Below are 54,722 nucleotides of genomic sequence, written 5' to 3' on the forward strand. Positions count from 1 at the left end.
CGACCGGACACAAGACCAACTTAAACGCGACGCACGCGTGATCAAGGACCAGATAAGATGACCGACAAATCCGCAGCCGAACTCGAACGCGATGCCGACATTGCCCGTGCCAAGATAACGGACACGGCAGACTCGATCCGGAGCAAGATGACACCAGGTCAGCTGATCGACGAATTCACCGGGATGTTCAGCGGCGAGGGATCCGCCATGCTCAGCAATCTTAAGACTCAGGTCAGGGACAATCCGTTGCCGCTTACATTGGTCGGCGCGGGCCTAGCCTGGCTGATGCTAGGCAAGGGCACGTCGGTAGACAGTTCAGCACTTGGTGCCTATTCGACCGGCAGGGAACCTGACGGCACCCGAAACTTCTCTGACCAGAGGGGCTTGGGCGGGGCCTGGCAGGACTCACGCGGCGATGAGTACGGTGCCGAGGGCGAAGGTTCCGCCGGCTCCATGCTCTCCGATACCGCCCGCTCGGTTGCGTCCGTGGCAGGCGGTGCGGCCGAGGCTGTGGCAGACGTTGCGAGCGGCGCCAAAGAAAGATTGAGAAGCACAGCCGGGCAGGTCGGCTCGGCCGCCACCGATAGGACGGGGCGGGTGCGGCAGTCGGCTCAGGACCTGTTCCAGCGCGAACCTCTGGCAATGGCCGCGGTAGGCCTTGCCGTGGGCACCGCCATTGGCGTGATGCTGCCTCACACCGCCGCTGAGGACGCGCAACTCGGCCCCTACCGCGACAAGCTTCGTGACAGTGCCGAGGAAGTCTTTGAAGAAGGCGTGGAGCAAGCCAAGCAGGTCGCCGCCGAAGCATATGAGACTGTAAAGGAAGAGGCTGACCGACAGGGTTCCAGCGGCGACGCCGAGACGTTGGTCGACCGCGTCGAGAAAGTCGTGAAAAAGACGGCAAGCAAAACCGAGGAAGCCATTCGCGATCGTTTGCCGGAGACCGACGAGGCTCCCAAATCGAACGAGTCTCCCGAAACGACGTGATTGCGCTACGGTCGTTCGTGGCGACTCCGACCGCGGTCGCCTCGCGGTTGGAACATCGAAGTCGGCTAGGAGCCCGCAACCTTCCGCTGACAAATGTGATTGCGGCGCTCAAGTCATTAGCCGAGGCGCTCCGGTCCGTTCCGATTCTTCGCTCTAAATCCGTTCGGTTCTTCGGCTCCATGAGGCGTGTCTGCCCACGGCGTGGCACGCAATTCTCAGCAGCACTGTCCAATTCTGAAAAAAACAACCACCCCGTCAATTCGACTGGGACGACGACGTCGAGATTGCACTCGGCCCACTCGCCAAAGAAGCTCATATCCGAGATGCCCGCGAAACAATCCGCACAGCAGATTACCGGGCATAGCGGCGCTCGGCGATGTCCGACTGATCGCGGGCAGCCTCGCCGATGCGGGCCGGTTCCGAAAGGTTCGTCGGCAACTAAGGCATCGAGCCGAAGGCGGTGACGATTGCCGGTCCCGGCAAACCGGCATCGGTAGACTGCCGGCAGGGTTTGATCTCGACCGGGCGAGCAACGATGTCATTTCAGCGAATAGAGGTAGGCAGCGACGTCCCGCGCCTCCTGCTCCGAAATCCTTGTCGAAGGCATTGCCGCGTGCGGATTGATCTCCCTTGCGGCCCGTATCCAACGGACCATGTTTCGCGGGTTGTTGGACAATACGCCGCCGATATAGACCCGGGTGGCCAAGCTGGCGTCGAGGCGTGGACCGACCATTCCCTGCGCGCCGGGAACGCCGGTGATCGTGTGGCATCCAGCACAGCCATTGGCCATCATGATGGGTATAGCGCGGGCGCCAACACCGCCGGTTGCATTGTCGGCCTTCTGCTCCACTCGACGGCTTTGCTCGAAGTACAACGCGATCCCGGCCAGGACTGCAACGAGCAAGACAATTGCTGCGGCGCCGAGTATGGGTCCGGACGGAGTAAAGCGCGATGTGGCGCGCACACCGATGCTGCTGGTGGCATTGTCCGTTTTATGCGCGACCCTGATGAGGCGCTCCGGCCACAACGTCAGCGCCGTCCAAGCTGCGGCCAGCACGACAATTGCCGTCCCGGCACCAATGACCAGCTTAGACAGCTTGGAGCGCATGCGACGTCTCCCATCTTCTCTGTCCACTGGAGCGGATCCACAGGCCGGCCAGCAGCAAAGCCGCGCCGCCATAGATCAGGCCGGCCGGAACCCACATCACCAGACCGGCGAGCTGCTGGTCCTCGAGCGGACTAAGGTTCCACAATTTCGCACCGGCTGCGTTCACCGGATACCACAGCCTTGGCGAGACCAGCAGCAGCACCCCGAGCAGGCCGGTATGCAGCGAGGTGAAGAAGAGGTGCATGACTGCGCTGCCATAGGCTTGTTCGCGGCCTGAACGCGGCAGCAGCACCCACCAGAACAGCAGCCCTGTGCCGAAGAAGCAGGCATGTTGCGCATAATGCAGGACACCCCGTGCAAGCGCCGCCTCGAACAGCGCCGGAACGTGCCACGCCCATATCGCGACGCCGTGCAGGAAGGTCGCGGCAACAGGGCGGCTGATGGCGGCCCAAACGGTTCGAAGCATCTTCGCCTGCCCGGCTGCGCCAAATGCCAGCCGCAGCTTGATCGGCAATGCCCACATCATCGCCGCCGCCGGACGGGAGGCGACCAGCAGGGGTGCCACCACCGCCATCAACAGCTCATGCTCGATCATGTGGGCGGTGAAGACGCGCTCACCCAATGCATGGAGCGGACTGACCAGTGCTGCCGCCAAAATGGCCCAGCCGGTCGCGAACAGCAGGGCTTGTCGCATCCGCAACGGGCGGCTGCGGGCGCTCCGCCGCCACAGCCGAAAGGCGCCTGCCGCGTAAAGCAGTGCGACCACGCCTAGCGGCAGCGTGATCGGCAACGCCAGTGTCCAGCCGGCCTGCGGGGCACCGGCACCGTAGCAGATCGAGGTCGAGAAAAGCGCGTCGAAGCTCATCGCAGACAGCCGTCGAGAATGAGCGAGGCGGCGCCTTGCATGACGATTACCAGCGCAAACAGCAACGCGCTGAGAATGCCGATATTGGCGACGAAATCTTCAGTGCCGCGCGCACGGTCCGGTTTAAAGGCGGCGCCACCTTGCTGTCGCGCCCGCCACGACAGCGCCCCGCCGAGCAAGGCCAGCACCGTCAGCATCAGCGCAACGACCGGTATGACAGGAATGCCGTGGGCGCACTGCCACTCCACGACCGCGTAATTCAGCTGCGTCGACACCGCCCAGGCCAAAGGCCCGGACAACAGCCCGCCCCATGATGTGCCCAAGCGAAGCGCACGCATCTCAGTCAAGCCTCGGCATCCAATAGATCAACAGATAGATCGGGATCCAGGTCGCGACCACGAAATCCCAGTAGAAGACGTTGTCGCCAACATCCCCGAAACGCCGGCCGCTATAGCCATGGCGCGTGAACATCAGGACCGTCAGCACCAGCGTGTCGCCGACGTCGGTGATCAGGTGTGTGGTGTGGAGGCCGAGCAGGACCCACAGCATTGAGCCGTACGCATTGGTATCCCAATAGATGTTGAGGGCCGGAAATTCGAACCACCGCACGACAAGCGGTGCGATACCGAGCAGCGTCATGACGATCAGGCCGATGCGCACGGGCACCATGGCACAGGCTTCGGCGTAGCGGTTCAGTATGTGATTGGGCACCACGCTGGCGAGCAGCAACAGTGTGACGATGGTGCCTGGCCAATGGTTGGGCGGCGGCACGCCCAATGGCCAGTCGGGCGACAGATAGGCGAGGTAAAGATAGGCGCCTGCGGCGAGCGCGAAGCCGGTGCCCTCCAGCGCCATGAAAGCGAGAGTGCCCCACCAGGTCGGGCTGCGCGGTCCGATCCCGAAGGTCGGGAGTTTGGAAAGATCGGCGGCAGGACGCTGTTTCATTCCTCATCCTCCGGATCGCCTTTCGGCCAGAACCAACCGATCAAAGTGATGGCGATTGGCCCGGCTCCCCAGACCACCGCCCACGGGCTGAAGATCGAATAGAGAAAGGTGGCGCCGACGGCGAGCGCGGCGAACAATGGCCAGATCGACGGCGTCGCCGACTTCTCGCGCACATCTGGATGCGCCTCTGCCACCGTCGAAATGACAAGTTCGCGCGCGTCGACGCGAAGCCCGGTCGCGACAGGCAGCGTGTCACGTTCGGCCCAGAGCGGCTCGGAGTGGGTAACCACCGGAATCCGAGCGAAATTATAGCTCGGCGGCGGGGAGCTTGTCGCCCATTCAAGCGTGCCCGCATTCCAGGGATTGTCCCCGGCCGGGGCGCCCCTCGAGGCGCTGTACACCAGGTTTATGGTGAACAGAACGAAGCTTAGGAACAGGACGACCGCGCCGGCTGTGATGAACAGGTTGATGTTGCCCCAGCCGAGCTCCACCGGATAGGTGTAGACCCGGCGCGGCATGCCCCACAGGCCGACAATGTGCATCGGAAAGAACGCCGCATTGAAGCCTATGAAGGCAAGCCAGAAGTGCCAGCGTCCAAGACGCTCGCTCATCATCCGGCCGGTGATCTTGGGGAACCAGAAATAGGTCGCGCCAAGCAGCGGGAACACCGACCCGCCGATCAGCACGTAGTGGAAATGCGCGGTAACGAAATAGGTGTCGTGTACTTGCAGGTCCAATGGCACCGACGCCAGCATCACGCCGGTCAGGCCGCCCGCGACGAACGTGAAGAAGAAGCCGAACACGAACAGCAGCGGCGTCCTCATTATCGGGCGTTCGTCCCACAATGTCGCCAGCCAGCAGAAGATCTGCAGCCCGTTCGGGATGGCGATCAGCATGCTCGAGGCGGTGAAGAAGCTCGCGCCGAGCTTGGGCAGGCCGGTTGCGAACATGTGGTGAACCCACAGGCCGAACGACAGGAAGCCGACCGAAATCAGCGACAGAACCATGCCCAGATAGCCGAATACCGGACGCCGGGCGAAAGCGGCGATGATCGAGGACACCATGCCGGTGGCCGGCAGGAAAATGATGTAGACTTCGGGGTGGCCGAAGAACCAGAACAGGTGCTGGAACAGCAGTACGTCGCCACCCTCGGCGGGATTGAAGATATGGGTGCCGACCAGACGGTCGAGGATCAGGAAGGTCGACGTGATCATGACCGCCGGCATGGCGAACACGATGACGAAAGAGGTGACCAGCATCGCCCAGACATAGAGCGGAATCTTGTCCAGCGACATGCCCGGCGCGCGTTGCTTCAGCACGGTAACGATGGTGGCAACCGCGACCGCCAACGACGACACTTCGGTATAGGTGATCATCTGCGCCCACACGTCGGAACGCTTGCCTGGTCCGAATTCAGGACCGGACAGCGGCACGTAGGAAAACCAGCCGACGTCGGGCGCCATGTCGAGTGCAAACGACACCCAGGCGAAGAGGCCACCGGAGAGATAAATCCAGAAGCTGAATGCATTGAGGCGCGGAAAGGCGATGTTGCGGGTGCCGACCATCAGCGGCACGAGATAGATGCCGGTCGCCTGAACGATTGGCACTGCAAACAGGAACATCATGGTCACGCCGTGCATGGTGAACAGCTGGTTGTAGCGGTCCGGCCCGATCAGCCCGCGCTCCGGCCCCGACAGTTGGATGCGCATGGCAACTGCGCTGAGGCCACCGAGGCACAGGAAGACAAAAGCGGTGATCAGGTACCGCCGCGCGACAATTTTGTGGTCGACGCTCGAGAGCGCACCGATGATGCCCGGCACGGTCTGCCATGTCCGCGCCAGCCAGCGCTCGAGGCTGGCGTCGTCGAGGCCGGTATCGCGAGGGCCGTCGCGCTCGGGAGCCAGGTCACCCTTTTGTGCTGCGGCGCGTTGCTGGGCGAGGTCTCGCCCATGGGCTAGGTCGGCGCTGCTCATTTCAAGCCCTCGAGATAGGCTACCATCGCATTCAGCTCGTCCCCGTTCAGTCCCACCACGGGCATGTGGGCACCTGGCTTGATCCCTTGCGGATCGGCTATCCAGGCTGCGAGATTGCCGCGGCTCATCGCCAGCGTTCCGGCAGCGAGCGTCCGCCGGCTTGCGATATGTGTAAGGTCGGGAGCGACCGTACCGCCGGCGATGGTGCCGCCGATCTTGTGGCACATCACGCATGGTCGTTTGAGGAACAGGTCGTGGCCGGTTTGGGCCTCGGTCGACACGGGAGCAGCTGCCGGCCGCAGCTGATCGTTCAGCCACGCGTCGAAGACGGGCCGAGGTTCGGCGATGATGAAGGTGCTCATATTGGCGTGCTGCGCGCCGCAGAACTCGGCGCACTGGCCGCGATAGACGCCGGGCTTGTCAGCCTTCAGATCGAGAACGTTCTCGTGGCCTGGAATGAGGTCCAGCTTGCCCGAGAGGTTCGGCACCCAGAAGGAATGGATGACGTCGGTCGAGGTTACTACAAGCCGCACCGGCTCGCCCGCCGGGATGTGGATTTCATTGGCGGTCGTCAGGATGCGGTTCGGCTGATCGTTTTCGTAGCGCACCTCCCACCACCATTGATGCCCGGTCACCCGGATCGTCAGCGCCGCATCCGAGCCGATGGCGGCAAGCGTCCGGTTAGCGAAGTAGCTCAGCAGCGTCAGGCCGACCAGGATCAGGGCGGTAGCGGCGAGTGCGGCGACGACAATTCGCATCTTGCCGCGCTCGGCGGCAGCGTCGAGGACAAGCGGATCGCCGACCGGCGCGGGGCGTCGGGCCAATGGCAGGATCAGCACCGCCATCACCAAAAGCCAGACCACCGTGCACAATGCTGTGAAGAACCAGATCAGCCATGCAAGCTCGCCCGCGGCCGGGCCTTTTGGGTCAAGCGCGGATTGCCAGCCGCTGCATCCTGCAAGGAGCAGCATGCAGGCTGCGCCGCAGCACACGCTGCAGACAAGGCGGATCACGGCGACTTCCCCAGAGTCGCGGCATCCGGCAGGCGATTTTCGGACGGATGGGGCATCATGTCGTCGTCGCGGCTCGGCGCAGCCGATTTCGGCGCGTTGCCGCTCAACGCGCGGACGAAGGCGGCAAGCTCCCAGATCTGGTCGTCCGGGATCTTGTCCCGGAAGCTCGGCATGCCGTTTGGCCGACCGTCCCTGATCGTGGCGTGGATGCTTTCGATCGAGCTGCCATAGAGCCACTTCTGGTCCATGAGCGCCGGGCCCATGCCGCCACCGCCGTTGGCATGGCAGCCGGAACAGTTGAACCAGTTGAACAGACGCTTGCCCTCGCTGAGGTGGAAGGCGTTGGCCTCGAACACTCCGGCCTTGTTGTTGGACGAGGCTGGCCGCTGGCCGCCCGGCTCGAGGGCTGTGACGGCTGCCGGTTGGTCGCCCGAGCCGAGCGCCGACTGTGGACGCGTGTCGCGTTCCTCACGCTGGCAAGCGGCAAGAACGAGCATCGCCGACAGCACGCATGGAAGGCCGGGGTTCATCGCGCTGCCGCCCCGGCGACGTCGAGGCGAGGCACGTCATATGCCGCCAGGATTGCATCGATCTCGGCGCGGTGTTTGGCGAGCGCTGCGTCTACCTCGCTGCGCAGCGCATCGTCGTCGTGGCGCACGCCCATCGAGATGTCGTAGATCATCGGCAGCAGCGGACCGTCGACGCGCGGTGCAACCGGCGTAATCCGCAACGGTACTTTTTGCCTGGCACCGAAGTAGCCGGCCAACGGCCCCCAGACGACGGCCATATCGATGTCGCCATTCGCGACCGCCTCAATGATGCGCGCTGGCGGGTTCGGCGCCGAATAGTCGCCATAGACGGGGAAACCGACGAGATGGCCGACGATGCCGCGACTGCCGAGCGCCTGGACGGGTGGCGAGTTGGCGCCGTCGTCGCCGATCAGCTGGACGCCGATGTGCAGATCGCGCAGGCGAGGATCGTTGAAGGACGCGATTTCCGGCGCATCTCTGCGTGTCACGAAGACGTAGGAAGACCGGTAGTAGGGCGCGGTGGTGCGCAGCATCTCGAGATTGGTGGGCGTGCCGGGCACCAGATCGCACAGGCCGGCTTTCAGCGTGTTGCGGACGAAGCCGCGCCGCTGAGCCCACCACGTGTAGGAAATAGTCGCGCCAAGCTCCCGGCCGACGAGTTCGGCAATCTTGTTTTCAAAGCCCTGCCTGGCGGCATTGGAGAACGGCATGTTGTTGGGATCTGCGCAGATCCTCAACTCGCGCGCATCGGCAACGGCGGCGACAAGCGAGAGCGCCAGTGCGCCAACCGCGCCGGCAAGCCGCCGCGAACGCGTTTTCCGGGAGCACATAACGCGGCCGATCGTCTCAAGGCAGCCGGAACACATACAGCGTACCTCCCGGCGTGGTTACATCCTTCAGATCCTTCATGACGTTGACGAAGCCGAGCGCGGCGGTGGCGTCGCGCGGGTCGAGATCGCCGGATACGATCGCACCGGCCCAGCCGCCGACGCCCGAAAGAACCGCAACATATTGGTGCCCGTCCGGGCCGCGATAGGTGATCGGCTGGCCGATGATGCCGGACGACGTCTTGAACTGCCAAAGCAGGTCGCCGGTCCTGGCGCTGACTGCCTTGAACCAGCCTTCCATCGTGCCATAGAACACGACGTTGCCGGCGGTGGCGACGGCGCCGCTCCACACCGGAAAGTTCTCCTTCAGGCTCCACGCCGGTTTGGCGGCGGCGACATCCCAGGCAGTAAATGCACCGCGATTGCCGCCCGGCCCGGGAATCATGCGCACGTTCATGCCGACATAGGGCGTGCCGGCGATGTAATTCACCTCGACGCCTTCTTCGTCCATGCACATGTTATTATGCGGGATGTAGAGCAGGCCGGTCTTGGGCGAGAACGCCGAAGGTTGCCAGTCCTTGAGGCCCGATGCGGTGGGACAGATGTCGCGGACGACCTTGCCGGTGCCGGTCTTCTTGTCCGGATTTACAATCAGCCGGCCGGTCTTCAGGTCGACGCCCTTGCTGGAATTGACAGGCCCGAACGGCACTGCCGACAGTACTTCGCCCGTAGTGCGGTCCAACAGATAGACGTAGCCGTTGCGTTCCGGTCGGACCAGCACCTTGCGGGGCTTGCCCTGCCAGGTCATGTCGAGCAGCACCTGTTCGTTGATGCCGTCGTAGTCGTGCAAATCGTGCGGGGTCCATTGGTAAAACCATTTGGCTGCGCCGGTGTCGGGATCGCGGGCAAAGATGCCGGCGGTCCATTTGTTGTCGCCGGGCCGCAGATCCGGATTCCACGGACCGGGATTTCCGGTGCCGTGGAAGATCAGGTTGAGGTCCGGGTCATAGGAGATCCAGCCCCACACATTGCCGCCCCCGATCTTCCAGGCGTCGGGCGGCCACGATGTCACCCCGAGATCCTTGCCCTTGTCCATGTCGTAATGCGGCTTGAAATCGGGGCCGATCAGCACCTCGGCGTCCGGGCCGGTATTGTAGGCCGTCCAGACGACGTGCCCGTCGCCGGCGTCGAGCGCCTTGATCCAGCCGCGTACGCCCATTTCGCCGCCGGAATTGCCGACCAGTACCTTCCCCTTCACCACCAGCGGCGCCATCGTGATGGTCTCGCCGATATTGATGTTGCCGATATGGGTGTTCCAGACCGGTTTGCCGGTTGCCGCATCGACGGCGATGGCATGACCATCGAGCGTGTTGAAATAGATGCGCCCGTCGAAGAAGGCCGCACCGCGGTTGACCACGTCGCAACAGGCAACTCCCTGCGCGGCGGGCTCGGGGTTGGGCTCGAATTTCCACTTCATCGGCGCGCCGGGCTTGGTAAGGTCAAGCGCATAGAGGATGTTGGGAAACGGCGTCACGATGTACATCGTGTTGCCGACGACCAGGGGCGCAGCCTCCTGGCCCTTGTTGACGCCGGTCGAGAAGCTGAAGGCCACCTGCAGGTCTTTGACGTTGTCTTCGGTGATCTCCGCAAGTTCGCTGTAGCGGGTCGAGGCGTAGTTCTTTGCCGGCATCGCCCACTGGCCGTCGTCGGGCGGAGCAGCTGCGGCCGGCGGATTTATCGCAGGGCCTGATAAAGACTGAGCAACCGCCGCCGTCATCAGTGCAAACCCCGCCAGCAGCGTCCATCCCAGCTTCGCAGCCATTGGCCTGTTTCCCCCTTTGGCTGACACACGAGTTTTCGCCGCCACCTGTCGCCCTTTCCTCATTTGCGCATCGAGCCGCCGACCCCGGCGCCAAGCTCCGCCGCCACGTCCGCCTCGCTTCCGGCACACAATGGATGGCCCCAGCCGGAGGCGCTCTTGCCGCCGGGATCGAGGTCGTAAATGATAGCGTCCTTGCGGTTTGGGTTGACGCCTGCCGGTACCTTGTCCAGCCCGAGCGCGGCGCGCACACGCCAGGCGACATTGTGGTCGGCACAGGGGGAATCGCCGCTTATCCCGAGGGCCCCGACGATCCCCTTGCCGTCGTAGAGAGCCAGGCCGCCGCCAAACACGACGACACCGCCGATAGGCTTTCCCAGCAATGGATCGCTGGAGCTTCCAAACGTCGAAGGATCGCCGGCATAGGCCACCGCTGGATTGACCGGATTGGTGGCCTGCAGGCCGAATAGAGGACCGCCGGGCTGCACCGGCGCATAGAGGTTCGCGGTGGACAACGCCATGTGGGCGAGGCTGAGCCCGTTGGCGGTATTGGCTTTTTCGGCGGCGATCAGCCGGCTGCCAGGCCACTGGGCGTCGGCGGTAGGCCCACTGAAGGCGACGGCGCAGACAGTTCCGTCGCGAGCCACGACTGCCGCCCATTCATTAGTGTCGAAGCCGCCATTGCCGGGACCGCCGCTGGATTTGACGTTGGCCTTGAGGGCGGCCAGCAACTTGTCATGGTCGGCCGGGCAAGGTGCTTGAGCCCAAGCCTTTTGCTGGACGGCGCCGATCGTAAGCAGGAACAGACATAATGCTACCGAGACAATCCGATGGCGATCCATTAGCTGCGCCGTCTTTGTTGAACACTCTCCAACGCGTAGGAGGCGCAGAAGTGCCAAAGGGAACGAAATAAATATCGGATTCGGTCGGACAAACTCGGGCGACCGGAACTCGGGACAGCCGATCTGGGTGTTGGCACTCAACCGGAAATCGGAGTTATTCTTGCGATGGTCCAGGCGCCGTCGGAACAGAGCAGCACTTCTGGCAGTTGTGTCGAATGCTGTCCGCAGTCGAGCAACTGGCTCAATCGGTGAAAGAGCGACGAGCTATCTTGTTCGTTGGAGCCGGGGTGTCGATGAGCGTCGGCTTGCCGTCTTGGCAAAAGCTCATCGAACACATGCAAAACGAGCTCGGCCTTGACGAGGACATGATCGGCGCACCGGAGGCCAGCTATCAGGCGCTTGCCGAATATTACCGGCTGAAGCAGGGGAGCCTCGGCCCTTTGCGCAGTTGGATGGATCGTGAATGGAGCGTCTCGCGGGAAGAAGTGCAGCGGTCGGCAATCCACAAGCTCATCGTATCGCTCGATTTTCCGATCATCTACACCACCAATTATGATCGCAACCTCGAGGTTGCCTTCGAGATTCATGGCCGGCCCTTTGTGAAGGTGGCCAACGCAAAGGACTTGCCCAAGACGACCGGCGAGGTGACGCAGATTATCAAATTCCACGGCGATTTCGACGACGACAAATCGCTGGTCCTGGCGGAGACCGACTATTTTGACCGGCTTTCGTTCGATTCGCCGCTCGACGTGAAGTTTCGCGCCGACGCACTGGGGCGCACCATCCTGTTCATCGGCTACAGCATGTCTGATATGAACATCCGTCTGCTGTTGCACAGGCTTTGGCAGACCTGGCGACGGTCTGGCTACGAGAAGAGCCGCCCGAAATCCTTCATCTTCATGTCGCAGCCGAGCATCGTCCAGGAGGCTGTTCTCGGCCACTGGGGCATCGATATGCTGACCGAAGAGGCCGACGATCCTGAGGACGCGCTGCTCGCGTTCCTGAACGAACTCAAGGATAGGGTGGGCCGGCCAGACAGCGCGTGAGAAAACCTGCGGAAAGCGGATTGGTCCGGCAGTGGAACCGACTGATCCGATGTGAGTTCGGGAGGACTAACGTATCCGGGACCGAGCCTGAATGGGCGCACGCAAACACAAGCGAAGAATGCATACCAAACACGACCTGTCGGCCGAGTTGGCCTATGAGATCGATTTTTTTGCCCGCAGGTGCGGCCTGACGAGGGACGAAGCACTCAAGACGATGCGAGATGCCGGCCGGTTGAAGGACAGCGCGAAGGCATCTTACGAAACCGGGGCGAAGTAGCGGCGTGGATCCCGCTTCGTGGACGGCTTTTGTCGGAACGGTCATCCTAATGCAGATGCCGCCGGGGCCCGACAGTCTGCTGGTGATTGCGCGCGGCATCGGGCAGGGCCGTGATATTGCCCTGTTCACCGTCCTCGGAATGACCCTCGGCGCCGGTATGGTCCAGCTGCCGCTCCTTGCCCTCGGCATATCGTCGCTGCTCCAGGCATCGCCGCTTGCCTTTGCCATGCTTCGCTGGGCGGGTGCAGCTTATCTCGTTTGGCTTGGATCGCGTCTGGTGCTGTTGCCCTCAGCCAGCGTCGCCGTCGAGGAGGCGCGCAATGTCGGACCGCTTGTGGCCGCACGCGAAGGAATGATCGCCAATCTGATAAATCCTTGGCCGATAACCTTTATGGTGGCATTCCTTCCGCAGTTCGTCGATCCTGCTCGCGGATCGGTCACGCTGCAATTGCTGCTGCTCGGTGGCACCCAGAAAATGACCGGTGTGCTGGTGCTGGGCACATATGCACTCGCATCCGGCACGCTCGGGGCCTGGATTATGAAACGACCGAAGGTAAGGCTCTGGCAGCAGCGGGTGGCAGGCTGCGTCGTCGTCGGTCTCGGTATCCGCATGGCAGTCGGTGGTGGCGCGCACCGCTGAGGATCGAGCGATGCAGCGGCCGCCGATGGAACATCCGCCGACAATTTTCGTTGACATGCTCCACAAGGCGAAGAGGTCGAGCATGTCGAAGTTCCAAGCCGCTACCCCGGAGCGTTTGCAGCAGCTCAGGCTTGAGGCCACGGCGCACTTTGCGCCACTCATACTGCGCGAGGCGCTGGTGCGTCTCTGCCGGGCTTGCGGAAGCGATAGCCTCGAACGTTTCGAGAAGACCATGGTCGACCAAATCGAGGCATTGCGTGACGAAAAGGCCGATTTCGACACGATGAAGGAATTTGCCATCGAACAGCTCTATGGCTGGATTCGAGAAGTCAGGTCTTCACCGGACATGACACAGCCGCTGGAGAGCGTAGATACCCGAAGGACCCCCGGCCGCTCTGAAGAGCCGCAAACGCTGGAAGACCAGTTGCAGGCAGGCCTGGAAGATTCCTTCCCGGCAAGCGACCCACCGGCGGTCGTCTCCACCGCGATCCCGGGCGGATCGAAGAAGCTCGTCGGAACCGACGAAATCCTCAGGCAGCAGCGCGAGAAAAAGGCCGAGGACGCCAATCATTCGCGATAAACCAAGCTTTGGGCGGAACTTCAGGGAGGCAGCCTGCCGCTTCACCCGCAGTCCGATATGAAGGCTGTCGTGGCATGCCCATCATGCGGCTCGCCTTCGACAAGAATGTTTGCCTCCCACGCGGCGTCGACAAACGCTTGCCGCGCTTTGCCGGCCGTAATTTCACCGGTTCGGGCGCGATTCAATACATCAGCGGCCGCCAGCGCCAGTGGGGCATTGCGCGCCGGCCATTTCTCGCTTTTCAGGCAATGTACTGCTTCGAAAACGGAACTGACCAATCGCGATCGCCCGGGCTTGCCGAAATAGATGCAAACAGGTGTATCGAACTCTATTCTCTGCACCGTATTCCTCCCGGTTCAAGCAAGGTGTCGCTTCAAGCAAGCTGCGTGTCTTCAGGGTCTACACGACTGTCCGACGGGCGTTTCAGCCAAACGTCGTAGGCCTTCGCAGCTGTTTTGGCGCGTGCTGGTGTTTCGGCTGCGATATCGTAGGCCAGAATGCCCGCCTTGCGGGCGAATTTATCGAACGCCGCACGCACCGTCTCGACGTCGACCTCGTCAGCCAGCCCGGCGCGACAGGCGTCGAACGCCGCCTTGTGCGCCGGACCGCGGCTCGGCCATTCATTTAAGACGTCATAGGCCTGCCAGATATTTTCGACATAGCGAGGGAAACCAAGGCCGACGAGAATTGGAACCGGGCGGCCAAACAATTTTTTTGTCATCTGTGTCTCCGCGAAAGAGCCTGTCGCATCAACGCCCGGGGCGGACCCGAGGCTCATGCTCTTTAACGCGGGATTGCTGCACGGGTTGCAGCAGGTTTGTTCGATCGTGCGCGGCCGGTCACTTGTTGGTCCGCATCTTTTGCCGAGGATTGATACCGCCTTGCGGCGTGGTGTCGTTTTCGACATCGCCTTCGAACGTATTGGTGCCCTGATCGAGCCGGTCGCCCTCCTTGATCGTGCCCCTGGAACTGCCGATGCCGGGATCGTTGGCAAGATCGCTATCGGCCGGCGTTTTGCCTTTGGCGTGCTTGTTTCCTGTCATGGACTCCTCCTGTTTCTTGAGGTGGCAGGCCGCCCTTGAGGTCGCGGCCAAGGCTCGCTGCGAATCGCATTTCGACGCGCCAAATGGCGGCGCCCGAATTGTCGGACGACCTTGATTTTGAACTCCGCGATCCCGATGGTTGTTCCGTCAAAAATATCGCCGTCGGCCGGGATTGCTCAGCCAAGCCCTCTCCGGTTTTCTGGAGTCGGGTGATTTTCGCCAACCGGAACGATCTTTCGCCCAATGCATTTAACTGGTCTGCGCTCGCGAACTCATTCTGGACGGGAGCTGGACCATTGCCACCCACAGCCTACGCCTTAGCGACCCGCGAAACCGAAGACGTTTCCATCGTCGACCTCATACCCGCTTTGAGGGCTTTCGCCCGCACCTTCTGCCGCACTCCCGATGATGCCGACGACCTGGTCCAGGAGACGCTGACCAAGGGCCTGGCCAACATTGACAAGTTCGAAGCTGGAACGCGTATGAAGTCATGGCTCTTCACGATCATGCGCAACACCTACTACACGCGTGTCAGGGCCGCCGTGAGGGAAGCGCCTGGCCTGCTCGACTGTGCTTCGCTGCGGCCGATCTCGGAAGCGACGCAGGAATGGTCCGTACAGGGCAAGGAAGTCCACCAGGCCATCCAGAGCCTTCCTGAGCATCAGCGCGAGGTTCTGATGCTGATAGGCGTGCTGGGCGTCAGCTATGAGGAAACCGCCGAAATATGCGGTTGCGCGGTGGGAACCGTGAAGAGCCGGCTCAACAGGGCCCGCGCCGGCGTGCTTGAATACCTAGGCGAAAGTTCCTCGCAAACCCTGATGGAAAGGCGCAGCTATCTGTCCGAAGGACAACTGGACTTCGAAGCCGAGAGGCGCCGCTAATATATGTCACGTTAGTTACTGGTTCCGCGCAAGCGTCTTTCGACAAGCGCATGCTGCAATTCGATCGCAAGTTTGGTCAGCCGGTCAGGAACCCTTTCCTGCTCGATTGCCGCAAGCAAGGAAGCGATTTCCCGGTCTATCGTCAGGTCGGCGCGCGTGCCGACGGAATCTTCCCTTGCGCGAGACATCGCGTTCTCTTGGCAAATGTTGGTCCCTTCATCTCACTCTGGTGGCAACAGTGCGAGTTTGCAAGAATTTGCAGGCCATCCATGCGACCGGCTTCGGTCCTTGCACAGCTTCGTCAGCGGTTGGGCTCTCGCTGCGTTTCAATTGCTCACCGGCTGCAAGCCATATGCTGCCGCAACGATCAGTCTTCAGGCCGCCGATCCGCTGAATGATCCTGGTACTGCTCGGATTTGACCCGATTGCCGTCGAGCCCACGCTCCTTGGTGTGCTGCTTCTTGTCTCTGTTGGACAGAACGGCGTTCTCTCCGATCTTGTCCTTGGGAAGATCGGTCATCGCGCCAGCGCCGGCGCCTTTGCCGTGACTGCCGCGACCGATGTGCTTCTTGCTGCCGGACGCCATCTCGTCCTCCTTCCTGCTGTCGAATAGCGGCTTTTCCCGTTCGGCATCCGAACCTGCGTTGGGCCGCAATGTTCCGCCGGAAATCGTAAGCAGGAAGGCATCGCCATCCCAGTGCCGGAACGGCTTTTCGCCGTCGACGACAACTTGCATGCCATTTGCGTTGGCGAAGTTATGGACATCGGCGCGATCCAGCGCCGGCGATCCGCGATATGAATAATTCAAAAGCACGGCCATGCCTGGCCTCTTCAGCACGCGTGCGATTTCCACGAAATGTCGTTCCGCGAGGCCGGCCAGCACCAGATAGGGAAAGCTGTCGACGGCCAGCACGCGGTCGAAGCTGGCATCGCGAAAATCGGCAAGATCGAAACCGCGGGTAGGGCGGAATTCTACATTGCCGAGCCCCGCGCATCGCCGGCGGGCGATCGAGATCATCGCCGGGGATATATCGCTGCCGACGATCCGGTGCGACAGAGCAGAGAGCACCTGTTCGAACCGACCGATGCCACAGCCGATATCCAGTATGTCGCGGTCGGTACCGGTAAAGCCTCGCCTCTCCAGCCATGTAACGATCTCAGCCGTAGCGGCCGCGAGCTTTTCCTCATCGCCCAGCGATGACAGCTGGACGCTCGCCGCCGGGGAGATAGCCGCCGCTGCGTCAAACCCGGCCGCCAGCCGCTTGACGACCGCATCGTCGGTCTCGCCACCGCCACGCTCGTGCCGAACGGCAGCACCTATTTTGCGCAGCGTGGCGAAGATCTCGGGCCTGTGCTGAAGCAGGTCCGCGATCCGTTGTAATTTTGCCGTCTTTCGCGGATCGGCCGAATGCGTGTTTTGTGCAATCTTCGCCAGTTCTGCGGGTTCGATTCCTGTCTCGAAACGGAGAGCCAGCCTGGCGATGACGGCTTCGACGCTGGCACCGTCTGCCATGCAGTCCTCCAGCACCCGCCTTGCTGACGTCGACCGCCGAGGTCCTGGCTGGGTCGCGCTCATTGACCTTTGCTCCGCGTCCAGATCTTGCGCATCGTCCACCGGTCGACGGCGCCCCAGCTATATTTGTAGGCCTCTTGTCCGCGCAGAAAATCGAACTCTTCCGCGCCTTCGCAGATCGCCTGCCTTATCGCCTGGCCGATGAGCAGCGCGCCGGGACTTTCATCGGCATAGTCCGGATCGAAGCCACCGAGATAAGCGTAAGCGCGGCCCCGATCATGGAACCCGTAATAGGCGCCCACGATCACGTCACCGATGGTGATGAGCCAGCATCGGGCAAGCACTTGTGCGACCAGCTGCGGCAGCGCCTGACGGTGGAATGCCTCCACGCGGGAATCGGACAGAACGCCGTCGCCGTGTCCGGCCCAGCGTGCTCGGTGAAGGCGGATCAGGTGATCGAGGAATGTCTGCGGATCGGACAAAGCGGGTTCGATGGAGACCCTGCCGCGTCTCGACGCGGCCCTGTGGGCGCGGCGCAATTGGCGCCTCCGCCGCGCCGGAACACAGCCTTGAAGCGTCTGGTCGCCGGCGAGAGCGAGCACCGGGCAAGCAGCATGACTGACGGCTTGGCACGATTCGAGCGCGGCATGCCTGATGGCAAGGCCAGCGCCGCCGGGAGGCAGGTCCTGCAAGATCCACTGCGACCAGCCGAGGGAAAGAACCGTGTCGGCGATGGCGACGGCGACCGGTTCGGCGGTTTCGGGAATATAGAGGACATCCAGATAGTCGCTCAACGAAATGCCGAGCGGAAGCAGCCGCGCGCCGGCGCCCTGGCGTTCCAGATAGAGTGGCGCCAGGCCGACCAGATCGTCGCCACGCCAGACGGCGACCGTCGCTAGCTCGCCGGGAGCGAATGTCCGCCACCATGGCAGCAACCATGCGGGAGACTGGAACGGCGTCGCCGAGGGGCTGAGCGACCAGAGTTCCCACCAGTGCGGCTCAAGGGCTTCGAGGCCGGCCGGATCGTCGATGATCTCACCGCGGAGCATGTTCCGCTCACTTCGCCGTCGCGAGCTGCCCGCTGTCTGTGCCGAGCCGTGCCAGCGCCCGATAGGCGTCCATGTAGGAGGAAACCATGCGGTCGAGTGAAAAGCGCCGCTGCGCCTCGGCTCGGCAGGTCTCGGGATCCAGGCCGGACGCGGCAAGGATGGCCTGCGCCATCTCGTCGACGTCCCCGACCAGATACCCGGTCTTGCCGTGCTCGATCACATCCGGCAGTGCGCCATTCGGGAAGGCCACCACGGGTGTGCCGCAGGCGAGCGCCTCCATGGCGACCAGCGAACTGGTTTCCGCGGCAAGGCTCGGGATGACTAGGCATCGGGCTGTGTTCAGCAGGTGCCGCTTGGCGACAAAGCCGACCGGACCAAGGAAGCGGCGCCGGTCGTCCAGCCGAGGTTCGACCTCGTCGCGAAAATACGCGGTGTGGGTTTCGTAAGGGTAGACTTTGCCGCCGATGACCAACGGCACACCGGCCTTCTTGGCTGCGTCCAGCGCCAGATGGATGCCCTTTTCCGGGCAGACGCGGCTGAGCACGAGGGCAAAGTCGCGCTTGGCCTGCCGCTCGCTGAGCGCGTCGATGTCCACTCCGTTCGGGATCGGTTCGATGAGCCTGGCTCCCGGCGGCGCGGTTCTTTGCTGAGCCGCTGATACCGCATGCAGCCACAGATCCTCCCGTGTCGGATTGAGAGCGTCGGCCGGATACCAGTCGAGCGGCAAATGCAGGGTCACCAATGTCGGCCCGTCGCCCGGCAGATAGGCGTCGAAATCGATGCCGTGCAAATGAACCACGTCGATTGGCCAGCGAGCGCGTGCGGTAGCGATTGCAGCGCGATGAGCACGCTGCGCCCGGCGCTTCGCCGCTTCATCGAGCACGCCCGGTTCGGCCGGCGTCTCGATGAGAGTGCCCGCAGCGCTCGAGCCCTGGCAGCCGATCACGATCGAGCGGTGTCCGGCCTGTACGAGCGCCTGGTCGAGCATCGACAGCACCTGCTCGGCGCCACCGACCGCATCCGGCCCGACCGGGGCGAGGGGATAGGCGACGTTGAGGACGGTGAGCGTCATGGCTGGAGAGCCGAAGCTCCTCACGCCGCGGAGGCGCGTAGCCTGCCGACGGAAGGGGCAGCGATGCAGCCGGCATAGCGGCGCGTCATTGCCGCGCAGAACTCGGCGAATTCCTCCGGCACCAGCGGCGGACTGCTGTGGTGCGGCATCATTCCGCGATGCTCCGGCGTGAAGCAGAAAGTAACGGTCACGTCGAAGTCGGCCAGCGCCTCCATCTGCCGGTCGAACCAGTCAAGCGCGTTCGGCCTGAAGCTGTCGGCCCAGGAAAGCCCGGTACGCAGATTGGTGACACCGAGGCGTTTCATCCAGGCAACGGCGTCATCAAGCCGGTGATCTTCGAAATGGAACCACTGCACCAGTCCTAATGCCGGCGTGTGGTGCAGGAACTCCTCGAGCGCGGGCTTTGGCGTGCCGTCCTGGCGAAGCAGGCCCATGTAGAAATGGCGATAGTAAGACGAGCCTTCCGCCTCGCGATGGCGCGTCGTCGCTTCCCACTCGCGCGGCAGGTCGTAGAGGCTGTACCATTGGATGCGCGGTGCGTTGCCGATCAGCAATTCCGCGGTCCGGCGCAGGCCCCAGACCTGTACCTCCTCGGCGCCGAAGGTCGACACGCCGACCTCGCTGACCCATACCGGAAGATCGGTGACAGCCGAGATCTCGCCGACCTTCTGCGGCCATTCGTGGATCTGCCAGAGGTTCCAGTCGAGCGGAAAGCCGTGCACGGCGACCGCGTCGACATGATCGAGCACGCCGAATTCCTTCATCCGTGTCATGAAGCCGGCATCGATCGGCGAGATGCCGCCCAGCACCTTGGTCAAGGCGGGATTCTCCGCCGCGATTGCGTCGGCGGCCAGGATTGCCGTAGCGGCGAAGCGGCTCCAGTCGGGGTCGAGCTCGGGATCCCAGTGGGATTTGTTGTTGGGCTCGTTCCAGATCATCGCGGCTTCAATCATTTATCTGTCCTTTCGACGGGTAGACGGCGCCGCCGCCGGCCGGCACGTCGGCGGTGCGGCAGAAATAGACCTCCTGTTCCGGTTGCAGCACGATCTTGAAGCCGGCGCTGCGAAGCATGGCTTCGGTGCATGCGCGATTGGGAATCCACCAGTTGGTCGGGTCGTCGGCATAGCGATGCTCGATGAAATGCAGCTTTGGGAATTCCGGCCGGTCGAACAGGTCGTGGGTCCAGAAATGATAGTTCTGCTCGAGCGCCGGCACGTTGGTGCTGCCGCGTTGCATCGACTGGAAGATCATCAGGTCGTCGGCGACGTGCTCCCGGATCAGATCGAGTGCGAGCAGAGGATGGCGCAAATGGTAGAGCACGCCCATGAACAGCACGATGTCGAACCGCTCCTGCAGGGCGCCAACGTCGTAGACCGAGAGTTGCCGGAATTCGATGTCGCAGTCTGCGACCTCGGCGGCAAAGCGCGCCTGCGCCAGGTAAGCTTCATCGAAGTCGATGCCTAGCACGCGGCCGGCGCCGCGACGTTTCATCTCTATGGAGTAGAAACCCGCATTGCAGCCTATGTCGAGCACCGCCTTACCGGAAAGATCGGCGGGAATCGCGTCGGCGAATTTGCGCCATTTGATCAGCGGATAATTGCCAAGGAAATGGTCGGGAGCGGTTTCGATGCCGGCCAGCTCCATGTTGTGGAACCATGGACCGAGCGCATCGATACGGCGGCGGATCTCGGCATCGGAATGCAGCATGGCTAGCCTCCTTCGCCTGCGAGGATAGGGACGTGCTGGTGGCCGGGCAGCGTAATGGCGGCTTGGTCGTCCTTGGTACCGGCGGCGCTTTCAAGCAGCCGCAATGCGGTGCGGTAACCGTTGAAGGTGCCGACGTCGACATAGGCGGTGCCAGCCTTGATGCCATAGGCTTGGCCACCGGCGGCGAGATAGGCGTTGACCAGCGTGCCGATATATTCGTCGCACCGGTCCCGTTCCCGCCACAGCGCGGCGAGCTGATGAAGGGTGCGGCCGGGCATCTTGAACGCACCCCAGATCCAGTTCGACGCGGCATTCTGTTGCTTGACCTGGATTTGCTTCACCCGGCCGTCCTCGTCGACAACGACGGCATCGAAGAACTCCGGCTGGTCCACCGGAAACAGCAGGAAGGACAGGCCATCGTCCGGGAGGGCCAGGAACCCGTCTTCGGGAAACCAGATCGTATCGGGCAACCCGACCAGAACGGTCTCGTCGGCTGCGACGAGCGGTGCGGCGCGGAAGATGGCGTCGCAAAGGCCGACCGGAGAGGGCTGCACCACAAACAGAGCGGCCGCGTCGGCATAGCCGGCAGAATAATATTCCAGGATATCCGACTTACCCGAGCCGATGACGAAGCAGATCTTGTCGGCGCCGGCGCGCACCATGCGGCGCACCAGGTATTCGCTGACCGCACAAGGCCGCTCGGTGTTGCCGTCGATGCGGCTGCCGACCGGCAGAAGCTCCTTCGAAAAGCCGAGCGGCTGGATGCGGCTTCCCCGTCCGGCTGCGGGCACGATGCCCAACATCAAACTGCCTCCTTCAACGGCTCGCCATGCGTGGAGCCGTGCAGTGCATCGGACAGGATGCGGTCGAATTCCTTCGCGCGCCGCGCGGAGGTGTGTTCGTCCAGCACCCGCTCGCGCGCACGGCGCCGAATCGCGTCAAGCTCGGCGTCGGACAGGTCGAGCGCGGCGACCACGTCGTCGGTGCTATTGGCCACGACGATCTCTTCACCGGGCCGGAAAAAGGCCTCCAGTCCGGGCCATGTGTCGCTCACCATCGCAGCCCCGCAAGCGGCGGCTTCGAACAGCCGGCCGGAAGGACACCAGCCCCGTTCGGCCATCGCCTCGCGGGTCACGTTCAGGGTCAGCCGTGAAGATGAAAAGAAGGCGGGGTGGTCGGCCGGCGGCAGATGCCGGACGAAGAAGATATTGTCGCTCCACGGGAATTCCTGCGGATATTGTGCGCCGCCAATAATGAAACGGCGATCCGGCAGGCGCGCAGCCGGGCTGACCAGCAACCTCTCGACCCCGGCCTGGCGGTCTGCCGCATAGGTTCCAAGATAGGACAGGTCGCCGGCAAACTCCGGCCTGGGCGGGGCGGGCCGGTGTCGCTCTGGATCGACATGGCCGTAGAGCGGCATGACGCGGCGTGCACCCAGCGTCGACCTCAATGCGTCGATCGCGGTTCCTCCCGTGTAGCTCAGCACGAGATCGAAATCGCGAAGCCCTTCCGGCCCGAAATAGGCCGGAGGCTCGCCTTGTTCGATCCGCGCCAGCGTCACCGGCGTGTCCAGATCGTAGAAGACCTTCAGCCCGCGACAGGCCTGGTGAGCAAGGCGCGACGCGCTCACGGCATCGGGACAATAGGAGGTGACGATGACGACATCGGCCTCTTTCATCGCCTTCTCGGCAACGCGCTGGATGTCCTCCCAATCCGGGTAAAGGACAAGGTTGCCGCCATCCAACTGGTCGAGATCGCGTGTACCGGCATAATAGGGGGTGTTGCGTTCGAAGAAGGTGATGGACCAGCCCAGCCCGGCCATCGCCCGGATCAATCCGCGCCACAGCGTGGCGTGACCGTTGCCCCACGACGATGTCACGGTAAGACCGAAAATGACCATGCGCATCCGGCAAATTCCTCGTCAGGCAGCTTCGTTGAGTCTGATCAGCTTCGACCCCCAGTCCCCCCAAACAACCGTGGTGATCGACGCTGGGTCGATATCGAAGCGAAAGCAGTTCCCCAGCGACAGGCCGAGCACTTTGCACACCGCGGCCTTGATGACGTCGGCATGGCTGACCAGTGCAACGCACTGGTTCTGGTAGGTGCCGCGGACCTGTTCGATCAGCAAGACGACGCGTTGCTGCACGTCAAGCATGGTCTCGCCGCTCGGCGTTCTCGCCTGCTGACGCTGGTCGTTCCACGCTCGCCAGTCGGCATCCTTGTTCAGCTCCTCGAAGGTCTTTCCCGACCAGGTGCCGAAGTCGATCTCATCGAGTTCCTCGCGGATCACGATTTCACCGGCATTACAGGCGAGCGCCATCGGATTGGCAGTCTCCTGCGTGCGTTCGCGCGGGCTGCAGAAGATTGCCGCTACCGGCTCGCGTGCCATACGGTCAGCCAGATGCGAGGCCTGTGCCCTGCCGGCTTCGCCGAGGCAAACGCCGGCCATCCGCCCGGCAAGATAACAGCCGACATTGTCATGCGCGGCGTGGCGCACCAGAAAAAACGTCGTCGTCATTCCGCCGCATCGAGCATCGGCTCGTCCTTGCCGGCGATGAAAGAGAGCGTGCGCTGGCGGGCTTCCGCGTCGGTGAACTGCTCGGGCGGCGATTTCATGAAATAGCTGCATGGGCCGGTCAGCGCGCCCGCGATGCCGCGGTCGAGCGCCAGCTTGGCGCAACGCACCGCATCGATGACGACGCCGGCCGAATTGGGCGAATCCCACACTTCCAGCTTGAGCTCGGCATTCAGCGGCACGCCGCCGAAGGTCGTGCCTTCGACCCGGATATAGGCCCACTTGCGGTCGGTCAGCCACGGGACATGGTCGCTCGGCCCGACGTGAATGTTGCCGGGCTCCAGGGGGACGTCGATCTGGCTGGTGACGGATTGCGTCTTTGAGATCTTCTTTGATTCCAGCCGCTCGCGCTCCAGCATGTTGAGGAAGTCGGTGTTGCCGCCGAAATTGAGCTGGTAGGTGCGATCGATGCGCACGCCGCGCTCACGGAACAGGTTGGCGAGCAGCCGGTGGACGATCGTCGCACCGACCTGGCTCTTGATGTCGTCGCCGATCAGCGGCAGCCCGTGCTGCTCGAAGCGCCGGCGCCACTCCGGCCGCGAGGCGATGAAGACGGGTATGCAGTTGACGAAGGCGCAGCCTCCCTCGAGCGCGCACTCGGCATAAAAGCGTGTTGCCTCCTCCGAACCGACAGGCAGATAGGACACCAGGATCTCGGCGCTGCTTTCGGCGAGGATCTTGCCGACGTTGGCGACCGGCTCGTCGGCCTCCTCGATCTCGTCGCGCAGATATTTGCCGATGCCGTCCAGCGTCGGTCCGCGTTCGACGCGAACGCCGGTAGGTGCAACATTGGCAAAGCGGAAAGTATTGTTGGGCGCACTGTAGATCGCGTCTGCCACATCACGTCCGACCTTGCCCTTGGCGACGTCGAAAGCGCAGACCACCTCGATGTCCTTGACATGGTAGCCGCCAAGATCGGCATGCATCAGCCCGGGTATGGGCTCATTGCTCCTTGCGTCGCGGTAATAGGTGATGCCCTGAACAAGGGAGGAGGCGCAGTTGCCCACGCCGACTATTCCGATCCGAACTTTCTTCGATCCCACGAAACCGCTGCCTATGCTGTTGAAGGTAAGTTCTTCGTGCCAAACCGCCTTCCTCCCGGATTGTTCCTTGCCGGCTGTAAAAATCGTGCAACCGACGGTGGATCAAAGTAGCGCCCGCGGAGTTGTGCAGCCGGGGGGTGAGGCCAACCGGGACGAGACAATGATCGTCTATGGCGACCACAAGCAAACTGAGAGCGCACGATATGTTCGCGCCTCGGCTTGCGACGCGGCCGGGCACATTGCGGACATGCCAAGCGGGATCGGACGGCACGCAGCCCTGGTCGGCCTGTTCATCAAAGTCTCGGAATTGGTCCAGGGCCTTGCCGACGCGGAATTCGAGGCCAAGGGCATGGACAGGAATTCCCCACAAAGGATCGCGGGCGCAAATCTCCTGGTCGGCTTGGCCCGGGACGTGGGCAGATCGTGGAGGGCCGGATTCGCCGTCGCCGGCCCGGTCGATGCCGAAGTGCCGCGAATGTTGGCCGAACTCGAATGCGATGCCGACATTCTGACCGGCGCTGCTGAGGGCTACGCTCATTACGGGCTTTATCCGGAGAGCTATTTCGTCGCCGCGCGGCAGTCGGGTCTCGATGCGAACACATGCGTGATCGGCATCCGCAGCATCGGCCTGGGGCTTGCAGCGATGGTGGCTGCAGCCATCGGCGCGCCAGCACCCGTCAGCGTCCGTCCGACCGGCCACCCGTTTCGCAGGCGGCTTGCCGCCGATCCGGAGCTGATCAGGGGCTGGATGGCGAAGCCGTCGGCCCGCTTTGCCATCGTCGATGAGGGCCCGGGTCTGTCCGGCAGCTCGTTCCATGCCGTCGTCGCATGGCTACAAGCGCTGGGCATCGATGCCAGGCGCATCCATCTGTTCCCAAGTCATTTGGGTGGCCCGGGCCCCGAGACATCGGCGGACATCCGTGAGGCATGGACGGTGTGCCAAAAACACACCGCGGATTTCGAACGGACTTTCCCCGCTGGATCCGCTCTGCCGGCGCTGCGGGATTGGGTGGCTAGAATGATCGGCCGCACAGCGGTCAGCCTGATGGAAATGTCCGCCGGAGAGTGGCGTCGCTTGCATTATGGCTCGCAGGATCAGTGGCCGCCCGTTCATCGCGGCTTCGAGCGGCGGAAGTTCCTCGCTTCCGCCGGCCGGGAAAAATGGTCGGTCAAATTCGTCGGCCTCGGTGAAATCGGAATGCACAAGGCCGAGACCGCTAGGAGGCTGCACGACGCAGGCTTTGGCCCGGAAGTCGCCGGGCTGTGCCATGGCTTTCTGGTCGAACGCTGGATCGACGGCACAACGCTGGACCGGGCAACGCTTTCGAAAGAAAAATTGGTCGCTCACCTGGCGCGCTATCTCGCCTGGCGCGCAGCCAATCTGCCCGCCTCGGAGCCAGGCGCCTCGCTGGAGGCGCTTGCGGACATGGCCGTGCGGAATACAAGTGAAGCGCTGGGCGAACGCCGCGCGGCGGAGCTGCAGACCTGGTTCTCGAGACAGGCTCCAGCCAAGACCATGCAGCGGGTCGAGATCGACGGGCGGCTTCATCCGTGGGAGTTCATCCTTTCGCGCAGTGGAACGCTGATCAAGACGGACGCCCTCGATCATTGCCGATCGCACGATCTGATCGGCTGCCAGGACATCGCCTGGGACATTGCCGGCGCCCGTGTCGAGTACAGCCTCTCCGACCCGGCGACTGGGGCGCTTTGCAAGGCCGTGGAAGCGAGAGCCTCTCGTCCCGTCGATGCCAATCTGGTCCACTACTATGAGCCCTGCTATCTTGCGTTCCAGCTTGGCTTGTGGAACATGGCTGCACGATCTGGCGATGATCGGGAACAGATCCGGCTGGCGGCCGCGGCAAGACGTTATACCTCGATGTTGCTTCGTTTCCTGGAGAACCAAGGGGAACTGCGGCCCTTCGACCACGATCAATCCAGCCGGCGAAGCATATCCGCTTCCTTTTCGAGGATGGCGACTACTTCCTCGCGCTGAAGATGCGTCATCATCAGGCTCACGCAACATTCCAGATAGGTGATGGAGGCGCGCCGCAGGAAGGCAGCCGTCTCCTTTGCGGCCATTTGCTCGATGTCTTTGGCGGATCGCTTCGGATGCACAGTCGTCTCCATGCCGGTACCTTGGCAGAACCAGAAGCTGGACGGGTTGTTCCCGCGACGAGAAAAAGTGACCAAATCCGAAACGACCGCGCGATCATGCAGCGGCCAGACGCTCCCCGCCTCAGGCCGGCAGGTTTTGCAGCCGGCCTGAGGCAGAACGCACGGTGGCGGCAATTTGACGTCTTCTGTCGATCATCTGCGCCGTCTCAAGCTCGGCAAAATAGCCGATCGTGCGCATCAAACCTTGCCTGAGCGGCACTTTTGGCGACCAGCCGAGAAGCTTCTTTGCGCGGGAAATGTCGGGTTGCCGACGACGAGGATCGTCTTGCGGCAGCGGCAGGAATTTCAGGCCCGATTTGGTTGCGGTCATGCCTCTCACCAGGCTCGCCAGTTGCAGGATGGTGAACTCCCCCGGATTGCCCAGATTGACTGGCTGGCGTGGATTGGGATCGACCTCCATCAACCGGATCAAGCCGTCGACCAGATCGGAAACGTAGCAGAACGACCTGGTCTGCAGCCCGTCGCCGAATATCGTCAGCGGTCGTCTCTCGAGTGCCTGCATGATCAGATTGGAAACGATCCGTCCGTCCGCAGGGTCCATCCTGGGGCCATAGGTGTTGAAGATGCGCGCGACACGGATATCGGCTTTTCCCATTCTCAAATAATCGAAGCATAAGGTTTCGGCGGTGCGCTTGCCTTCATCATAGCAGGCGCGGGGGCCGATGCAGTTCACGTGGCCGACATAGTCTTCCTTCTGCGGATGCTGTTCGGGATCGCCATAAATTTCGCTGGTGGACGCCTGCAGGAAGCGGGCGCCATCACGGGCGGCGAGCTCCAGCAGATTGAGCGTCCCGATGACACAAGTCCGCGTCGTGTGGACCGGGTCGGCCTGGTAACGCGGCGGCGAGGCCGCGCATGCCATGTTGAAGATGCGATCCACCGGTTCGCCAAGCTCCAACGGCCGGCAAATGTCTTGCTTGATCAGCCGAAAATCCGGACGATCGGCGATCGATGCTATGTTCTCCATGCGGCCGGTAAGGAAATTGTCGACGCAGATCACGCGCCAGCCGGCCTGGAGCATTGTCTCGCAAAGATGCGAACCGAGGAAGCCGGCGCCGCCGGCGACAAGCACGGTCTTGGTCCGTTGCGCCTTTCTTGATAGCTGCATCTCTATCTTCTCCCGTCTGCGGGTCATGCTGCGCTCTCGACGTCCAGATCGAGAACAGAACGTGGCGATTTGGCCTGCGCCAGCAGCGCAACGAATTCGCGGGCTCTTGCGATGCTTGTGTGAGCTGCCAGGATGAGCCCGCGCGCCTGCTTGGCCATGGCAAGCCGGGCGCCGTCTGATTCTCCAGACAGGATACCGATCACGTCCTCGGTCCTGCGCGCCGTGTGGATCGTCCGCCCTGGAAACAGGCTGTCCAGTCCGGCCCAGCAATCGCTGATGATCGCCGTGCCGCAGGCGGCTGCCTCGAAGAGTCGCACGCTGGGCGACCATCCGGCCGCGATCATGGAACTGCGCGTGACGTTCAACGTGTAGCGTTGGCGGCTGTAAAAGGCGGCATGATCTGCCGGCGGCAGGTGTTCGATGCGATCGACATTGTCCGGCCAGGCGATTTCGCGCGGATATTGCGAGCCGGCAACGACGAAGCGACGCTGTGGCATGCGACGCGCCGGTTCGAACAGCAGGGCCTCCAGCGCCGCCTGGCGGTCGGGGCTGTACGTGCCGAGATAGCCGAGATCCCAGCGGATTGGGTCACCGGTTCCGTGATGCCGTTCCGGGTCGACTGAGCAGTAGAGCGGCTCGGCCCGCCTCGCGCCGAATTCCTCCGTCAGACGGGCAAGCGTCGGCCCGCCGGTGAAGGAGAAGTAGACATCGAAATACGGGACCTGCCGCCTGGCAATATACTCGCAATCATCGCTTGAAAGCTTTGCCAGCGTGACCGGCGTGTCGATGTCGTAGAAGCAGAACTGACCTGTGCACAGTGATGCCACGACGTCGATGATTTCAGGACCTTCGGGAACGAAGGAGCCGACGACCACGATATCGGCATCGCGCAGGCAGCGCGCAAAATTGCGGCGAAGATCATCGGTCGTTTCATAGTAGCGCAACGCGCAGAAATCGGGATCGCGCAGATCCCGGTGACTTGCGTACCACGGCACGTCGCGTTCGAGAAAGGTGACGCGGTGACCGAGTTCGTGGAGACCTTTAAGCAGCCCCCGAAAGGTGGTGGCGTGGCCGTTTCCCCAGGACGAGGAGAGCGACAGGCCAAGAAAGACGATGTCGAGCGGCTTCGTCATTCGGCCGCCTCCACGGTCGGACGCTCGAAATGTCGCCTGAAAATGGCGTCGGCCAAAACGGCCCGTGTCGTATAGGTATGTTCGCCAAGTACCCGCCGAAGCGCGGATGCCCCGATCGCCTTGGCCCGTTCGGCGCTAAGGCTTTGCATGATCTCGGCGACATCCTCGCCATCGCGCGCGACCAGGATTTCCTCGCCGGGTTTCAGGAACAGGTCCACACCGAGCCAGGCGTCGGTGATGAGGCATGCGCCGGCGCCGGCTGCCTCGAACACGCGCGTCGCAGGTGAGAAGCCATTGGCCGCCATGCTGTCGCGGCTGATGTTGAGCACCGCCTTGGCCGTGACGTTCAGTGCATTGTGGTCACGCGTGCCGACATGGCCCAGCCATCGGACATTGGCGGGCATCTGCTTGTCGCCCCAGCCAGACCCGCCGAGCAGGAAGCGCTGATCGGCCGAGCGGCCGGCCGGGTCGAGGAAGAAGGCCTCGACGCGCGCCTCGCGGTCCGGCAGCCGGTTGCCGAGGAAGGCGAGATCGCAGGCAAAACGCATATCCTTGCCGACCGGATGATGCGTTTCCGGATCGAGCGCATTATAGATCGGCACGCATTCGGCCGCCCCCATGGCCCGATAGGCCCAGACCACCGGGTCGCCGCCGCCATAGGTCAGCACGAGGTCGATTTCCTGCAGCGCGCGATGCAGCGGATGGTCGGGCTCGTCGCGCAACTGGCCGAGCGTCGCCGGCGCATCGACATCCCAGAATACGGTCAGCGCATCGGTACGGGCGTGATCGAGCACCGCCCGCAACAGCGCGTCGTCGGCGAAACCGACGCCGCTTGCCTTGACGACGATATCTGCCTCCGCCGCCCGCGCGGCCACCTGCATCATGGCATGCGGGGTGGCCTCGTAGACGACCACGGCACACCAGTCCGGCGCCTCGATGTCGCGGTTTTTCTGGCGATCGTAGACGTCCGGCTCGTAGAAGGTGATGTCATAGCCGAGCCTTGCCAGGGCCTTGAGCAATCCGCGGTAATAGGTTGCCGCGCCGTTCCAATAGGACGAGAGCAGGCTCGATCCGTAGAATGCGATCTTCATTCGGCGGCCTCCTTTGCAAGGATCGTGTCGGCGGCTTGGCGGTGCCCGCATTCGGCGAGCACGCCGAACAGTTCATCCGCCCGGTGCCGGCATGTGTGCCGCAGGCGGATGGTCTCGAGGCCCGAGGTCGCCAGAGAAGCGGCGAGATCCGCATCGTGCAGCACGGCGCGAAGATGACGCCGCATCTCGAAGCCATTATTTGCAAACAGGAAATCGGTGCCGGGCCTGAACAAGCGTTCGACATCGGACCAGGGCGCCGAAACGAGCGGAATGCCGCAGGCGAGCGCCTCGAACATGCGGATGGTCGGGATGCCGGGCAGGCTTTCGCGGTATGGACGCCGCGGGATGTGAACCGTGATGCGGTTCGCCGCGAATGCCTTCGGCACGTCGGCATTGGCTATCCAGCCTTCGTAGCGCAGGCCGGCGGCCGCAAGGTCGGCGAGCGCCTCCCGCGGATAGCGAACGCCGTGGACGGTTCCGCTCAGGCCAAGGTCACGCACCGGGCCGACCAGGAACTCCCTGATTTCGGCGCTGCGCTCGTCGTCGCCCCAATTGCCGATCCAGATAAGGTCGGAACTACGCTCGATTTCAGGATGCGGCTGGAACAGGTGGTCATCGGCAGCCTCGTGCCAGGTGAAGACCCGCTTGCCCCATCCGGCACGGAGATAGCTTTCCCGCAGCGCCTCGCCGAAGGCGAGCACGCCGTCATAATGTTCAAGCCGCAAGGAGGAGATCGCTTGCGTGGCCGATATGGCGCGATGGTGCGTGTCGTGGAACAGCAGCGTGAAACGCCCGCCATTCGCTTTCGCCCTGCCCAGCCGCGCGACAAGATCCGGCTCGGTCCACTCATGCACGATCACCACATCGGCATCGGAGATCCAGGCTTCGTGGTCGAAGGCGGCGTCATAGGTGACGGGCATCAACTCGGGAAAGTCCTTCCGGAATCGTTCGATCGCGAAGGATCCTTTCTCGGCCAGCAGGTTCGACCGGCTCCAGCCGTCGGCGGGCTCCAGCGCGATAGCCTGGTGCCCGCGCGCGACCAGCTCACGCATGATGCCGCGCAGGAAATGTGCGTTGCCGTGGTTCCAGTCGGAAACGATCGAATGGGTGTAGAACAAAAACCGCATAATCAACTATCCGCCATGGTGGCCAGGGCCGCCTTGTCGTAGACGCCGCGCATAGCGGTCGCCTGTCTTGCCAATGAAAATCTGCGGCTTCGGCGGGCCGCCGCCTCACCGAGTTCTCGCCGGCGCTGCGCGTCGCTGCAAAGGCTGCTGATGCATCTGGCGAGATCGCCCGGATCGCGCGCGTCGTAGAACATGGCCGCGCCGTCCCACAGTTCGCGATAGGTCGAAATATCGGCGAGCACCAAAGGCGTCTTCGACATCGCGGCTTCCAGCGTGGTCAGGCCGAACGGTTCGTAAAGCGACGGCGATACAAAAATGCCGGCCCGCGCCATCAGCAGGCGCACTTCCTCATGCGGTACCGGCCCGACGGGAACGGCGTGGCTGAAGCCAACATGCTGGCCGTCCGGCCCTTGCAGCGAGCCGGCGACGAAGATCGGCCATTGCGTCAGGGAGGCGGCCCGGTCCAGCACCGCCGCATTCTTTCCTTCGTCCCACCAGCGCGCAGCGGCGAAAACGACCGATTCCCGCCTTTCGCTCTTCGGTCCGGGCCGTGCACCGTTGCCGACGACGCTCAGGCGGGCGATCGGCCCGTAGCAGGTTTCCAGCATGTCGGCATGGCTGCGGCTGGGTGCAACGACCATGCCTGCGTCGTCGAGACCGCGCCGGTTGCGGTCCTTCTGCCAGGCCCAATCGCCGTCCGCCGCCTGTCCTTTGACGGCGTGGAACCATGTCACCACGCAGGAATGCGACACCGCCACGACCGGGCAGGGCACGTCGAGCCCCGCAGCCTGCGTCGGCGCGTTGAGATGGACGATTTCGATGGCGTAGTCACGGATGAGCGGGAGCAGCTCCTGCTGCAATGTGTCGAGGTCGTGCTCGTTGCGGGTCATCCAGTCGGGCGGCGTGTTGAGCCAGGTCAGCGCCGCGAATGACTGGGCCTCCTCGGCCTGCTGCCTGGACGGTTCCGGACCAAGCCCGGCAAGCACGACGCTATCGCCGCCGGCGACCAGTTGCCTGGCCAGATCGAGCGCATAGCGCCAGACGCCGCCGACGGCATCGACAGTCATCAGGATGCGACGCGGCGGGCTCAGTGTCCGCAACATGTGGCCTCCAATTCAGCCAGCGGACGCGGACGCTTCTCCTGGATGTCGCTGAACGTCCGGAAGGATGCGAGGTAATGTTCATGCGCGCGCTCCCAGGCGAGATCGTCCGGCTCGCCCCAAAGTTCGCGGTAGCTGGGCGAACTCGGATAGGGATAAAGCGGCACCGGTTCGTTGGCCCAAACGCCGTTGTCGATCAGGTGCTTTCGCCAATAGTCGACCAGCGCGGGATCGTCTTCGACCACGCCGATGAGATTGGCCTGAACGAACGGCACATGGCGCCTTGCGTCGACCAGCAACGCAGCCAGTTCCTCGGTTCCCAGCCGGCAGCGTTTTGCCAGCATGGCGCGGCCTTCCACCGTCAGGCTTTCGAGCCCCGCCTCGATCGAGACGCAGCCGGCTGCGCCGAGCAGTTTCAGCAGTTCCGGTTTCCAGAGGTCGATGCGCGTCTGCACGCCGAACTTCACATCGCGATCGACCAGCGCTTCCAGCAATGCCTTTTGCGGCAGGAATATCTCGTCGATGAAGTAGATGTAGCCGACGCCCTGTGCGATCAGCCGGTCGATCTCGGCGATCACCGCTTCGTGGTTCCGGCGGCGATAGGCGTCGCGGAAATCAATCTTGGCGCAGAAGCTGCAATTATACGGGCAGCCGCGCGACGCCTCGACCTCGGCGCCAAAGCCGACCTGGTTGTCGTCGAAGCGGTGATGGTGGTGCGAATGGGCGGCAATCCAGTCCGATGGCCATTCGAGCGCTGGGTGATCGATGAACGAGCTCGCATGCACGCCGCCGTTCGAAACCAGTTCTCCATCCTCAAAATGGGCGGTGGACGGCACAGCACTCCAGTCGTCGCGCCGGGCGAGTTCCGCAACCACTTCCTCGCATTCGCCGCGCACGACAATGTCGACGCCAAGCTTGCGCAAAGTCGGCGCTGGCGTCGCCGAGCCATGCGGCCCGACGGCGACGGTGCGGCCGCCGCGCCCGGCAAGATGGTTGAGGAACTCAGCCGGCACCCGCAACTCGGGCGGTGCGCAGCGCCAGAAAAGGTAGGTCGGCGCGGTGCTGACGACGGTCATATCAGGCTCGAAAGCGGTGACGCGATCGGCAAGCGCGGCGTTGTCGAGCTTCTGGATCTGCCCGTCCAGCATCAGCACCTCGTGGCCGGCGGCTTCGAGCAAGGCTTTCGAATAGCCGAGTTCGAGCGGCAGATGCGGCTGGCGGCAGCCGAAATAGATGCTGTCCTGGTAGGTCCAGGACGGATTGACCAGAGCGACCTTCATGCCACGTACCTCGCCGGTTCGGGATGCGGGTCGGCGCGATGACGCTGCAGCCAGTCGGCGAGGTCGCGGATGCCGTTTCGCCACGGGACATGCGCTTTCCATCCCAGCGCCGCCTCGATCGCGCGTGTGTCGGCGACGAAGAACGGTTGGTCGCCGGTGCGTTCGCGGTCGTAACGGATCGAAACGTCCCGTTTCGTTATGTCGCAAATCTCCTTCAGTAGCATGCGCAGGCTGACGGCGTTTTCCGGTCCGCCGCCGAGATTGAATGCCTGGCCCTTGATTTCCTCGATCCGGTCGAGCACCGCGCGGTAGGCCGCGACCGCGTCGGCAACATGCAGGATGTCGCGCACCTGCTTGCCGTCGCCATAGATGGTGATCGGCCGGTCGGAGAACGCGCTAAGCAGGAAATGGGCGACCCAGCCCTGATCCTCCGTCCCGAACTGGCGCGGTCCATAGATGCAGCTCATGCGCAGCACCGCCGTCGGCAGATCGTATGACTCGGCGTAGTCGAGGACATACTGGTCCGCCGCGCCCTTGGAGCAGCCATAGGGCGTGCAGAAATCAAGGCCGCGCGTCTCGTCAATGCCGTGCGCCTGGATGCTGGCGTCGCAAGGCGCATATTTGCCGTCGTCTTCGCGCATCGCAATGTCAGTGAGCCGCCCATAGACCTTGTTGGTGCTGGCGAAAACGACGGGGATGCGTTTGCCGCTGCGGCGAGCGGCTTCCAGGACGTTGAACGTTCCGCGCAGGTTGATGTCGAAATCCTCGTCCGGCCGAACCAGGCTCGTGGTGACGGCGGTCTGCGCGGCAAAGTGGAAAACCGCCTTCGAACCAGCCACCAGCGGCATCAGCGCCTCGGATTCGCGGATGTCGATGATTTCAGTGGTGAGACGGCTGCCGTGCTTTTGCGTCAGCCATTCCAAATTCTGCTCGACGCCGGGACGGCTCAGATTGTCGATGACCAGAACCGGCTCGCCATCCGACAACAGGCTGTCGGCGAGGTTGGAGCCGATGAAGCCGCTGCCGCCGATAATGGCGACGGGCGCTTCGCGAAAATCGGGTGAATCCGGTCTCATGATACCAGCCCTCGCGCTTCGAGTTCCCGCTTCATCTCGGCGCTGCGATCGATGGCGACGGTGTTGCGCACCCATGCGACGAAATCGCCGAGCGAATGCTCCAGCCGGTATTGCGGCTGGAAGCCGAGCAGTTCGCGCGCCTTCGATATGTCGGCAAAGCAATTGCGGATATCGCCGGAGCGTGCCTTGCCGAGGATTTCCGGCTGGCGGCCAGGCACGCCCATTGCTTCGGCGAGCAGCCGGGCGACGTCGCTGACTGCGTAGGCCCGCCCGCTGCCGATGTTGATGACGTGGCTGCGCGCCTGGGGCTGTTCCAGCGCCAGCCGGAAGGCGCGGGCAACGTCGCGCACGTGCACGAAATCGCGCTGCTGTTCGCCGTCCTCGAAAATCAGCGGCCGCTGGCCATTGGCAATGCGCGAGGCGAAGTTCGCCAGGACGCCGGTATACGGGTTCGAGAGCGCCTGTCCGGCGCCGAAGACATTGAACAGGCGCAGTGCCACCGCGTCGACGCCATAGGCTTCACCGAAGATCAGTACGGCGCGTTCCTGGGCGTATTTTGTCAGTGCGTAGATCGAGGCGAGGTCGACCGGCTTCTGCTCGTCGGTCGGCAGCGGCGACAGGACTTCACCTTCCGGCGACAAGGGATTCCATTGGCCGCTGCGGATATCGTCCGGCTGCCGTCTTGCATTATCGATGCGCCGGCCGTCCGGCGTGGCATAGAGACCCTCGCCATAGACGCTCATCGACGAAGCAACGACGATCCGTTCGATCGGGCGTTTGATCAGCGCTTCCAGCAGCGTGGCGGTGCCGAGGTCGTTGGCGCCGACATAGCGGGCGATCTCGTACATGGACTGGCCGACACCGACTTCGGCCGCCAGGTGAATGATCGCGTCGACATCGTCGACCGCCTCTGCGATGGCCTCGCGATCGCGAACGTCGCCTTTGATCAGCTTGGCGCCTGGCGGCAGGCTGATTGCCTCGCCGCCATGCACCTGGTCCAGCAACGCATCGAGAATTGAAACCCCATAGCCATGTTCAACGAGTTCCTGGGCGACGTGGCGGCCGATAAAACCGCAGCCTCCCGTGACCAGTATACGTTTCACGACAACTCCTCATACGAATGGCTTTGCCGCCCCAAACTTCCGGGCGAAAGGTTTGTTCCCTTGCTTCAACAAAGTTCCCGAGCGCTGCGCTCCGGAAGCGACCGCCTTGGGCTGGGCACGGGAACATCGAAGCGCGCTTGGTGTTAGGAGCCATAATCGACCAACCGCGCGCATATGCTCGGCAGCAATGCATCTGCTGGTTGTACGAAGGCAGACCGGGATCTCGCGGTGTGCGGTGGAATCGAAGGGAGATTGGAATGTCTGAATCGAAGACGACCACCGATCATGATGAAATCCGCCGTTGGGCCGAGAATCGCGATGGCCGGCCGGCGGTGGTGCGCACCAAGGGCGAGGGCGGCATACTGCGCATCGACTTCGGCGAGCCTGAAGAGACGTTCGACCCCGTCGAGTGGGACGAGTTCTTCAGGATATTCGATGAGAACGAACTGGCCTTCCTCTACCAGGAAGAGACCAGCGGCGGCAAAACCAGCCGCTTCAACAAATTCGTCGAACGCAGCCGGAAAGGCTGACCTCGTCTAATTGCCGGCAACTGCCGCCGTCAGTGCAGCAGGTTCGCTCCACGTGCCCTGACGATGTTTCGCATGATGCCGTTGAGCCAGTCCTCGGTGGAGGAGCCGGATCGCCTGCTGTCGATCTCGCCGATCGCCTGCTCCAGCGTCCGCTCGACCAGCCGGTCGGAAGCGTCCACGTCTCCCAGCAGCAGACGTGCCGCGAGCCTGAGCTTCGGCAGAAGCGAAAATACGTCATCGGACGGCTCCGGCACCTGGCCCTCTTTCGATGCTGACGTCTCGGGTGGGAAAAGAGCATCGAACACGGCTTGGCCGTCCGAGCACTTTCTCAGGCTGCTGGCGTGGCGAAGCCGCTCCGGAATGATGATGTCTTCGTCGCCGCTGAAAAACACGAATGGCACGCCGCGGCGCATCAGTTCGTCCGCGATCGGGAATACCCGTCGTCCGTTGAGATTGACGTCCAGGATCGCGGCTTCCGCCTCATCCGTATGTTTCGATGCCTGTTCGACCGTCGCCACGGGGCCAAGCACCACGGCGCCCATCTTGCTGAAATAGCGTGCAAGATCGCCCGCCAGCATCCATTCGTCCTCGACGATCAGAATATGCAAGCCTTGCAGGTCGCGCACCTCATTGTTCCTTCTTGCTACGGGGATCTACGGCTGTCGGCGCGGACTTGTCCAAAATGGCGGGCCATAGCCTCTTGCAACCGTTCCGCGAGCGCGAGCAGGCGAGGCGGGATTTCTTCGGATACCGGGACCTTGGCCAGATCCGGCGAGCGTAACGAGATTTGTTTTGCCGGCTTTGTCTCAGATGGTCGTTTTGCCATTGGAACCGCCACGAAAACCGGATGTTAATGCCCACCGGCGGTGCTTTGTTCCGTTCGTGGACTATTTACTGGCCCGAGGCTCGGCCCGGTTCTAGTCTGAGGGCCGATTTGGCGGTTTCGCGGGCGCGGCTGTTACCGGGGCATGGCATGGTGTTCCAGAATGGAAGATTTCCTATTGTCGGCGTCGGCGCATCCGCTGGCGGCATTCCCGCGATGGAGGGCCTGTTCAAAGGACTGACCGGCGGCACCGGCATGGCGTTTGTCGTCGTCACGCATCTCAGCCCGGAACGGGAGAGCCTGCTGCACGAGGTCATCCGACATTACACCGAAATGCCGGTCGTCGTGGCCGAGGAGGGCGTGGCGGTGCAACCGGACCAGGTCTATGTGATGCCGCAAAACGTCGTCCTCAGCATCCGTAACGGCGCGCTTTCGCTGCGCCGGCCGAACACGCTCAACCGCGAACGCAAGCCGATCGACATCTTCTTCAGCGCATTGGCCGAGGACCAGGGCGAGTATGCCGTCGGCGTTATCCTGTCGGGTGGCGATTCAGACGGCACGCTCGGCGCCCGGGCCATCAAGGAGCATGGCGGGCTGACCATTGCCCAGGCCTCCAACGGCTACGGCCCCCGCAATCCAGATATGCCGCAGAGTGCGATTTCGAGCGGCCTGATCGACATCGCGGCGCCCGCCGAGCAGATCGGCGCAAAGCTTCAGGCGTTTGCCCGCGGCTTCGATGTGCTGAACGGACTCGTCGAAGCGGACGACGAGCACAAGGCCGAGATGGATCGGGCCCGCGATGAAATCTACGCCATTTTGCGCAGCCATTCCGGTCACGACTTTTCCGGCTACAAGCCCAAGACGTTCCTGCGTCGCGTAAAGCGGCGCATGCAGATCACGCAGCTACAGTCGATCACCACCTACATAGAGCGGCTGAAGAGGGATCCCGACGAGGTGGTGAAGCTGTTTCGCGACCTGCTCATCAATGTCACCAGCTTTTTTCGCGACGCCGAAGCGTTCAAATTGCTGGAGGACAAGATCATACCGCAGATTTTCGAAGGCAAGAGCGCCTCCGATGCGGTGCGCGTCTGGGTGCCCGGCTGCGCCACCGGCGAGGAAGTATTCTCGATCGGCATGCTGATGCGCGAGCGCATTGACAAGCTTTCGGCGCCGCCGCGCGTCCAGATATTCGCGACCGACATCGTCGAGCCGGCGCTCGCGGTGGCGCGTGCGGCGCGTTATCCCGAAGCGTTGCTGCACGGGCTGTCGCCACAGCGCAGGCAACGCTTTTTCCACAGCGACGGCGAGAGCTATGTGCTCGGTCCAGAGGTGCGGGAACTCTGCATTTTTTCACCGCACAGCGTAATCCGCGATCCTCCCTTCTCGCGCATCGACATGATTTCGTGCCGCAACCTGCTGATCTATTTCGGCCCGCAGATCCAGAACCGGGTCATTCCGATCTTCCATTACGCGCTGAGGCCGGGCGGTTATCTCTTCCTGGGCACGTCGGAAAGCGTCGGTCAGTACAGCGACCTGTTTGCCACGGTCGACAAGAAGCACCGGATATTCCAGGCGCGGGAACATGCCACGCCACGGCCGCCGGTCCTGGTCGGCAATGGCCGCACGGCTGCCTTTCCGGTCGCAAGCGGCGGCTCGAAGAAGGATGCCGCCGCCGGCCGTTCTCTCCGCCAGGCGATCGAGGCTCAGGTGCTGGAGCGGTTCGCCCCGCCTCACGTGCTGGTCAATGGCGATGGCGACATCGTCTACTATTCGGCGCGGACGGGCAAATATCTGGAAGCGCCGCAAGGCGCTCCGAGCCGGCAGTTGCTGACCGTGGCCCGTCGTGGGCTGAGACTTGAGCTGCGCGCCGCGTTGCGGGAAGCAGCCACGACGCGCCGCACGGTCGTGCGGGAGAACATAGCTGTCGAGGAAGAGGACGGACCGCTTCAGTTCATTACACTGACTGTCGAACCGTACACCGGGCGCGGCAACGGCGAGCCCCTCTACCTCGTCCTGTTCAATCCGGTGGCACAGGCCCAGCTACGCTTCGAGCCGGCAAGCAAAAGCGGTGGCACCGACGGCGCGTCTGAACTCGAACGGGAGTTGCGCGACACGCGCGAGCGGCTGCAATCGACCATCGAGGAATACGAAACCGCGCTGGAGGAAGTAAAGTCTTCGAACGAGGAGCTCGTCTCCGTCAATGAAGAGGCGCAGTCGACAAACGAAGAGCTTGAGGCCTCGAAGGAGGAGATGCAGTCGCTCAACGAAGAGCTCAACACCATCAACGCCGAGTTGACCGGCAAGATAGAGGAGCTCGATCGCGCAAACAACGATCTCAAAAACCTGTTCGAAAGCACAGAAATCGCGACCATCTTCCTCGACCGCAACCTTGTGGTGCGGACTTTTACGCCCGCGGCATCGTCCTTCTTCAACTTGCGTCCATCCGATGTCGGCCGGCCGCTGACCGATCTTTCGAGCCGGCTCGACTACCCCGAGCTGAAGGGGCACATCCAGGCTGTGTTCGAGTCGGGAGAGACCCTGAACCATCATCTTGCGCGCGACGACAACGACCGCTCTCACCTGGTTCGCATCAACCCCTATCGGGACAAGAGCGGCAGCATCCAGGGCGTGGTCGTGACACTGATCGACGTGACGACACTGGCGCAGGCGGAAGAGCGTCAGCAGGTGCTCATCTCCGAGCTGAACCACCGGGTCAAGAACATGCTGGCGGTTGTCGCCAGCATCACCAACCGTACGCGTGAATACTCGGCGTCGAAAGACGAGTTCGCCGACGCCTTGATAGGTCGCCTGCATGCAATGTCACGAGCCTACAGTCTGCTCTCGCGTGAGAGCTGGACGGAAGCCTCCGTCGAGGAATTGCTGCGCCAGGAACTCGACCCCTTCGGGGCTGAACGGTTTAAGCTTGATGGCGAGAGGGTAAGCCTCAAGCCCGCACAAGGGCTTTCGTTCGGCATGGCGATTCATGAGCTGGCGACCAATGCCGCCAAATATGGCGCATTGTCGAAGCCAACCGGGCGGATAGTTGTTAAGTGGTCGGTGGCGGACGTGACCTTCAGGCTCGTCTGGCGTGAGAAGGGCGGCCCGCGCATCAAGCAGCCAACCGACAGCGGCTTCGGCCTAACCCTTCTGCGCGGAGAAATCGGTTACCGACTGGGCGGAAAGGTTGAAACAACTTTCCACTCGAATGGTTTGGAGGCGGAAATCGCATTCCCCCTGACCCGCGAGGGCTCGCCGTGACCGGACAGATGCGCGTGCTGATTGTCGAGGACGAATGGCTGATCGCCGACGACGCGGCGGTTTACCTGCGCAAAGCCGGCCATCAGGTGGTTGGACCGGTGTCGTCGGTGACGGCGGCACTTCGGCTCGTTGGCGAAGGCGGCATCGACGCGGCATTGTTGGATATCCAGTTGAACGACGAAACCAGCTATCCGATCGCGGAAGCGTTGCAAACGCGCGGTGTTCCGTTCGCCTTCCTCTCCGGGTACGGCGAACGCGAAATTCCGGCCGGGTTCCGCACTTGCAGGATCGTGCAGAAACCGGCGAGCCAGAGTGCGATCCTGAATGCCGTGGATGAGCTCGCGCGCGCCGGCTGAATTCCTGTCGTTCCAGCGGCCGCCTTTTCAATCCAGCGGCTTGTCGGTCGGGCGCGGCGTGGTGCCAGCCTGCCGCCGCCGATTCCGGGTCGAGGCCTGCCGGAACCATTTCCGCCATCGTTTGTTCGGCTCGAAGAAAGGAGCCGCGCGAAATGGAGCGACGTAACGCGTTAATTGCGATGGTGATTTCGGCCATCATCATCGTCGGCTTTCTCATAGGCTTTTTGTACGGCGATATGGGCTGGCAAACCTCGCCGCTCAAAAGAGCCCCTGAACAGAACCAGGGTGGCAATGCTCCGGCCGATACTTCGCCTGCCGCCGGCATCAAGAAGAACCCCAAGGAAAATACCGAAATGCCAGGCCAGCAATGAAGGCCGGTCCAGCAATGAAGTTAACCAATGCCACGAATTGAAACGGGCTCCTGTTTTTGCGGCGCCATAACGGCGGAGATGCGCGGCGAGCCTTTCTGGATTTGCTCCGATCACGATGACGACTGCCGCAAGGCGATAGGAAGCCCGCTAACGGTGTGGGTCGGCTATCGGCCTTCTGAATTCACATTGCTCACCGGCACACCGAAAACCTTCTCGAAAACCCCCGGCGTGCTACGGTCCTTCTGCGCGGATTGCGGGACATCGATCGGCTATGTCGACCAGGGCCTGCCGGACGAACTCTATCTGACGATCGGCTTCCTCGATCATCCCGTACGATTTCCGCCACAGGCCCATGCATATTGGGACATGAGGCTGCCCTGGGTCGACTTTCCAGACGATCTGCCGCGGGTGGGGACGTATTCGAGGCGGCGAGATCCTGCCTTCGGAAATCCGGCGGACCGCTAGCCTGCGATCCGTTGCAGGTTGGAAAACGTGCATTCGGGGCTTGGTACGAAAACAACAATTGGCGCGCGGCCGAAAACGCGCCATGATGCGCCGATGGGCCGCCGTTTGGATGACAAGCTCGATTGCAAGGCGTGCGGGACGATCCTGATGGAGATTCCCGACAATCCGAAGGATTCGACGCCGATCTATTGCAGCAATTGCGGCGCCTATCTCGGCGAATGGGGCGAACTGCAGCAGGATTTCTACAGGCAGGCTTTCGGTACCGAGGCCTTCGATCTGAACCACGGAACCATCATCAAGAAATAACCCCGGATGTGCAGGCGTCCCCTGGCCTCAAGCCGTGGTCCGGGACCCGGCTCGTTGCGACAAGCGCCGTTCGTATCGGACCCTCGGGAACCTTTCTCCCGAGCCGCTTGTTTGGGTGGCGGAAGGAGAAACGCCATGAGCACAAAACCTCCCCCTGTTCCACCGGAGAATCTGAGCCCAAAAGGAGCCGGTGACAAAAAACCGATAGCCGCCGACCAAGCACCGCACGGCCAATCGACCGTGCCGGATCCCGACAAGCAGGGCCAGCAAGGCAATACGAAGGTCAACACCACCCATCAAGGCAACGTCCAGGATCGCTAGGTCATGTCCACGTCGAAGAAGACTCCTGCCAGCATCCGCCAGGGTGGTCCCGGCGCGGCGCACGAAAACGCCAAGAAGCCGCTGAGCGTCGAAAAGCCGCCGGCCGATTCCGACCGGCGCAGCCACAGCAAGGTCTCCGGTGGTGGCGGCGAACGCGACAGCCACCATACCCACGACCCCGAAAAGAAAGGCGACACCCGGCCTGCGCATCAGGGCAAGTGAAATCGGGTGGCGACGCGAAGATCGGTGGCTCGAGCGAAATTTCAGCGGGGACGGCGCGCCGAGGCGAACGGAACGACATTGTCGACATTTGCCGTCGGCAAATCAAACAGCATCGGAAGCCCTCGCGTCGCGGCCATCTCCACGATCAGCTCTTCGATGGAGTGATTGGTCAGACGCGTCTCGACGCCCAGCCGGATCATCGCCGCCAGCTTGTGCACCGGCACCGGCACGGACTTCGCCCGGTCGTCGAGCAGCTTACTGATTTCGATCACGACGTCTGCGTCGATATCCCTAGGCAAGTCTCGCATAAGCGCCTCCCCGCCAAACGAAACGAAAAGCCCGCCGCACCTTTCGATACGGCGGGCGATCCAGTAATGCGCACCGGCGAGGGGATCGGGTGGGCGTGCCGGCGCGCGCAGATCGCAAGTATTTTTAGTTAAATCCGCCAGCCTCGATGTGTCACGCGAAAACGTCTGTACGTTTTTACCGAACCGCGCGGATCGCTAGCTCTCCCGGCGCGACCGCACGGATGGCGGGACCCTTTGCCCTCCGGACAACGAACCTAAACAGTATACATTATAAACTTAAAACATCTTGCCAGGCGATCCAGCCTGTGCTCCACTTCGCATTGGAACGCGGCCTGCAGGTCGAATTCTATCGGTATGTAGCTGCATTTCAACGGATCACTGCGAGAACACCAGCTTCAAACGATATACGAAATCTTCGCGTGGGAAGGCGTGGATGACGGAAACGATAGAGCTCAAACGGGTTGGCGATGGCAATCTGCGTGCCCAGGTCTATCAACAAATCCGTCTGACCATACAGCATGGCGAATTGGCGCCTGGCCAGAAGCTCGTCGATGTCGACATCGCCGCCCAGCTCGGCATTTCCAGAATGCCTGTCCGCGACGCCTTGATGCAGTTGGTGCATGAGGGCTATCTCGTCGGCACCACACGCGGCTTCACGCTGCCCACGCTTACCGCAACGGATGTCGCCGACATCTTCGAGGTCCGCCGCTTGCTCGAGCCGCGGGCCGCCGCACACGCTGCGCGGACACTCGACGCCGCTGGCCTCAAGACGCTTGCGGCCGCGCTTCGGGAGGCGGAGGCTGCGGCCGCCGCCGGCGATGCCGACCGCTTTTTCCAGGCCAATTCGGCATTCAGGAATTGTTGGCTCGGCGCTGTCGAGAACCAGCGCCTTTCACAAACCATTGCAAGGTTCGCCGACCATGTCCTCGTCGTCCGTTTAAGGACGCTGTCGCACCAGCCGACGCAGGCCGTCGTCGTGGCCGGCATGCGCGCAATCTATGAGGCATTCGTCAAGCGCGACGCCGTCGCCGCTTACGACCGCATGACCCACTTCATTCAGAACGCCGAGGAGCGTTTCATGAAGCTGAGCCCTCCGTCTCAAAATTCCACCGGTGAAGGTGAGAGCATGTCGCAGCCGGGGAAACCATGATCAGGAAGCAGCACCCGCTGAAAGGGCCGAACAGGTTCAAGCTCGGCGTCTTTTCCATGAACGCCGATGGCGGCCTGGCAATGACCACCGTTCCGGAGCGCTGGCGTGCCCGCTGGGAAGACAACCTCAATTCCGCCTGCATCGCCGACCGCGCCGGCCTCGAGTTTCTGCTGCCGATCGCCCGCTGGCGCGGCTTCGGCGGTTTGACGCATGTGCGGGAATGGTCGTTCGAGACGTTCACCTGGGCGGCGGGTCTTGCTGTCGCCACGGAAAACATCGGCCTGTTCATGACGGTGCATGTGCCGCTGGTTCATCCGCTGCAGGCTGCCAAAGCGCTTGCGACGGTCGACCACATCTCCAACGGGCGTGCCGGCTTGAACATCGTCTGCGGCTGGAACCCGGACGAGTTCGCTATGTTCGGGCAGACGGTCGGCGAGCGGACCTACGATCAGGCCGAGGAATGGATCAACATCATCGTGCGTGCCTATCAATCGAGGGAGCCGTTCGACTTCAGCGGCGAGTTCTATGATCTGAAGAGTGTCGTTAGCCGCCCGCCAAGCTTGCAAGTGCCACGACCGGTGACCATGAACGCCGCCTTCGGCGCGCCGGGGCGCAACTACGCGGCGCGCCATTGTGACTATCTGTTTTCGACTTTTTCCGAAATTGCCGACGGCCGTGCGCATGTGGTCGACATTACCAACCGCGCGGCCGAAGTCGGGCGCGAAGTCGGCGTCTATACGGTCTGTCACGTCGTCTGCCGGGAGACCCAGCAGGAAGCCGAGGATTACTACCGGCACTACGCGCTGGAATGCGCGGACGAGGGTGCCGTCGACGAGCATATGCGCAAGAAGAAGGAATTCGCGAACTCGCATGACGCGAAGGCCTTCACCGAATATCGGCAGAGGTTCGCCGGCGGTGCCGGGACCTTCCCGCTCATCGGCACGCCGGAAAAGATCGTCGACGACCTCACCGGGATCATGGAACAGGGTTATTCCGGCGCCGCCCTGACATTCGTCAACTACACCTACGAACTGCCCTTCTTCTGCGACCGCGTGCTGCCGCTGATGCGCCAGGCCGGGCTTCGAGTAAATTGATGCCGGCCGCCGCCATTCCGACGCTATGGGTGGATGGGCACAACGCCATCGATCCGCGCGCGTTCAAACAGGCTATGCGGGCCGTGGCGGGCTCCGTCGCCATCCTCGCGTCGGAGCATGACGAGATCGGCTTTTGCGGCATCACGGCGACCGCTCTCTGCTCGTTCAGTGCCGAGCCGCCTTCGCTGCTTGCCTGTGTCAACCGCGGCAGCACCTTTGCCTCGGCCATTCGCGAAGGTTTGCCTTTTTCGGTCAATCTTCCCGCCGGCGACCAGGAGAACGTTGTGCGTGCGTTTGGCGGCATGACCAAAGCCAAGGGCGCCGCGCGGTTCTCGTCCGGATCATGGGTGCGCGGCGAAACCGGCGCGCCCTTGCTTGTCGGCGCGAGGGCAATGTTCGAATGCCGGGTGGCCGAAATCATTGTGCGGGCGTCGCACATGATCGTCATCGGCATCGTCTCGGGCGTTGCGCTGGATCGCGCTCACCGATCGCCGGTCTTCTACGCGCATGGGCGGTTCCTGACAGTAGGAGATGATGTCAACTAACCGCCGTTCGTGTGGCGGCGAAGCGTGCAATTTCAGATCGGCCCGATGATGGGCTCCGGCGAAGTGAATCTATCAGAGGGAATACGGCAATGCGCATTTGGAAATCCCTTGTTCTGGCTGCACTCATGTCGGGTGTGGCGGGTATCGCCATGGCCGAAGAGGTCGTCCTCAACGCCGTGCATTTTACGCCGACGCAGAACGGCTACGCCCAGAGCTTCCTGAAGTTCGTTCAGAAGGTGAACGAAAAGGGCAAGGGCGTGGTCCAGATCAACGTGCGTGGCGGGCCGGAGGTCATTCCACCGATCCAGCAGGGCGCGGCGCTCAGGAGCGGCCTGATCGATGTGATCGACACACCGGCAGGGCAGTTCCTCGAACTCGTGCCCGAAGGCGAGGTTTTCTCCGCATCGACGAAGACGCCCTGGGAGGTTCGCGACAATGGCGGCTGGGACTTCATCAGCGCAATTTTCGAGAAGAAGGCCAATGCCCATCTGCTGGCGCATGTCGACGCGGGCTCGGGCTTCAACGTCTTCACCGTCGACGAACCCAAGCTCAACGATGAAGGCAGCATCGACTGGGGCAGTTTGAAGATCCGTTCGTCGCCGCTCTATCGCGATTTCCTCGAATCTCTGGGCGCGACAGTGATCGTGCAAGCGCCGGGGGATGTCTATACCTCGCTCGAGCGCGGCGTCGTCAATGCCAACGCCTATACCGTATTTGGCTATGCATCCTTCGGCTGGGACAAATTCACCAAATACCGTGTCGATCCGCAATTCTTCAAAACCGACGTGCTGATCTCGATCAACAAGGCCAGATGGGACACGCTGTCGCCCGAGGCGCAGAAGCTGCTTGCCGACACCGCCGTCGAATACGAGCGCGCGAGCTATGACGCCAACCTTGCCGAATCCGAAAAACAGGCACAGGCGATGATCGACGGCGGGCAGAAGGTTGTCAGCTTGACCGGCGCCGGCCGCGACAAATTCCTGGCGGCTGCCACGCAGGCGAGCTGGGCGAGAATGGCCAAACGCGATCCCACCAACATCGATCAGTTGAAGAAATTCTTTCAGTAGCCCGAGCCGAGGGTGCCTTGTGCGCCCTCCGTCAAAGCTGGGCCAAGGGCAAAAGGTGGACATGAGGGTCGTCGGGCATGGACAGATTGTTTGCAGCGATTGGGAAGCTGAGCCTTGCGTTGGCGGCGGTGGCAAAAGTGGTGCTTGGCCTCATCATTGTCGCGGTGGTTGCTGATGTATGCGTCCGCAATCTGGGACTGAGGCCGCTTGCCTGGGCAGTATCCGCGACGGAATACGGCCTGCTTTACGCGGCATTTCTGCCGATGCCCTGGCTGGTCCACAGCAAGGGCCATGTCTTCGTCGAGTTCCTGCGCAAGGCGCTGCCGGTGCGGGCACGGGCGGTGCTTGAAAAGCTGGTCTATCTCGCCTGCATTGCCGTCAGCCTCTACCTCGGCAGCGTCGCTCTGTCGTCCCTGACCAGTGCCGTGGCGGGCGGCGAATATGAAACGCGCAGCTTCGACATGCCGAAATGGCTGGTCTTTCTGCCCATCATGCTCGCCTTCTACCTCTCGGCGCTGGAATGGCTCAGATATCTGCTCGGCCGTGACACGCTGCACACGCTGGATCCTCTGGAAATGGAAGGGCTCTGACCGGTGGCCTGGCTGTTTCCATTCGCCGTGCTCGTTGGCACCATCCTGGTGTTGATGGGGCTGGGGCTGCCGGTCGCCTTTGCGTTCTTCGTCACCAATGTGATCGGGCTGTACCTGTTCTTCGGCGGTTCAATCGGCGTGACGCAGATGGTCGCCAACTTCTCCGACGCTGTCTCGACCTACGCGCTTGCCCCGCTGCCGATGTTTCTTGTCATGGGCAGCCTGTTCTTCCGCTCCGGCCTCGGCGAGAAGGTCATCTACGCGCTCGACCTGTGCATCGGCAATCTGCGCGGACGCCTCGCCTATGTCGTCCTCGCCGCCGGCACGATCTTTTCCGCGCTGTCGGGCTCGAGCCTCGCCAATACCGGCATGATGGGCTCGCTGATGGTGCCCGAGATGCTGAAGCGGGGCTACAAGCCGCATATGGCCTACGGCCCGGTGCTTGGCGCCGGAAGCCTTGCCGTCATCATCCCGCCATCCTCGCTGGCTGTCTTGCTCGGCTCGCTTGCCCAGATCGATGTCGGCGCGCTGCTCATAGCGGGGGCTCTGCCCGGGCTGCTGCTCGTTGTCATGTACGCGGCGCTGATCTTCGCCCAGACGAAGATCGACCCGGACGCCGCTCCGCACTATCCGGTGCCCGCCGTTCCCGCGGCCGAGAAGGTGAGGGCGGTCGCCGTCAACATCATTCCGATGAGCGTCATCGTGTTCATGGTGGTCGGCACGATCATCCTTGGGATAGCGACGCCGACGGAATCGGCGGGACTGGGCTGCGCCGCCGTTTTCGCCTTGTTGTTTGTCTACCGACGGTTCAGCTGGTCGGTTGTCTGGAAGTCGCTGGACGATGCGATGAAGGTCACCGGCATGACCTTCCTGATCATCTCGGCTTCGACGACGTTCTCGCAGATATTCGCCTTCTCCGGCGCCTCCAACGGCTTTATCCAGTTCATCGTCGGCTACGATCTTGGACCGTATCCCATGCTGCTCATGATGGTGCTCGTCATCCTGCTGCTCGGCATGTTCATGGATCAGGTCTCGATGATGCTGATCACGCTGCCGATCTTCCTGCCGATCGCCCAGCAATTCGGCTACGAGCCCGTATGGTTCGGGCTGATCCTGCTGCTCGCCTACGAGGTCGGCTTCACCACGCCGCCGTTTGGTCTGCTGCTGTTCATCATGATCGGTGTCGCGCCGAAAGGCACGTCGCTCAAAACGGTTGCCATGTCAGCGGCGCCTTACATCGCGCTGACGCTTCTGCTGATCCTGCTGATTGTCCTCTTTCCGCAGATCGCTCTCTTTCTTCCGAATTTGATCTAGCCGAACTCGATCCAGAGGGTCTCCATATGCGCTTTGCCTATCTTGCCTTCTTCCATGACGACCGCGAGGCAAATTTGGCCATCGCCGGTGAAGACGTTGACGCTGTGCGGCGTGTGATTGCGTCGACCTCGGGTCTTGCGCTTGCCAACATCTATCTGCCCGAAGTGGCGACGGACATGTTCAACAACGATGGTCCACCGCCGGTCTTTGGCTTCCAGCTCTATTTCGACGAATTGGCGGACATGGAGGCGGCGCTGGCGCCGTCCGGCCATCTGCAGGCACTTGCCGCACCTGGCATGCTGTCGAACATCGCCGGTTCGAGGCCGACGCAACAGGCAATGTGCGTGCGTCCGTTTCCCGTCGAGGACGCTGGCGTCAAGACGTCCGGGCTGCCCTGCAGCTATCTTGTCCACTATCCCGGGCCGGCCGAAGACATGAATGTCTGGCTCCACCACTATGTGACGCATCATCCGCAATTGATGCGGGGCTTCCCAGGCATCCGCCACATCGAGGTTCTGTCGCGACTGGATTGGTGCGGTTCGCTGCCCTGGCCGCGGATCGACCATATGCAGCGCAATCGCGTCATGTTCGATAATCCCGCTGCATTGACGCACGCGCTGCAATCGCCGGCGCGGCTGGAGATGCGCGCCGACTACAATACTTTTCCGCCGTTTTCAGGCGGCAGCCGGCATTTTCCGATGTCGACTGAAGTCGTGCATCCTTCGTCAAGGGCCTCGTAGGCAAACAGGGTTTGCCGACGCCGAAAATTTCTGGAGATTTCATGTACGACTTTCGCAAGAAATGTATCTCTCTCGATCGCCTCATCGGCACCTTCTGCGCCATCCCGCACCCTGTGGCGGTCGAAGTGGCGGCCGCGAGCGGGGTCGATTTCCTGTGCATCGACTGGGAGCATTCGCAGATCGGCCGCGAACGGCTCGAGGATCTGATCCGCGCCGCCGATGTCCACAAGGTTCCCGCGATGGTGCGCGTTCCCGGCCACACGCCGGAGTGGATCGCGGCCGCGCTCGACGCCGGCGCGTCGGGCGTCCTGGTGCCGCGCGTCTCCACGGCCGAGCAAGCCCGCATGGCGGTCATGGCCTGCCGTTACCCGCCGGTCGGCGCCCGCGGTGTCGGTCCAGGCCGCGCCGCCGGTTATGGCTACAGCATTCCGGACTACCTAAAATCGGCCAACGAGGTCCTGACGGTCGCCATCCAGGTCGAGACGGCCGAAGGCCTCGCCAACATCGACGACATCGTCCAGGTCGACGGCGTCGACGTGGTCTTCATCGGCCCCGGCGACCTGTCGGTCTCGATCGACGCCATGGGGCCGGCCGGCCAGGACAAGCTCAATGCCGCGATTATGAGGATCGCGGCCGCGGCGCGCGCGGCCCGCAAGGCCGTCGGCATCTTTCGCCCTTCGGCGGATGATGTCGGCAAATGGTCGCGGCACGGCATCAGCTTCTACATGCTGGCCAGCGACACGATGTTTCTCGGCGCCGGCCTTGCCGCCGGTGTCGCGTCGGCGCGCAGCGCCTCATAGCAAGAGTTTGGCATGAAGATCATCAAGACCGACGGCGTGTTGTCAGTCGAGGAAGAGCAGTTGCGCTACCTCGACGGCTTGAGCGCCGAGTTTGTCGAAAAGACGCTGCTCACGGAAGATGCCCTGATCGAACACTGCCGCGACGCCGACGCATTGATGGTATTGCGAGAGCCGATCACGGCTCGCGTTTTGGCGGAACTGAAGAGGCTCAAGGTCGTCGGACGGTTCGGCGTCGGGCTCGATTCGATCGACGTCGAGGCCGCCAGCCGTGCCGGTGTTCAGATAACCTACGTGCCGGATGCCAATCTGGTGGAAGTCAGCACCCACGCCATGGCCCTGATCCTGGCCTTGACGCGCAGGCTGAAGCAGTTCGACAGCGCGGTGCGCGCCGGCCGCTGGGCTGCAATGACCGATGGCGCCGGCATCATACGGCCCGACAGGCAGATCATCGGCCTGATCGGCTTCGGCCAGATCGGGCGCCTGACTGCCGAGCGGGCGCGTGTCTTCGGCTACCACATCATCGCCTACGACCCGTACATGCCGGCCGAGCGCATCACGGCCGGTGGTGCTGAACCGGTCGGCTTCGACGAGTTGCTTGCCAGCGCCGACATCGTCTCGCTGCACGTTCCCGCGACACCGGAGACCAGAAACATCATGTCGGCGCAAGCCCTGTCGCGGATGAAGGAAGGGGCGATACTCATCAACGTGTCCCGCGGCGGCCTCGTCGACGAGGTTGCCTTGGCGGATCTGATCCGGCGTCGCCATCTGGCTGGCGCCGGCATCGACACTTTCGAGCGGGAGCCGCCTTCGCCCGACAATCCGCTGCTGGCGCTGGACACCGTCCTGGTCAGTCCACACGCGGCGCACTACTCGACCCAGTCTTACGCGGAGGTTCGCAACAAGGTGTTTGCCGATGTCGCATCGGTCCTGCGCGGCGGCAAGCCGGTATATCCGGTCAACCGGATATGACCATTCCCGATGTCGGCACCATCCGCTGCCTGTCGACAGTTCCACCTTGACGTTCCGGGGCAGGCGCCCTTGAGCGCGACCTCGGCAAGCGGATAGAGACGGGAACGGGTGAAGAGTGAATTCGCATTTTTTGCCGACAGCGCCACATTTTGTTCTTGCTTTGTGCCGGCAGCTATGCTACTAGTTTGTGTATGGTGCTGATTCGCACCGAGGACCCGTCGCAAGGCGGGTTTTTTGTCTTTAGGTTTCAGCGCCATCCGTCGAGGCTCTGCTCGGCTTGTCGCGACGCTCGACGATGTAGATGTGGTCGGCGACCAACACCACGTCGCCATGCTGGTTGATCACCTCGCAGCGCTCGATGACCCGGCCTGAATCGGGTCGCTTCGGATCGTCTTCCCTAGCTGAGATGGTGGTGCGGGTCCGGATCGTATCGCCGATGAACACCGGCTTGATGAAGCGCAGCCTGTCGTAGCCATAGGAGAAGGCAACCGGGTTGACGACGCTTGCCGTCAGTCCGACGCCGACCGAAAAGACCAGCGTGCCGTGGGCGATGCGCTGGCCAAACGGCGTCGTCTTCATGAACTCGGCGTCCATGTGGTGGGGAAAGAAATCGCCGGTATGGCCGGCATGGACGACGAAATCGGTCTCGGTGATGGTGCGCCCGCTGGTCATGCGCGACGACCCGATCTGATAGTCCTCGAAGTAGATCGTCTGCTCCATGTCAGGGCCTCGCCGGTATCGGTGTTGCTGGCGCCGCGCTCGATTGATAGGCGGCTTCGACCAGCGCCATGGTGCTCCAGCCGTCCTCGACGGAACTGACAAGCTCGGCGTCCTCGCCCGACGCGTAGCGCTGGACATTGGCCATGCGGCCGGCAAAGGCGTCCGGAAACCATGAGCCGACGAGTGGAACCGCAATCCAGCCCTTGCCGCCTTTGGGGTAGATTTCGAGAATATCCGGCTCGCCGCGCGGATAATCGAGGTTGACGCCTAATTTGAGGTAAGCGGCGCCCTCGGTGCCGCAGATGCGGAATTCGCAAGCCTGGTGTTTTCGACCGAATTTGTGATCGTGGTTGATCGACAGCGCACAGCGCACGGTGTCGCCATAGTCGAGGATCGCGCTGGTGCGCGTTTGCGCAACCTTATGGCCGGGGTGGCCGAGTGTCTTGGCGTGAACCCCCTTGGGATCGCCGAGCAATTGCCGGATCAGGTCGAGATAATGGATCGAATGCATGGCGATCTCGACACGCGGCGCCTGCAACAGGAATTCCCAGAGCTGCCAGGGTGTCGCCAGCGCCAGCCATGCGTCGAAATCGACCACTTCGCCCAGCCAGCCCTTGGCGATCGCATCCTTCAGCGCCAGCATCATCGGCGCAAAACGGAGTTGGAAATTCACAGCGGCCCTGAGGTTTTTTGAGCGGCAGATTTCGAGGATCTCGGTCGCCTCGGTGAGGTCGCTGCCCATCGGCTTCTGGATCAGCGCCACCGCACCATCGGGCAGCGCCCTGAGCACGCCGGCGTGATAGGCCGGCGGTGTCGCCAGGTCGAATACGGCGTCCTTGATTGACGCAGCTTCCTCGACCGACCGGTAAGCGGTGACGCCCCATTTCTGCGCCAGTTTTTCCGCCTTGGCCAGGTCGGGGTCGAAAAGCCCGGCAACCGGGAAACCGGCTTTCCCATAGGCCGGGAAATGCGCATCGCCGACGATCGAGCCGGCGCCGAAAATCACGATCGGCCTGGGCTTTGACGGTTGTGCCCAGGCCCGGGAAAGCGAGGCAGGATCGAAAATGTCATCAGTCATAGTGGAAGACTTCGTCCATCGACGCCCACCACTCGCCCTCCTTGCGGGTCGGCAGCGGCTCCTGGCATGGCATGCACAGCGCCCACCATTCCTGCGTCGTGGGATCGGCAGCCATCTTCGCCATGTCGGCGGCATAGTCGGTGCCGTGGTACTCGAAGGTGCTGAACAAAAGGTGCTCCGGCTCCCTTAGATAGATCGAATAATTCTTGATGTTGCAGGCGGAAATCATCTTGAGGACGTCCGGCCAGACGGCAGCGTGAAGCCGCACATACTCGGCGACTTTCTCCGGCTTGAGACCGAGCACCATTCCCATTCGCTGCATGTCCGCCTCCTATTTCACTATCGCCACGGTGAATTCCGCGATGCTCTTCGACTTGATCGCATCCCAGTCCCAGTCGATGCCGATGCCGGGCTCGTCCGGCGCCAGCGCGTGCCCGTCCTCGATACGCATTTTCTTGCCGGTCAGCTCGTCGAGCTGGGGAATATACTCGACATATCTGCCGTTCTGAACGGCGCATGTCAGGCTGACATGCAGTTCCATCAGGAAATGCGGGCAGACCGGTATGTCGAACGCCTCGGCTGCATGCGCCACCTTCAGCCACGGCGTGATGCCGCCGATGCGACCGACATCGACCTGCACGATCGAACACGCGCCCTTTTGCATATATTCGCGGAAATGCCGGATCGAATAGAGCGACTCGCCGATAGCGATCGGCGTCGATGTGGCACTCGACAGCCGCACATGACCGTCAATGTCGTCGGCCGGCAGCGGTTCCTCGATCCAGGCGAGGTCGAGTTCACGCAAGCGCTCGGCCCGGCGGATCGCCTCGTCGACTGAAAAGCCCTGGTTGCAGTCGGTCATGATCTCGTAGGAGTCTCCAACCGCCCGGCGCACCGCCGTCAGCCGGGCAAGATCCTCGGAACCGTGCGGCTTGCCGATCTTGACCTTCGAGCCGCGAAACCCCTTGGCCTTGGCGGCCAGCGCATCCTCGACCAGTGCCTCGGTTTCGATATGCAGCCAGCCGCCTTCGGTGGTGTAGAGCGGGCAGCGGTCCTTGGCGCCGCCGGCAAGCTTCCACAGCGGCAGGTTTTGCTTCCTCGCCCGCAGGTCCCAAAGCGCAGTGTCGATGGCCGCCAGCGCGATTGCCGTGATCGCGCCGATCGTCGTGGCATGGGTGGCGAACTCCAGCTCGCGCCAGATCGCCTCGATCATGTCGGCGTCGCGGCCGATCAGCCGCGGCGCAAGGTGGTCGGCCAGGAGCCGCATCACCGAGGAGCCGCCGGTGCCGATCGTGTAGCTGTAGCCGGTGCCGACCGCGCCGTCGGCGTCGGTGATGGTGACGATCGGTGTTTCCTGGCTGACAAAACTCTGGATGGCATCGGTGCGCTTGACCTTCGGCACCAAGTCGACCATGCGCAGTTCGACTTTCTCGATCTTTGCCATGATTTTAACCTCGCAATGTTTTGCCCGTTTCGGCAGAAAACAGATGGGCCTGCGACAGGTCCAGGCTCATCCTGACCCGGTCTCCGGCCCTGAGCGGCTTTGGATTGAGCATGCGGGATACCCAGTCGCTGCCGTTGAATTCGGCAAACACCAGCGTCTCGTTGCCAAGCGGTTCGGTGACGGTCACCGGCAGTTCCACCTGGTGGACGTCGACCTCTTCGCCGGAGCTGATGCCGTGTCCCGTCGGATAGATGTCGTCGGGCCTGAGGCCGAATACGACCTTGTCGCCGGTTCCGACATTTGCCTTGAACTGGCTGGGCAGAGGCAGTCTCTCGCCGCTGGCGAACAGCAGCTGTCCGTCGTCGACAACCGCCTCGTGCAAATTCATCGGCGGTGAGCCGATGAAGCCGGCGACGAAGCGCGTCTGCGGCCGGCGGAAGACCTCGTCGGGTGTGCCGACCTGCTCGATGAACCCGTCACGCATGATGACGATGCGGTCGGCCAATGTCATCGCTTCGACCTGGTCATGGGTGACGTAGATCACCGTCGACCGGACCTTGGCATGGAGTTTCTTGATCTCGGTGCGCATCTGCGTCCGAAGCTTGGCGTCGAGATTGGAAAGCGGCTCGTCGAACAGGAAGACGTCGGGATCGCGCACGATGGCGCGACCCATGGCGACGCGCTGGCGCTGTCCGCCCGACAGCTGCGACGGCCGGCGGTCGA

At 62.6% G+C, this 54,722-nt stretch carries 62 protein-coding genes and 1 pseudogene (1 of these 63 running past the window's edge); 24 read left to right on the forward strand and 39 right to left on the reverse strand.

The window, feature by feature from the left end; translation table 11 throughout:
- Positions 1-57: 57 nt before the first annotated feature.
- Positions 58-987, forward strand: a complete 930-nt coding sequence (locus tag NKH98_RS13355) for a hypothetical protein (protein ID WP_254818830.1) — start codon at positions 58-60, stop codon at positions 985-987.
- 538 nt (positions 988-1,525) lie between these two features.
- Here NKH98_RS13355 and NKH98_RS13360 read toward each other — a convergent pair.
- From NKH98_RS13360 to NKH98_RS13405, 10 genes are all read right to left on the reverse strand, one after another.
- Positions 1,526-2,095 (reverse strand): c-type cytochrome, encoded by a 570-nt coding sequence (locus NKH98_RS13360; RefSeq protein WP_352476444.1) that lies wholly within the window; start codon positions 2,093-2,095, stop codon positions 1,526-1,528.
- Entirely contained in the window at positions 2,076-2,960 is an 885-nt protein-coding gene (locus NKH98_RS13365; protein WP_352899053.1) for a cytochrome c oxidase assembly protein, read from the reverse strand. Before NKH98_RS13365 ends, NKH98_RS13360 begins: the two co-directional genes overlap by 20 nt.
- Positions 2,957-3,298: a hypothetical protein gene (locus tag NKH98_RS13370; protein WP_352612694.1), complete on the reverse strand. Its 342-nt coding sequence runs from the start codon at positions 3,296-3,298 to the stop codon at positions 2,957-2,959. The genes NKH98_RS13365 and NKH98_RS13370 overlap by 4 nt, the downstream gene beginning before the upstream one ends.
- A gap of 1 nt (position 3,299) precedes the next feature.
- Positions 3,300-3,905, reverse strand: a complete 606-nt coding sequence (locus NKH98_RS13375; RefSeq protein WP_352612087.1) for a cytochrome c oxidase subunit 3 — start codon at positions 3,903-3,905, stop codon at positions 3,300-3,302.
- Positions 3,902-5,878, reverse strand: coding sequence for a cytochrome c oxidase subunit I (ctaD, locus tag NKH98_RS13380; RefSeq protein WP_352899054.1), 1,977 nt, complete (start codon positions 5,876-5,878; stop codon positions 3,902-3,904). The genes NKH98_RS13375 and ctaD overlap by 4 nt, the downstream gene beginning before the upstream one ends.
- Positions 5,875-6,849, reverse strand: coding sequence for a cytochrome c oxidase subunit II (gene coxB, locus NKH98_RS13385; protein ID WP_352899056.1), 975 nt, complete (start codon positions 6,847-6,849; stop codon positions 5,875-5,877). Before coxB ends, ctaD begins: the two co-directional genes overlap by 4 nt.
- A 38-nt stretch (positions 6,850-6,887) precedes the next feature.
- Positions 6,888-7,421, reverse strand: coding sequence for a c-type cytochrome (locus tag NKH98_RS13390; RefSeq protein WP_352899057.1), 534 nt, complete (start codon positions 7,419-7,421; stop codon positions 6,888-6,890).
- Positions 7,418-8,287: a substrate-binding domain-containing protein gene (locus NKH98_RS13395; RefSeq protein ID WP_352899059.1), complete on the reverse strand. Its 870-nt coding sequence runs from the start codon at positions 8,285-8,287 to the stop codon at positions 7,418-7,420. The genes NKH98_RS13390 and NKH98_RS13395 overlap by 4 nt, the downstream gene beginning before the upstream one ends.
- On the reverse strand, positions 8,268-10,025 hold the full coding sequence (locus NKH98_RS13400) for a methanol/ethanol family PQQ-dependent dehydrogenase (protein ID WP_502894252.1): 1,758 nt from the start codon (positions 10,023-10,025) through the stop codon (positions 8,268-8,270). The genes NKH98_RS13395 and NKH98_RS13400 overlap by 20 nt, the downstream gene beginning before the upstream one ends.
- 104 nt (positions 10,026-10,129) lie before the next feature.
- A complete protein-coding gene (locus tag NKH98_RS13405; protein ID WP_352899064.1) occupies positions 10,130-10,909 on the reverse strand; it encodes a heme-binding protein in 780 nt (259 codons plus the stop codon).
- 215 nt (positions 10,910-11,124) lie between these two features.
- Between NKH98_RS13405 and NKH98_RS13410 the strand changes: the two genes are divergently transcribed.
- The 4 genes from NKH98_RS13410 to NKH98_RS13425 all read left to right on the forward strand — a co-directional run bounded on the left by NKH98_RS13410 (position 11,125) and on the right by NKH98_RS13425 (position 13,452).
- On the forward strand, positions 11,125-11,955 hold the full coding sequence (locus NKH98_RS13410) for an SIR2 family NAD-dependent protein deacylase (protein WP_502894251.1): 831 nt from the start codon (positions 11,125-11,127) through the stop codon (positions 11,953-11,955).
- A 118-nt stretch (positions 11,956-12,073) separates the two neighbouring features.
- A complete protein-coding gene (locus NKH98_RS13415; protein WP_352645213.1) occupies positions 12,074-12,232 on the forward strand; it encodes a hypothetical protein in 159 nt (52 codons plus the stop codon).
- A gap of 49 nt (positions 12,233-12,281) precedes the next feature.
- Entirely contained in the window at positions 12,282-12,872 is a 591-nt protein-coding gene (locus tag NKH98_RS13420) for a LysE family translocator (protein WP_352804382.1), read from the forward strand.
- Between the two features lie 82 nt (positions 12,873-12,954).
- Positions 12,955-13,452 carry a hypothetical protein gene (locus tag NKH98_RS13425; RefSeq protein WP_352899066.1) on the forward strand — a complete coding sequence of 166 codons (498 nt, stop codon included), beginning with the start codon at positions 12,955-12,957 and terminating at the stop codon, positions 13,450-13,452.
- 41 nt (positions 13,453-13,493) lie between these two features.
- Here the strand turns inward: NKH98_RS13425 and NKH98_RS13430 are convergent, their stop codons facing one another.
- The 3 genes from NKH98_RS13430 to NKH98_RS13440 form a co-directional block, all read right to left on the reverse strand.
- Positions 13,494-13,793, reverse strand: coding sequence for a DUF982 domain-containing protein (locus tag NKH98_RS13430; protein WP_352476454.1), 300 nt, complete (start codon positions 13,791-13,793; stop codon positions 13,494-13,496).
- Between the two features lie 32 nt (positions 13,794-13,825).
- Complete coding sequence (locus NKH98_RS13435; RefSeq protein WP_254818815.1) at positions 13,826-14,173, reverse strand: DUF982 domain-containing protein; 348 nt, start codon at positions 14,171-14,173, stop codon at positions 13,826-13,828.
- 118 nt (positions 14,174-14,291) lie between these two features.
- The gene (locus NKH98_RS13440) at positions 14,292-14,495 is read right to left on the reverse strand and encodes a hypothetical protein (RefSeq protein ID WP_254818814.1); all 204 of its coding nucleotides are present in this window, start codon (positions 14,493-14,495) and stop codon (positions 14,292-14,294) included.
- Between the two features lie 296 nt (positions 14,496-14,791).
- Between NKH98_RS13440 and NKH98_RS13445 the strand changes: the two genes are divergently transcribed.
- Complete coding sequence (locus NKH98_RS13445) at positions 14,792-15,376, forward strand: sigma-70 family RNA polymerase sigma factor (protein WP_254818908.1); 585 nt, start codon at positions 14,792-14,794, stop codon at positions 15,374-15,376.
- 11 nt (positions 15,377-15,387) lie between these two features.
- On the opposite strand, the gene NKH98_RS13450 is transcribed toward NKH98_RS13445, so the two are convergent.
- The 11 genes and pseudogenes from NKH98_RS13450 to NKH98_RS13500 form a co-directional block, all read right to left on the reverse strand.
- On the reverse strand, positions 15,388-15,564 hold the full coding sequence (locus NKH98_RS13450; protein ID WP_254818813.1) for a hypothetical protein: 177 nt from the start codon (positions 15,562-15,564) through the stop codon (positions 15,388-15,390).
- Positions 15,565-15,743: 179 nt separating this feature from the next.
- On the reverse strand, positions 15,744-15,962 hold the full coding sequence (locus NKH98_RS13455; protein ID WP_023676213.1) for a hypothetical protein: 219 nt from the start codon (positions 15,960-15,962) through the stop codon (positions 15,744-15,746).
- Between the two features lie 222 nt (positions 15,963-16,184).
- Positions 16,185-16,952 (reverse strand): annotated as a pseudogene (locus tag NKH98_RS13460) (class I SAM-dependent methyltransferase); the annotation flags it as partial.
- Positions 16,949-17,938 carry a GNAT family N-acetyltransferase gene (locus tag NKH98_RS13465; RefSeq protein ID WP_352701936.1) on the reverse strand — a complete coding sequence of 330 codons (990 nt, stop codon included), beginning with the start codon at positions 17,936-17,938 and terminating at the stop codon, positions 16,949-16,951. The pseudogene NKH98_RS13460 and the gene NKH98_RS13465, both read right to left, overlap by 4 nt.
- 7 nt (positions 17,939-17,945) lie before the next feature.
- A complete protein-coding gene (locus NKH98_RS13470; RefSeq protein ID WP_352899067.1) occupies positions 17,946-19,010 on the reverse strand; it encodes a glycosyltransferase family 4 protein in 1,065 nt (354 codons plus the stop codon).
- 20 nt (positions 19,011-19,030) lie between these two features.
- On the reverse strand, positions 19,031-19,963 hold the full coding sequence (locus tag NKH98_RS13475) for a glycoside hydrolase 5 family protein (protein WP_352899069.1): 933 nt from the start codon (positions 19,961-19,963) through the stop codon (positions 19,031-19,033).
- Positions 19,956-20,717, reverse strand: coding sequence for a TIGR04290 family methyltransferase (locus NKH98_RS13480; protein ID WP_352701932.1), 762 nt, complete (start codon positions 20,715-20,717; stop codon positions 19,956-19,958). Before NKH98_RS13480 ends, NKH98_RS13475 begins: the two co-directional genes overlap by 8 nt.
- Before the next feature lie 2 nt (positions 20,718-20,719).
- Entirely contained in the window at positions 20,720-21,520 is an 801-nt protein-coding gene (locus NKH98_RS13485) for a nucleotidyltransferase family protein (protein ID WP_352899071.1), read from the reverse strand.
- A complete protein-coding gene (locus NKH98_RS13490; protein WP_352645231.1) occupies positions 21,520-22,623 on the reverse strand; it encodes a CgeB family protein in 1,104 nt (367 codons plus the stop codon). Before NKH98_RS13490 ends, NKH98_RS13485 begins: the two co-directional genes overlap by 1 nt.
- A gap of 15 nt (positions 22,624-22,638) precedes the next feature.
- Positions 22,639-23,235, reverse strand: coding sequence for a histidine phosphatase family protein (locus NKH98_RS13495; protein WP_254818806.1), 597 nt, complete (start codon positions 23,233-23,235; stop codon positions 22,639-22,641).
- Positions 23,232-24,335: an inositol-3-phosphate synthase gene (locus NKH98_RS13500; protein ID WP_352899073.1), complete on the reverse strand. Its 1,104-nt coding sequence runs from the start codon at positions 24,333-24,335 to the stop codon at positions 23,232-23,234. Before NKH98_RS13500 ends, NKH98_RS13495 begins: the two co-directional genes overlap by 4 nt.
- A 160-nt stretch (positions 24,336-24,495) precedes the next feature.
- Here NKH98_RS13500 and NKH98_RS13505 point away from each other — a divergent pair, with 160 nt between their 5' ends.
- A complete protein-coding gene (locus NKH98_RS13505) occupies positions 24,496-26,328 on the forward strand; it encodes a hypothetical protein (protein ID WP_352899074.1) in 1,833 nt (610 codons plus the stop codon).
- Between the two features lie 243 nt (positions 26,329-26,571).
- Here the strand turns inward: NKH98_RS13505 and NKH98_RS13510 are convergent, their stop codons facing one another.
- From NKH98_RS13510 to NKH98_RS13545, 8 genes are read right to left on the reverse strand one after another with little or no spacing between them, the layout of a single operon-like run.
- Positions 26,572-27,618, reverse strand: coding sequence for a UDP-glucuronic acid decarboxylase family protein (locus tag NKH98_RS13510; RefSeq protein WP_352645240.1), 1,047 nt, complete (start codon positions 27,616-27,618; stop codon positions 26,572-26,574).
- 23 nt (positions 27,619-27,641) lie between these two features.
- Complete coding sequence (locus tag NKH98_RS13515; RefSeq protein ID WP_352899077.1) at positions 27,642-28,751, reverse strand: CgeB family protein; 1,110 nt, start codon at positions 28,749-28,751, stop codon at positions 27,642-27,644.
- The gene (locus tag NKH98_RS13520; protein WP_352899079.1) at positions 28,748-29,842 is read right to left on the reverse strand and encodes a CgeB family protein; all 1,095 of its coding nucleotides are present in this window, start codon (positions 29,840-29,842) and stop codon (positions 28,748-28,750) included. Before NKH98_RS13520 ends, NKH98_RS13515 begins: the two co-directional genes overlap by 4 nt.
- Positions 29,839-30,969, reverse strand: a complete 1,131-nt coding sequence (locus NKH98_RS13525; protein WP_352899081.1) for a CgeB family protein — start codon at positions 30,967-30,969, stop codon at positions 29,839-29,841. Before NKH98_RS13525 ends, NKH98_RS13520 begins: the two co-directional genes overlap by 4 nt.
- Before the next feature lie 2 nt (positions 30,970-30,971).
- Positions 30,972-32,072 (reverse strand): glycosyltransferase family 4 protein, encoded by a 1,101-nt coding sequence (locus tag NKH98_RS13530; protein ID WP_352899083.1) that lies wholly within the window; start codon positions 32,070-32,072, stop codon positions 30,972-30,974.
- On the reverse strand, positions 32,057-33,349 hold the full coding sequence (locus tag NKH98_RS13535) for a TIGR04295 family B12-binding domain-containing radical SAM protein (RefSeq protein WP_352899085.1): 1,293 nt from the start codon (positions 33,347-33,349) through the stop codon (positions 32,057-32,059). Before NKH98_RS13535 ends, NKH98_RS13530 begins: the two co-directional genes overlap by 16 nt.
- A complete protein-coding gene (locus NKH98_RS13540; protein WP_352899087.1) occupies positions 33,346-34,425 on the reverse strand; it encodes an NAD-dependent epimerase/dehydratase family protein in 1,080 nt (359 codons plus the stop codon). Before NKH98_RS13540 ends, NKH98_RS13535 begins: the two co-directional genes overlap by 4 nt.
- Positions 34,422-35,528 (reverse strand): NAD-dependent epimerase/dehydratase family protein, encoded by a 1,107-nt coding sequence (locus tag NKH98_RS13545; protein WP_352899089.1) that lies wholly within the window; start codon positions 35,526-35,528, stop codon positions 34,422-34,424. Before NKH98_RS13545 ends, NKH98_RS13540 begins: the two co-directional genes overlap by 4 nt.
- Before the next feature lie 257 nt (positions 35,529-35,785).
- Between NKH98_RS13545 and NKH98_RS13550 the strand changes: the two genes are divergently transcribed.
- The gene (locus NKH98_RS13550; RefSeq protein WP_254818795.1) at positions 35,786-36,058 is read left to right on the forward strand and encodes a hypothetical protein; all 273 of its coding nucleotides are present in this window, start codon (positions 35,786-35,788) and stop codon (positions 36,056-36,058) included.
- A gap of 29 nt (positions 36,059-36,087) precedes the next feature.
- Here NKH98_RS13550 and NKH98_RS13555 read toward each other — a convergent pair whose 3' ends face one another.
- Entirely contained in the window at positions 36,088-36,684 is a 597-nt protein-coding gene (locus NKH98_RS13555) for a response regulator (protein ID WP_352899091.1), read from the reverse strand.
- Positions 36,685-37,031: 347 nt separating this feature from the next.
- Between NKH98_RS13555 and NKH98_RS13560 the strand changes: the two genes are divergently transcribed.
- From NKH98_RS13560 to NKH98_RS13590, 7 genes are all read left to right on the forward strand, one after another.
- Positions 37,032-40,139, forward strand: a complete 3,108-nt coding sequence (locus NKH98_RS13560) for a CheR family methyltransferase (protein WP_352899093.1) — start codon at positions 37,032-37,034, stop codon at positions 40,137-40,139.
- The gene (locus tag NKH98_RS13565) at positions 40,136-40,495 is read left to right on the forward strand and encodes a response regulator (protein WP_352899095.1); all 360 of its coding nucleotides are present in this window, start codon (positions 40,136-40,138) and stop codon (positions 40,493-40,495) included. Before NKH98_RS13560 ends, NKH98_RS13565 begins: the two co-directional genes overlap by 4 nt.
- Before the next feature lie 152 nt (positions 40,496-40,647).
- Positions 40,648-40,866, forward strand: a complete 219-nt coding sequence (locus tag NKH98_RS13570) for a hypothetical protein (RefSeq protein WP_254818791.1) — start codon at positions 40,648-40,650, stop codon at positions 40,864-40,866.
- Between the two features lie 27 nt (positions 40,867-40,893).
- A complete protein-coding gene (locus NKH98_RS13575) occupies positions 40,894-41,331 on the forward strand; it encodes a GFA family protein (RefSeq protein ID WP_352899097.1) in 438 nt (145 codons plus the stop codon).
- Between the two features lie 93 nt (positions 41,332-41,424).
- Positions 41,425-41,637, forward strand: coding sequence for a hypothetical protein (locus NKH98_RS13580; protein WP_254818789.1), 213 nt, complete (start codon positions 41,425-41,427; stop codon positions 41,635-41,637).
- 135 nt (positions 41,638-41,772) lie between these two features.
- Positions 41,773-41,958, forward strand: coding sequence for a hypothetical protein (locus NKH98_RS13585; RefSeq protein WP_352899099.1), 186 nt, complete (start codon positions 41,773-41,775; stop codon positions 41,956-41,958).
- A gap of 3 nt (positions 41,959-41,961) precedes the next feature.
- Positions 41,962-42,180, forward strand: coding sequence for a hypothetical protein (locus tag NKH98_RS13590; RefSeq protein ID WP_352590409.1), 219 nt, complete (start codon positions 41,962-41,964; stop codon positions 42,178-42,180).
- 41 nt (positions 42,181-42,221) lie between these two features.
- Here the strand turns inward: NKH98_RS13590 and NKH98_RS13595 are convergent, their stop codons facing one another.
- Positions 42,222-42,488, reverse strand: a complete 267-nt coding sequence (locus NKH98_RS13595; RefSeq protein WP_352701886.1) for a hypothetical protein — start codon at positions 42,486-42,488, stop codon at positions 42,222-42,224.
- A gap of 433 nt (positions 42,489-42,921) precedes the next feature.
- Here NKH98_RS13595 and NKH98_RS13600 point away from each other — a divergent pair, with 433 nt between their 5' ends.
- The 9 genes from NKH98_RS13600 to NKH98_RS13640 all read left to right on the forward strand — a co-directional run bounded on the left by NKH98_RS13600 (position 42,922) and on the right by NKH98_RS13640 (position 50,757).
- On the forward strand, positions 42,922-43,638 hold the full coding sequence (locus NKH98_RS13600; protein WP_352645264.1) for a GntR family transcriptional regulator: 717 nt from the start codon (positions 42,922-42,924) through the stop codon (positions 43,636-43,638).
- Positions 43,638-44,732, forward strand: a complete 1,095-nt coding sequence (locus NKH98_RS13605; RefSeq protein WP_352899306.1) for an LLM class flavin-dependent oxidoreductase — start codon at positions 43,638-43,640, stop codon at positions 44,730-44,732. Before NKH98_RS13600 ends, NKH98_RS13605 begins: the two co-directional genes overlap by 1 nt.
- A complete protein-coding gene (locus tag NKH98_RS13610; RefSeq protein ID WP_254818785.1) occupies positions 44,732-45,277 on the forward strand; it encodes a flavin reductase family protein in 546 nt (181 codons plus the stop codon). Before NKH98_RS13605 ends, NKH98_RS13610 begins: the two co-directional genes overlap by 1 nt.
- A gap of 89 nt (positions 45,278-45,366) precedes the next feature.
- Positions 45,367-46,344, forward strand: coding sequence for a TRAP transporter substrate-binding protein DctP (gene dctP, locus NKH98_RS13615; RefSeq protein ID WP_352476480.1), 978 nt, complete (start codon positions 45,367-45,369; stop codon positions 46,342-46,344).
- Positions 46,345-46,421: 77 nt separating this feature from the next.
- Positions 46,422-46,934 (forward strand): TRAP transporter small permease, encoded by a 513-nt coding sequence (locus tag NKH98_RS13620; RefSeq protein WP_352899102.1) that lies wholly within the window; start codon positions 46,422-46,424, stop codon positions 46,932-46,934.
- Between the two features lie 3 nt (positions 46,935-46,937).
- A complete protein-coding gene (locus tag NKH98_RS13625; RefSeq protein ID WP_254818782.1) occupies positions 46,938-48,248 on the forward strand; it encodes a TRAP transporter large permease in 1,311 nt (436 codons plus the stop codon).
- A 26-nt stretch (positions 48,249-48,274) separates the two neighbouring features.
- Positions 48,275-48,988 carry a hypothetical protein gene (locus tag NKH98_RS13630; protein WP_352899104.1) on the forward strand — a complete coding sequence of 238 codons (714 nt, stop codon included), beginning with the start codon at positions 48,275-48,277 and terminating at the stop codon, positions 48,986-48,988.
- 41 nt (positions 48,989-49,029) lie between these two features.
- Positions 49,030-49,788: an HpcH/HpaI aldolase family protein gene (locus NKH98_RS13635; RefSeq protein ID WP_352899106.1), complete on the forward strand. Its 759-nt coding sequence runs from the start codon at positions 49,030-49,032 to the stop codon at positions 49,786-49,788.
- Between the two features lie 12 nt (positions 49,789-49,800).
- Positions 49,801-50,757 carry a C-terminal binding protein gene (locus NKH98_RS13640; protein WP_352801302.1) on the forward strand — a complete coding sequence of 319 codons (957 nt, stop codon included), beginning with the start codon at positions 49,801-49,803 and terminating at the stop codon, positions 50,755-50,757.
- A gap of 240 nt (positions 50,758-50,997) precedes the next feature.
- Here the strand turns inward: NKH98_RS13640 and NKH98_RS13645 are convergent, their stop codons facing one another.
- The 5 genes in view from NKH98_RS13645 to NKH98_RS13665 are tightly spaced (at most 9 nt apart) and all read right to left on the reverse strand, a layout consistent with a single transcriptional unit that may run on beyond the window.
- The gene (locus tag NKH98_RS13645; RefSeq protein WP_352476485.1) at positions 50,998-51,477 is read right to left on the reverse strand and encodes a MaoC/PaaZ C-terminal domain-containing protein; all 480 of its coding nucleotides are present in this window, start codon (positions 51,475-51,477) and stop codon (positions 50,998-51,000) included.
- A gap of 1 nt (position 51,478) precedes the next feature.
- A complete protein-coding gene (locus NKH98_RS13650; protein WP_352899108.1) occupies positions 51,479-52,555 on the reverse strand; it encodes a Gfo/Idh/MocA family protein in 1,077 nt (358 codons plus the stop codon).
- Positions 52,548-52,877 carry an L-rhamnose mutarotase gene (locus NKH98_RS13655; protein WP_023676093.1) on the reverse strand — a complete coding sequence of 110 codons (330 nt, stop codon included), beginning with the start codon at positions 52,875-52,877 and terminating at the stop codon, positions 52,548-52,550. The genes NKH98_RS13650 and NKH98_RS13655 overlap by 8 nt, the downstream gene beginning before the upstream one ends.
- Before the next feature lie 9 nt (positions 52,878-52,886).
- Positions 52,887-53,999, reverse strand: coding sequence for a mandelate racemase/muconate lactonizing enzyme family protein (locus NKH98_RS13660; RefSeq protein ID WP_352801306.1), 1,113 nt, complete (start codon positions 53,997-53,999; stop codon positions 52,887-52,889).
- A 4-nt stretch (positions 54,000-54,003) separates the two neighbouring features.
- Positions 54,004-54,722, reverse strand: the 3' portion of a protein-coding gene (locus tag NKH98_RS13665) for an ABC transporter ATP-binding protein (protein WP_352899112.1). Its footprint extends 379 nt past the window's final position; only the last 719 of its 1,098 coding nucleotides appear in the window; its start codon lies beyond the right edge, outside the window — the gene reads right to left on this strand; the stop codon is at positions 54,004-54,006.

Origin of the sequence: Mesorhizobium sp. M0833 (assembly GCF_040319905.1) — a bacterium.
Lineage (GTDB): Bacteria > Pseudomonadota > Alphaproteobacteria > Rhizobiales > Rhizobiaceae > Mesorhizobium.

Excerpts from the sequence above, each read along its gene's own strand:
- NKH98_RS13645 (WP_352476485.1), bottom strand. The coding sequence starts at position 51,477 with ATGGAGCAGACGATCTACTTCGAGGACTATCAGATCGGGTCGTCGCGC.
- NKH98_RS13650 (WP_352899108.1), bottom strand. The coding sequence starts at position 52,555 with ATGACTGATGACATTTTCGATCCTGCCTCGCTTTCCCGGGCCTGGGCA.
- NKH98_RS13415 (WP_352645213.1), top strand. The coding sequence starts at position 12,074 with ATGCATACCAAACACGACCTGTCGGCCGAGTTGGCCTATGAGATCGAT.
- NKH98_RS13520 (WP_352899079.1), bottom strand. The coding sequence starts at position 29,842 with ATGAAGATCGCATTCTACGGATCGAGCCTGCTCTCGTCCTATTGGAAC.
- NKH98_RS13435 (WP_254818815.1), bottom strand. The coding sequence starts at position 14,173 with ATGACAAAAAAATTGTTTGGCCGCCCGGTTCCAATTCTCGTCGGCCTT.
- NKH98_RS13655 (WP_023676093.1), bottom strand. The coding sequence starts at position 52,877 with ATGCAGCGAATGGGAATGGTGCTCGGTCTCAAGCCGGAGAAAGTCGCC.
- NKH98_RS13660 (WP_352801306.1), bottom strand. The coding sequence starts at position 53,999 with ATGGCAAAGATCGAGAAAGTCGAACTGCGCATGGTCGACTTGGTGCCG.
- NKH98_RS13550 (WP_254818795.1), top strand. The coding sequence starts at position 35,786 with ATGTCTGAATCGAAGACGACCACCGATCATGATGAAATCCGCCGTTGG.
- NKH98_RS13425 (WP_352899066.1), top strand. The coding sequence starts at position 12,955 with ATGTCGAAGTTCCAAGCCGCTACCCCGGAGCGTTTGCAGCAGCTCAGG.
- NKH98_RS13620 (WP_352899102.1), top strand. The coding sequence starts at position 46,422 with ATGGACAGATTGTTTGCAGCGATTGGGAAGCTGAGCCTTGCGTTGGCG.
- NKH98_RS13395 (WP_352899059.1), bottom strand. The coding sequence starts at position 8,287 with ATGTGTTCCGGCTGCCTTGAGACGATCGGCCGCGTTATGTGCTCCCGG.
- NKH98_RS13530 (WP_352899083.1), bottom strand. The coding sequence starts at position 32,072 with ATGTTGCGGACACTGAGCCCGCCGCGTCGCATCCTGATGACTGTCGAT.
- NKH98_RS13540 (WP_352899087.1), bottom strand. The coding sequence starts at position 34,425 with ATGAGACCGGATTCACCCGATTTTCGCGAAGCGCCCGTCGCCATTATC.
- NKH98_RS13370 (WP_352612694.1), bottom strand. The coding sequence starts at position 3,298 with ATGCGTGCGCTTCGCTTGGGCACATCATGGGGCGGGCTGTTGTCCGGG.
- NKH98_RS13365 (WP_352899053.1), bottom strand. The coding sequence starts at position 2,960 with ATGAGCTTCGACGCGCTTTTCTCGACCTCGATCTGCTACGGTGCCGGT.
- NKH98_RS13510 (WP_352645240.1), bottom strand. The coding sequence starts at position 27,618 with ATGCAGCTATCAAGAAAGGCGCAACGGACCAAGACCGTGCTTGTCGCC.
- dctP (WP_352476480.1), top strand. The coding sequence starts at position 45,367 with ATGCGCATTTGGAAATCCCTTGTTCTGGCTGCACTCATGTCGGGTGTG.
- NKH98_RS13525 (WP_352899081.1), bottom strand. The coding sequence starts at position 30,969 with ATGCGGTTTTTGTTCTACACCCATTCGATCGTTTCCGACTGGAACCAC.
- NKH98_RS13420 (WP_352804382.1), top strand. The coding sequence starts at position 12,282 with ATGCAGATGCCGCCGGGGCCCGACAGTCTGCTGGTGATTGCGCGCGGC.
- NKH98_RS13455 (WP_023676213.1), bottom strand. The coding sequence starts at position 15,962 with ATGGCGTCCGGCAGCAAGAAGCACATCGGTCGCGGCAGTCACGGCAAA.
- NKH98_RS13610 (WP_254818785.1), top strand. The coding sequence starts at position 44,732 with ATGCCGGCCGCCGCCATTCCGACGCTATGGGTGGATGGGCACAACGCC.
- NKH98_RS13600 (WP_352645264.1), top strand. The coding sequence starts at position 42,922 with ATGACGGAAACGATAGAGCTCAAACGGGTTGGCGATGGCAATCTGCGT.
- NKH98_RS13490 (WP_352645231.1), bottom strand. The coding sequence starts at position 22,623 with ATGCGCATGGTCATTTTCGGTCTTACCGTGACATCGTCGTGGGGCAAC.
- NKH98_RS13570 (WP_254818791.1), top strand. The coding sequence starts at position 40,648 with ATGGAGCGACGTAACGCGTTAATTGCGATGGTGATTTCGGCCATCATC.
- NKH98_RS13360 (WP_352476444.1), bottom strand. The coding sequence starts at position 2,095 with ATGCGCTCCAAGCTGTCTAAGCTGGTCATTGGTGCCGGGACGGCAATT.
- NKH98_RS13640 (WP_352801302.1), top strand. The coding sequence starts at position 49,801 with ATGAAGATCATCAAGACCGACGGCGTGTTGTCAGTCGAGGAAGAGCAG.
- NKH98_RS13465 (WP_352701936.1), bottom strand. The coding sequence starts at position 17,938 with ATGCTCCGCGGTGAGATCATCGACGATCCGGCCGGCCTCGAAGCCCTT.
- NKH98_RS13575 (WP_352899097.1), top strand. The coding sequence starts at position 40,894 with ATGCCACGAATTGAAACGGGCTCCTGTTTTTGCGGCGCCATAACGGCG.
- NKH98_RS13400 (WP_502894252.1), bottom strand. The coding sequence starts at position 10,025 with ATGACGGCGGCGGTTGCTCAGTCTTTATCAGGCCCTGCGATAAATCCG.
- NKH98_RS13405 (WP_352899064.1), bottom strand. The coding sequence starts at position 10,909 with ATGGATCGCCATCGGATTGTCTCGGTAGCATTATGTCTGTTCCTGCTT.
- NKH98_RS13475 (WP_352899069.1), bottom strand. The coding sequence starts at position 19,963 with ATGATTGAAGCCGCGATGATCTGGAACGAGCCCAACAACAAATCCCAC.
- coxB (WP_352899056.1), bottom strand. The coding sequence starts at position 6,849 with ATGCTGCTCCTTGCAGGATGCAGCGGCTGGCAATCCGCGCTTGACCCA.
- NKH98_RS13635 (WP_352899106.1), top strand. The coding sequence starts at position 49,030 with ATGTACGACTTTCGCAAGAAATGTATCTCTCTCGATCGCCTCATCGGC.
- NKH98_RS13595 (WP_352701886.1), bottom strand. The coding sequence starts at position 42,488 with ATGCGAGACTTGCCTAGGGATATCGACGCAGACGTCGTGATCGAAATC.
- NKH98_RS13375 (WP_352612087.1), bottom strand. The coding sequence starts at position 3,905 with ATGAAACAGCGTCCTGCCGCCGATCTTTCCAAACTCCCGACCTTCGGG.
- NKH98_RS13485 (WP_352899071.1), bottom strand. The coding sequence starts at position 21,520 with ATGTTGGGCATCGTGCCCGCAGCCGGACGGGGAAGCCGCATCCAGCCG.
- NKH98_RS13505 (WP_352899074.1), top strand. The coding sequence starts at position 24,496 with ATGATCGTCTATGGCGACCACAAGCAAACTGAGAGCGCACGATATGTT.
- NKH98_RS13580 (WP_254818789.1), top strand. The coding sequence starts at position 41,425 with ATGGGCCGCCGTTTGGATGACAAGCTCGATTGCAAGGCGTGCGGGACG.
- ctaD (WP_352899054.1), bottom strand. The coding sequence starts at position 5,878 with ATGAGCAGCGCCGACCTAGCCCATGGGCGAGACCTCGCCCAGCAACGC.
- NKH98_RS13495 (WP_254818806.1), bottom strand. The coding sequence starts at position 23,235 with ATGACGACGACGTTTTTTCTGGTGCGCCACGCCGCGCATGACAATGTC.
- NKH98_RS13585 (WP_352899099.1), top strand. The coding sequence starts at position 41,773 with ATGAGCACAAAACCTCCCCCTGTTCCACCGGAGAATCTGAGCCCAAAA.
- NKH98_RS13450 (WP_254818813.1), bottom strand. The coding sequence starts at position 15,564 with ATGTCTCGCGCAAGGGAAGATTCCGTCGGCACGCGCGCCGACCTGACG.
- NKH98_RS13480 (WP_352701932.1), bottom strand. The coding sequence starts at position 20,717 with ATGCTGCATTCCGATGCCGAGATCCGCCGCCGTATCGATGCGCTCGGT.
- NKH98_RS13390 (WP_352899057.1), bottom strand. The coding sequence starts at position 7,421 with ATGAACCCCGGCCTTCCATGCGTGCTGTCGGCGATGCTCGTTCTTGCC.
- NKH98_RS13590 (WP_352590409.1), top strand. The coding sequence starts at position 41,962 with ATGTCCACGTCGAAGAAGACTCCTGCCAGCATCCGCCAGGGTGGTCCC.
- NKH98_RS13355 (WP_254818830.1), top strand. The coding sequence starts at position 58 with ATGACCGACAAATCCGCAGCCGAACTCGAACGCGATGCCGACATTGCC.
- NKH98_RS13515 (WP_352899077.1), bottom strand. The coding sequence starts at position 28,751 with ATGACGAAGCCGCTCGACATCGTCTTTCTTGGCCTGTCGCTCTCCTCG.
- NKH98_RS13470 (WP_352899067.1), bottom strand. The coding sequence starts at position 19,010 with ATGACGCTCACCGTCCTCAACGTCGCCTATCCCCTCGCCCCGGTCGGG.
- NKH98_RS13630 (WP_352899104.1), top strand. The coding sequence starts at position 48,275 with ATGCGCTTTGCCTATCTTGCCTTCTTCCATGACGACCGCGAGGCAAAT.
- NKH98_RS13535 (WP_352899085.1), bottom strand. The coding sequence starts at position 33,349 with ATGAAGGTCGCTCTGGTCAATCCGTCCTGGACCTACCAGGACAGCATC.
- NKH98_RS13410 (WP_502894251.1), top strand. The coding sequence starts at position 11,125 with ATGCTGTCCGCAGTCGAGCAACTGGCTCAATCGGTGAAAGAGCGACGA.
- NKH98_RS13440 (WP_254818814.1), bottom strand. The coding sequence starts at position 14,495 with ATGACAGGAAACAAGCACGCCAAAGGCAAAACGCCGGCCGATAGCGAT.
- NKH98_RS13560 (WP_352899093.1), top strand. The coding sequence starts at position 37,032 with ATGGTGTTCCAGAATGGAAGATTTCCTATTGTCGGCGTCGGCGCATCC.